The following is a 57,671-nucleotide window of genomic DNA, read 5'->3' on the forward strand; positions in this document are numbered from 1 at the left end:
AAATCAGTGATCGGATTGAACCGAAATGGGTGATCGGAATGGGCCGGAACATGCACCATTCGTACTGAAGTAAGTACTCACTAATTTCTTTACTACTTCCTTGTGAAGACGAGCTGCTTTGTATTTTAAGTAGGGTTTTCCCTCCCGCATATGCTGCGGCAAAGTAAAAAGCACCTGAGACAAAGAAAAAAAGTTTATTAATAATATGAATAAAAAGACTGTCGTCTTCTGATTTATCTTCAATAAAAATTTGAAGCCAGCGCCATAAGGCGTAACACGCAAGGCCTATGACAAGAATACATAAGAAAATCTGACCAAGGGGCTGCTGCTTTAATGTAATAAACACATTGGACTGGGAGGCTTTTTCACGGTTCAGCGTGTTCAGTACAGAAGTCAGGATGAAGACACCAAGCATTACGTACATAACAGTCTTTGCGCTATACCCTGCTTTAGCTGTCACTTTCTTCCATTTAAACGAAGTTTTCACAGTTCCTTCTCATCACTTTTTAGCAAAATTAATAGATTACTTTCAAGTGATGTATCAAATTGTGTTCCGCTTTTACGTTAACTTTCTGGGCTGTTTGCCGCGGCTTGTATTAACAACTTTTGTAAAACCCGTTTACTACGAGCGCAAGTGCAGTGGATATCCGTCATGTGCAATACTTCTCCGCTTAACATTTTTTGTAATACTGAGGCTTTGACGTTCAGTGAAACAAATCCTTCGTCATTTGAATTTTGGTTTGGTGTCATTGTTTTCCCCCTTTTTATCGTTCCGCTTAATGAAGTGCTTGAGACATCGGCTGACTTACCTCGTTGGGTAAATAAACATGCTCGAGGGTTTGCTGTATTGCTGCGATAAGTTTGCAGACTGATGGGCGGGTAGCATGAAGTGGTAATATTGCGATTAACTGCTGCTGACATTCTTGTAATATAGCATGAGCCTCTCGTTTTCTTTGCGCTTCGGTAAGTAAGGACGACAGATACATACCCACGGTGCCAAATGCGATTACATCTTCTTGAACCGTCCTCTCCTTGTCAGCCGATATGGGTTGCAGCGCGCACAGAATGGTTTTCGCAGCCTCAAAAGTTTGGTAACCGAGCTCGCGTGCGTGTTCTAGCCTGCCTTGCTGACGCGCCTTTTGGGCCTGCGCCTGCATGGAAAGGCGATGTTGACGTGCATCTGAAGGGTTTAATTGCAGCCACTTTTTGTAGACTGGACATAGACGCTGAGTATTCATAAAAGCACCTCCTGTTTTTTACTACATTAATGCAAATAAGAATCATTATCAAATGTAAAGTTCAAAAAATCTATTCGATTAATTACTGTTTCAGAGAAGCTGTTAATCAAGCGGTAAGCATTGCTAGATGAAAGGCCCGAAGCGCGATTGTAATTATGCTATTACATTAGATAGCCACCATAGTAGAAGCACGGCGAGAGTGATAACGATCACCGCTTTCATTTTATAGCGTTTAATGAGCTGTTCGGCCTTATCCCCAGCGTAATACACGACAAGCGCAAGGCCAAAGTAACGTATTGCTCTTGCTATAACGGTGGCTAAAAGAAACAGAGGCAGTGAAAACTTGGTTGCGCCTGCAGCAAGCATGGCAACTTGAAAGGGAATAGGGGCAATACCAAGCGTCATAACAAACCAAAAGCCTTGGCTTTGCATGTTCTGTTTAACATTCTCGAACTGGTCTTGGCTGAAAAACGTGTCAATCAGCCACTGTCCAATCATATCAAACAGGTAATAACCAAGGGCGTAGCCAAATATGGCTCCGATTATGCAGCCAATCGTTGCCATGAGTGCGACTTTCCAAAGCGACTCACGTCTTGCCTGCATCAAGGGAACCATGACGGCTTCAAGGGGAATAGGCACTATGGTTGATTCTAAAAATGATGCTAGCGTAATACCTTTAAGCATATGTTTAGAGTCGATGAGCTTTTTGGTTTTGTCTTTAACCTTTTTACCGAGTGCCATGTAATCCCTACTGCTAAATTGTCTCTATTGCTTATAAATAACACCATCTTTCATTACAAAAGACACCTTCTGGATAAGCGTAATGTCGTCTAGCGGGTTGCCGGGCACTGCCACAATATCAGCTAATTTGCCTTGCTCTAACGACCCTAAAATATCGCTAATACCTAGTAGCTTAGCGCTATTAACCGTCGCGCTAAGTAATGCATCAGCAGGTTTCATACCCGCCTCTACCATTAGTGAAAATTCCTGAGCATTGTCACCATGGGCCGACACACCGCTGTCTGTACCAAAAGCAATTTTTACACCCGCTTTGTGTGCTTCAGCGAAAGTATTTTGAATAAGAGGGCCGATGGCAGCGGCTTTTGGGCGAACTAATTCAGGAAAAAAACCGTCGATTTTCGCTTTGTCAGCAACGAACTTTCCGGCCAAAATTGTCGGTACGTAGTACGTGCCATGCTTTTTCATAAGGGCTCGAATCTCATCATCCATAAAAGTGCCGTGTTCGATGGAATCAACACCCGCCTCAATAGCTCGCTTCATCCCCTCTTTTCCGTGAGCATGCACCGCGACTGTCATACCGTAGTCTTTCGCGGTGTCTACGATAGCTTCTAACTCGTCAGTCATAAACTGTGGGTTCTGACCACTTTTAGCAACACTGAGCACGCCTCCTGTTGCGGTAATTTTTATAAGGTCTGCACCGTCTTGATAACGGGCTCTTACTGCCTCACGGGCTTCTACTTCGCCATTGGCCACGCCTTGTTTAGGGCCAACGTCAGGCCGTAGTAAGTGCGACATACCGTTACTTGGGTCGGCGTGTCCTCCCGTTGTCGCAATAGATTTGGCCGCAGTATAAATGCGTGGCCCTGACGCGTATCCTTTGGTAATTGCGTTTCTCAATGCAACGGTTTCATTATGACCATCGCCAAGATTTCTAACGGTGGTAAAACCTGAGTTGAGGGTTATTTCTGCATAGTTGGCTGCCCGTAATGCGTAGTCAGCTTCATTCAGCGAAAATCGTTCTAGATAGGTTTGAGGCCCGCCATGTTGCGACGATAAATGCACATGCATATCCATCAGTCCTGGCATGACAGTTGAGTCTTTCAGATCGATAACCGTGTCGCCTTCTTGGGCTTGAATAAACCCCTTCTTCACGGATGAAATAGTATTGCCATCGACAATGATAGTGATGTTATCTTGAAGTTGTTTCGAGGTGCCTGTAAATGCTTTTCCCGCATGGATTAGCGTTGCTGCGGTTGCACACAGAGACGTTGACATTAGGGCACTGGCTACTGCTAACGAAATGAGAGGCTTATTCATGATATAGGTCTTCTTGTTGATTGTTCTATAGACTATATCGAATGTAATTCACCCGTTGTTATAACGCAAAGCAAAGCGCTACTAACGGCGGTTTTTCCCTGATGAGTGACCTTTTATATCTATTTTCGCGTCTTTTTTGCGTATTTTGCTATTTCGGTACTTCGCCAAGTACAAACCGTTGACTATTCGAGGTTATATAAAAAGATGTGAGACCATCATTTTGCTGCTCGGAGGCATTCTCAAGCAGTTGATAATAAACATTTTGATGTAGCCTAGCCCACAGGTTCCTGCGAACGCATATATAAGGGATTGGCGTTGCTTGTGGGTCTTGTATCGCCTTTGGCGGCACCCTAAGCTCAAGTTGGTGGGCTGCTTCTAGTCTTATCTCATCACCGGTTTGTGTTGTGAATTGATACACATTGCCACCTGTTTTTTCGTCTTTTTTCTTCTCCCACTGCGTGACAAGGAAAGGCGTGTCTTCAACGGTGATACCCACCTTTTCAACGGGCGTAACGAGAAAGTAGCTGTCCCCTTCCCGTTTCAATACGGATGCAAAAAGTTGAACAAGACTTGCACGTCCAATAGGGCTTCCTTCATAAAACCACCGGCCATCTAACGCAATGGTAAGATTAATATCTCCACAAAAGTCGGGGTTCCACTTTTCAACAGGAGGTAAAGGGCGCGCTTTAGATGACGTGCCCTTCAATTGCTGTTGAAACCTAGTTAGATCCACGCGCTTCCACCATAACCTTTAATTCGCGAAGTTTCGCTTTAATGCGGCGCATATTGTCCGGGCCAGTGCGAAGCAGTTGCTTCTGAGGTTCATTTAAGTTCTCTAAACGCTCATCAGCATACTTATAAGCAACGGAATCTGTGTATACCTCAACGGGAACAGGAACCTCAGGCGTATCCAGAAGTTGGTCTATAGCCTGGAGTAGCACCTTGTTGAAGTCTTCGTTGGGGTTACCAATTTCTGAAAACTTAGCTTGGATATCTTCTTTGTATATACCGTAAATATTGAGAAGCGCTTCATTATTAAATGACTCCAACATATCTACATAAGGCGTGTATCGTTTATAGCTTGCCGCATCTATCCATTGTTTGCCCGCTTGAGAATATACGCGGAAGTTTTGCTCGGGAGGCGTGAGCAACTGATGGTTAGGGGCCATCTCATCATTAGCTAAATTAGTCACTGATACCACGAAGCGTTGAATGAGGCCTTCGTTTACCAGCATGCGATTAACCGTTTCTTCATCGGCAGACGAGCTTTCTACTAATGAGGCTTTTACTGCTGGATCACTAGTATCAAGTGGTTCAGGGTCTGGCTCCATAGGTTCTGGAAGTGGCTCTACTTCATCTTTTTCTTCTAACTCAACGGTAGGTGCTGGTTGAGACGGTTCAAAGATTTCCGGTTCTTCGGAAGGTGTTACCTCTGGCTCAGTGACTTCTGACTCAGGATTGATAACTGTCTCTGGCTCATCTTCGCTGGGCCAAAAAACTACGGCCAGAATTACGATAAGAAGAATGCCAACAATAATAAAATGTGGGCCTAACGATTTCTTTTCTGACGATTCGCTCATAATGACTCCGCTACAAAAAATATCCTTTGGATAATACTACCAGACATAACACTTAAATTTAGAAAATCAATCAAGAGAATTGTTCCCAAACGTTGCAAATTCCTTATTTAGAACATCTTTTTAACGTGAAAAAGTCAGTTTTCGATTTGTTTAAACAGAAAATTAGAGGGATTTATTTATTTCGACGGAGCTTGGGTGTCCTTAATATGTAAACAAGTGCTGTGTTTTTGAAACAATTGTTTAACAAAACCTATTTATGTACTAATGTGTTGATTCGTAAACCTTAAGTGTCAGCTATCTACCAGACTAGGAGCATGTTGACAGAAAAACGGGGGCGAAAGTACGTTATGCCACTTACAGGAAATTAAGCGTGAATAAATTTAAGCAATATCACCCAAAGCTCCACTTCGCCGTAAAGCGCTACAGTCTTTTGCAATATGTAATCATGCTGTGTATCACGGCCTACCTACTTGTAAACATAACTAGCTTGAGCATAGAACATCAGTTAGTCGCGGTTGCTACCGTGGTGGCTATGAGTATTCAAAATGGGTTTATCCTGTCTAAAGCGAAAGTTGCGCTTGCCTTGGAAGGGCCAAGGTTGCTTGTGTTTCCGCTTATGTGGGTGGCCTCTGGAATGGGCATGGCGGCAACGCTATACAGCGCGTCATCAATGGTTTCATTGCTTGTTTTGGCTAATGCGGTACGGCATCGCAATCATAGACGGCCTCTTAATTTATCAAATGAACCCGAAAACCTCGTTTAGCGTATATAGGAAGCTTTTTCATCGATAGTGTGTTTTTGCTGGTAGCGTAGAATAGAGATAACGATTTACCGCAGAACGAGGTGGAAGGCACAAACCTGTACGCTGTGTTTAAGAGGTAGATAATGCATAAATTTTATTTTCGGAATATAGAAGATACGCCAACGACTATCGAATACTTAGAAGTTCAATCTTATGAAATGAATGTGTATCTGGTCTATCTGTCAATTGGTAATCAAAGCGGCATGCTTTACGACAAGAAAGATAAGCCTATGCGCTTTTTTAGTGCCGGCCACATACGTGAAACCTTTGCTCACTGCCACGTTCAAAAAGCGGTGATGAAGCATGATACGCCTTACGATGAAATGATTGGAAATCCTCCGAAAAGTAAAGAGCAGATGGCACTACCTTTTAGTATGGACTTGCCTTATTAGTCTTTTTGCCGCTCAGCTTTGTAACCATGCACTAGCGGCTTTTTGCATATTCACCTGCGCTTTTAATCGTTTGGCCAGCAGGAACAAGCCACCAAGCTTTCTGTGAATGAACAAGGCGTCTACTGGTGGTGTGTGCCAGAAGTTATGCTCCATGGTAAGCGCCATGCCTTTTTCGTGAAGTCGGGTGATAAGGTCGCTTCGACCAAAATCATACGCCCCCTCGTGTCTAATAGCTTCACAGGCTTCCATACCAATACTAAGTACGGCGTCTATTTGCTCTTGAGAATGACTGTCATCAATCAGCCCAATTGATAACGCCGCCTGCTGCATGCCAACGTTATCGTTTTGAGCTGCACTATTTAACAGCGATTGATACGCTGTCGCTATCGCATCAGGTACCTCTCGCGTGGCGCCAAAATCTAACAATACCATTTCCTTGGTGTCAGGTTTAAATCGGTAATTGGCTAGATTTGGGTCGCTTTGAAGCAGCTTGAAGTTGAATATTTCATTAAAAAATAATGTCATTAACGCCGTCATTACTGCATTTCTTATTTCTTGAGGTTCTTGCTCCAACGCCGCTAATTTTTGACTCTCTATGAAATCCATTGCTAACACGGTATCGGTAGTAAGGGGGGCGTAGGTTTTTGGAATAACAAAGGCCGAGCCTAGCTGCAAGTTGGCGTTACAATTTTGGACCAGCTTACGATAGCGATCGAGCATTTGAGCTTCGCGCTCATAATCCGCTTCTTGATGAAGTTGCTTTTTGGCGTCTTCCAATAAAGGGTCGATATCAAGCGACTTAGGAATTAACCCCGTTAATTTTATAAGGGTAGCTACATTGTCAACATCGCTATCAATACTCCTTCTAACGCCGGGGTATTGTACTTTAACCGCTAAAATAGTGCCGTCCATGGTAATCACTTTATGAACCTGACCAATGGAAGCGGCAGCAACAGGCGCAAATGAAAAATAGAGCAAATCGTCTTGCCATTTTTCACCCCACGCTTTGCTCAATGTTTCTATCAACTGATCTTTTGGCATGGGGTCGGCGTCTTCTCGCAATCTACCTAGAATAACAGCGAGCTCTTCAGGTAAAAAATCACCGGCATCCATTGATATTAGTTGGCCAAGCTTCATGGCCGCTCCACGCATACTAGCAAGTTGATCGGCAATGTTTGAAACATTCTTGGGCGTAAGCAGTAGCGAAGACAGCGCAGGCTTCTCCCCCCGCAAGAGTTGACCCGCACCTTGACTTATAACGTTCCCCGCAATTTTCCCGGCCAAAGCGCCCAAACGACCTATGCGAGAAAGTCGCGATGAAGGGATTGCTTTGCTGGGACGTGGTGTCGGGTTATCAGTACCATTAGATTTCTCTGCCATAAACTCACTCAGGTTTGGTCAAAAGGCGAGACTAGAATATTTATCACGGCATGTACAAAAAACGAAACGCTATGCCCCAAATTAATATAGTTTTGATACTCAAAGATTAGGGTTCTGGATCGTGGAAAGAGGTGATTATTAAGTATGATTCACCTTATCGTCAGCACGCGTTGTTATATCCCGAGGGCTACTTGTTCACCGTCGGTGTTTAAAGCAATCAGTGCGAAAAACAGAGGTAGTGGTCACCCTGCCCTAGATGATTTGAGAAATGAACTGAATAATTAAGCCAACTACGCTTCCATAAGCAAAACCCGCCCAGCCATTCGCCGATCTGTAACGCCAAAGCGATGCGCCAAAGAATCCACACCATAGCATCGCCGCATAAGTGGATATGAGGCCGCCGCCCATGCCAGTATCTGGTAAAAATAGCATGACGACAAAGGTCAGCGCCATGGCACCACTAAGTAACACCCACATCACGTTTTTCTTATCCGCAAACACGTTGCGATTTGTATTCATCGACGCATTAGCATCTTGTAAGTCTTCGGTGTTTTCAGCTTGCTCGGCACGCTCCAACGCTTTCGCAGAGCGCTTTTTACGCTCACTACGCTCGCTTCTTGATTGGGTTTTCTTGACCTGTGAAGGCAACGTTGTTGCAGCGCTATTGGTCATGATGTACCTCATTAACTGTTTCAGTAACGTGTTTGTCCACAATCAAGATAGTGCATGATTGCGAAAATCACTATAAGACTTCGGTCTCACATGGAAAGTTGCGGCCATGGTTTTTGACATTCGACGGTAATACTAAAAATAGGAAGAATGGGCATTAATCAATCGAAAGATAGTCTTTGAATACGTCAACAAAAAAAAGCCACCAGCATTCAGAGTTTTTCAACAGTGAAAGCGGGTGGGCTTTTAATAATTTTATACCGCTATGTATTAGTGATGGCCGCTTTTTTGGCTTTTAAAACTAACTTCCAGCAAGTTTACGCTATCAGCAAAGGTTAAGGTTTTAATGTCGCCCTTACCTTCTACATTGATTGTATTCACCTGTTTTGGCCACAAGTCACGCAAAGCGTCGTGACGAATTTTAATGCCTTCTAGCACTGGCGGTTCAGCGGTTTCTTGGTAAACCCAAAAGTGTTTACCTTCAACTTCAAAACCTACATCGGCAAGCTTTAACGGTGTACCTTCAGCATTCAAAATCGCGAAGTGCTGGGCAACGTAATCAGCAAATTGTTGCTGCGTGTCCACGTCATCCATAATATCAGCGTGTTTATCAAACAAGGCTTTTACCGCATGCTCAGCATCATGCAAATTAAAACGGTGCATCACTTCAATATTTTCTGTTCTTGGGTTGAACAGTACTGTGGTGATGGCCGCTTTTATTTGATGAGCATGAACGGCAGTGCTGTAGAACGTTACGCTGACTAATAAAGCAGCCGTTAAAGCAACTACACAAACGCTGGCAAGCAGAGCATCAGTGCTCTGCTGCAAGCGGGTCAAAGACAACTTATTCGTCATCTTTTTCCTCATCGTCAGTTTTTAGCTCGGTTTTCGAATCGTGCATAAGGTCGCGGTACTCGTAAGTATTACGCGGCTTATTCTTATACGCTTCAATACGCGAAGGAATGATACGACGTGGATAGTGGTTGTTTTCCACGTCTACGTCAGCCGTTTCCCAGTGCGGGTCGACTGTTACGCTCACTAGCTCTTTGTCCTTATCGGTAACAATAAGCTTGCTTACGGCTTTAGGCGTACGACGCCAGATTTCTGCTGGAATGCGCATTTCTTCTTTCGTGCCGTCTTCAAAGGTTAGTTCAAGGATAATGGGCATTACCAAACCACCTTTGTTGCTGAAATCTAGCACGTAGTAGTTTTTGTCTTCTTTAACCGCACGTTCGAACGCTTTACGTTCCCAAGGCTCAAGATCTTTTAAGAATTTCTTGTACTTATTACGCTCTTTGTTAGTTACGGTGAAACGATCGTTTTCGTCGTAGAAATCACTGATATCTTCAAAGCGGTCTACCCAAAGTTTTTTACCTTCTTCTTTGTTGCGAATATCGGTAAGCGACTTTGGTTTTTCCATTTCCGCTTCGCGTTCGCGAGCAAAGTCGATATCTGGGTCTTCAGTGTCTAAACGCAGCTTATATACGCTGTCTAGGCTAATGTCTACGTGATCGGTAGTATAGAACCACCCGCGCCAGAACCAATCAAGATCTACACCTGACGCTTCTTCCATGGTGCGGAAGAAATCAGATGGTGTAGGACGCTTGAACATCCAACGCTGCGCATATTCTTTAAACGCAAAGTCAAAAAGCTCGCGACCAAGAATGGTTTCACGAAGAATGTTAAGTGCTACCGCTGGCTTAGTATAAGCATTAGGGCCTAAACGAAGTACTGAATCAGACTGTGTCATAATTGGCACTTGGGTTTGAGACTTCATGTAGCCTGTAATATCGCGAGGCTCAACACCCCATGGAATAGTTGGATCCCATTCACGACCGGCAACGCCGTCTAGGAAGCTGTTAAGACCTTCATCCATCCATGTCCACTGACGCTCATCAGAGTTTACCGTCATAGGAAAATAGATATGACCTACTTCGTGAATAACTACGCCAATAAGGAAGCGCTTTTCAGCTAGGGAGTAGGTGCGTGAACCATCGTCACGAAGCTCAGTACGCGGGCCGTTAAAGGTGATCATGGGGTATTCCATGCCGCCAACCGGGCCATTTACAGACTGGGCAACAGGGTATGGGTAATCGAAGCTAAAACGGCTGTAAACATCCATAGTGTGGATGATCGATTCCGTTGAATACTTCTGCCATAGTTCGCCACCTTCTTTCGGGTAGAAAGACATCGCCATAACTAATGGCTGAGTGTCGCCACCTTGTTGGTAGCCACGCGCATCCCACGCGAATTTACGCGAAGAAGCCCATGCGAAGTCACGTACATTATCCGCTTTGAAGGTCCAGGTTTTAAGCTTAGTCGTCCCCTCTTTTTCATTTTCAATGGCTTCTTCTGGAGAAACGATGAATACGATGCGATCAGCGGTCTCGGCCTTTTTCAGACGGTCGCGCTGCGTTTTAGTAAGCACGTCTTTTGGGTTTTGGAGTACGCCCGTTGAGGATACGATGTGATCCGCAGGTACGGTAATATCTACCTCGTAGTTACCGAATTCTAGCGTGAACTCACCACGGCCAATAAACTCTTTATTTGTCCATGCTTCGTAATCTGTGTATGCGGCTAGACGCGGGAACCATTGAGCTAACAAGAAAATGTCGTTGCCGCCTTCGCGCTCGTCATCTGGGAAGTGCTCATAACCCGCGCGGGCTGAAACGGCGTCTTCCTCTACAATGTTGAAAGCGAAATCAATATCAAAGGTAACTTTGCTGCCCGGCTTTAATGGTTTAGCAAGGTCAACACGCATCAGCGTACCTACAACGGTGTGACGCAAATCGTTACCCGCTTTATCTTCAACGCGGGAAATGGTGTAGCCCAGTTCATTGTCGTCAACAAACTGCTGGCGGCGCAGTGCACCCATGCTTAGCTTTGCTGGCGCATCGCCGCTAGCCGCTTGTGTACCTGGACCACGGTTGCCAATGCCACCGAAGGTGGTAGTAAGCGCTGACATCGAATCATCACGGAACTTGTTTTGATCAAGCTGAATCCACAAGTACTTAAGCGTATCTGGCGAGTTATTGTGGTAAGTAATGGTTTCACTTGCTTCAATACGGCGCTGGTCTTCAAGTAGTTTTACATCGATATCGTAATCTACTTGCTGTTGCCAATATTGATGACCTGGTTCACCTGCCGCGTTGCGATAAACGTTCGGAGTAGGTAGAACTTCGTCTAGCTGACGGAATTTATCTTCAAAATCGCCTTTCGTTTGTTTTATAGCGGCGGTACTAGGAAGAGAAATCAGCATAGACAACACTGGCGCTAGCCAGAATAAGTGTCGTTTTGCGGTGCTCATGCAGTTTCCTTGCAACTTGTAAGTTAAAATTGTTATAAAATAACGTGGTCAAGTATATAAGCATGCTTACCACAATCCAATTTTTTGGCCGTAAACTAACCATGTTTTAACGCAAAAAAACTGTAACAGAACGTTTTGTTTCGCGCTTTAACTGTCGTATTCTTAACCCCTTGTTTTCTTTTTTTCTTTCCCCTCATGAACCGTTTTAGTTGGCAACGTGCCGTTATAAAAGTAGGCAGCGCGCTCATTGCGCCAGAAGGTAATGAATGCAGCGGTCGTTATTTACTGTCTCTCGCTCGGTTTATTACCGCCAGCCGGGAAGCTGGAAAAGACGTTATTTTGGTTTCGTCAGGAAGTGTCGCGGCCGGCAGAAGCAAAGTGAAGGTTCGTCACAACGCGTCAATTGCAGAGAAACAGGCCATGGCGGCCATTGGTCAAACCTTAATGATGGCCAACTGGCAGCGCTTTTTTGATTTTCCCTGCGCACAAGTATTGTTAACTGCTGACGATCTGCGGGATAGAACGCGCTATGTCAATATCAAAAACACATTACGAGAAATTCTGAATCACAATGCGCTGCCCATTGTGAATGAAAACGACACCGTAGCGGTGAACGAACTTAAGGTGGGAGATAACGACAACTTGGGCGCCTACACCGCATTGGTAGCCCAAGCTGACACCTTGATTATTTGCTCAGACATCGACGGCTTGTTTACTGCGGATCCCAGAAAAGACGCCACTGCGACACTTATTCCTCAGGTAGATAAAATAGACAGTACAATTTATAGTCTTGCAGGTGGTGCTGGCACTTCGGTCGGTACAGGCGGTATGCGTACGAAAATTGAGGCGGCAGATAAGTGCACTAGTAGCGGTATTCAAACCCTTGTTGTAAATGGTAGAAAAGGAGAAACCTTTGACGCGTTGCTAGAGGGGAAGGTACCGGGCACGCTTTTCAGTGCAAGCAGTTCACCCGCAAGCGCTCGTCGCTTATGGCTTACCCATACGCTTAAAACGGCGGGGAAAATTGAAGTAGACAGCGGCGCAAAACAGGCATTAGTGGCTAGGGGAGCGTCTTTATTACCCTCTGGCATTATTGATGTAACGGGTCACTTTGAACAAGGTGATGCAGTAGAAGTGATGTGCGAAGACCAAATAATAGCGAAAGGGCTTTGCCTCTATAACGCAAAAGACTTATCCCTCATAAAAGGTAAAAAGTCGAAAGATATCGCCAGTGTGTTAGGTTATGAAACGAGTGATGTCGCAATTCATCGCGACGATATGGTGCTGTATTAATACGGTCTACCGAACTAACAATGTTTAATTTACGGCAGTTGCGTGAACAGCCCAGAAGTATCTATCTTTAACGCGCAACGGGTGCCATGATCCGTTAAATATCGATATCAACGAAACCGTGAAAACGCATAACGCAAAGAGATAATCATGACTGATATTACACCAACACTTGCAGACTACCCTTATAGAGTCACGATAGCTACGCGATGGCAAGATAATGATGTCTACGGACATATTAACAACGTTGTGTATTATGGCTTCTTTGATACTGCAGTGAACCGCTTTTTAATTGATGAAGGTGGGTTAGATATTCATAACGGGCAAACAGTGGCATATGTGGTGAGCAGTCAATGTCAATACATCGCCCCAGCAGCGTATCCAGAGGATATTTTTGTGGGTCTGCGCGTTATAAAAATTGGCAGGAGTTCGGTGACATACGGTTTGTCTGTTTATGCGGGTGACAACAAGCGCCGAGTGGCGCATGGCCAATTTGTGCATGTGTTTGTCGACCGAAAATCTGACAAAGCTATCCCCATTCCGGTGAGTGTTAAAACCGCGCTGGAATCCATCGTTGAAGTCATGTAGGTTGCGCTGGAATGACGAAAGTAGCGGCATGCAATAACGATAATACGTTGATGAACAAAGTTGTCTTTCTAGACGCAGAAACGATGGACTTGTCCAGCCTTGATACTCGCGCACTCGACAATCTTGATGCCAACGTTACTTTATATCAGCAAACCCAAAACGCCGACGTCGCTGAGCGTATTCGCATTGCCGATGCATTGCTCGTTAACAAGGTTGTGTTGAAAGCTAAAGATCTGCAGCAGGCAAAAAAGCTTCGCTATATTGGCGTAACAGCCACAGGTATGAACAATATCGATATCGACTATTGCCAACAAGCAGGCATTACTGTGCAAAACGTTGAAGGCTATGGCACTGACAGTGTTGCCCAGCACACGTTGACCTTGGCACTTAATTTGGCCACAAACTTTGTGGCTTACCAGCAAGATGTGCGCAATCAGGCGTGGTCTGCATCCTCACACTTTTGTTTGCTAAACCACCCCGTGGTGGAGCTTGCGGGTAAACATGCGGTGATTGTAGGGCATGGCGAGCTGGGCAAGCGTGTAGAAGCATTGTTCAAAGCTATGGGTATGAAAGTAAGTATTGCTGCTCGTCCCGGCAAAAAAGATGATCCCCGCCCTAGCCTAGCTTCTCTATTAACCCACGCAGACGTAGTAAGTCTTCACTGTCCACTTACAGAAGATACCGATAAACTCATTAACGCCGATACCTTATCGCTAATGCAGCCAACCGCCTTTCTTATTAATACCGCCCGCGGCGGGCTTATTGATGAACAGGCGTTATACCATGCGCTTAAACATAACAAAATAGGCGGTGCTGGGCTTGATGTATTAAGCGTTGAGCCACCACCTGCTGACCATGTGTTGCTAAAAGAATCGTTACCAAACTTGCTGGTAACCCCTCACAATGCGTGGGTTGGCAATGGAGCAAGACAAAAACTGCTTGATACAGCCCTTGCACATCTAGCGACATTTTTAGGGAAGTAATGGCGATATGAATAACGCTACGCTGTTTGCATTGTGTTGCTTAATTTGGGGTTCTACCTGGATTGCTATTACTTACCAAATTGGGCACACCTCTGAAACCTTTGCTATTGCGCTGCGCTATCTTTTGGCGTCAGCCTGCTTGGGCGCCTATTGCGTAATAAGACGTTTACCGCTTAAGCTGCCGTTGCATGTTCACATAAAAATGGCTGCCGTCGGACTATTTCTCTACAGTTTAAACTACACATTGCTGTATATGGCACAGGCACACATTATCAGCGCGCTGTTAGCGTTGATGAGCTCCTGCATTATTTATATTAACGTGGTGCTTCGTCGCTGGTGGCTAAAAGAGCCTATTAGAAAAGAAGTAGTTATTGGCGCGACGTTTGGTCTAGCAGGCATTATATGCTTGTTTGTGCCTGAGTTTTCCAAGGTAACGATGGATGCTGCTCTTGCTACTGGTCTTGCCATAGCGTTTGTGAGTTTTTTCTGTGCTTCAACGGGCAATGTCATTTCAGAACGTATTTTGACTTCGGGAACGCCCGTGATCCAAATGAACTTCTATGCAATGAGTTATGCCATGGTGCTGCTCTTTATCACTTCTTTGGCGATGCCCGGTGAGCTAATTATTCCAACCGATACCGCCTTTTATTTATCACTATTGTACCTAGCGGTCTTTGGCTCAGTATTCGCGTTTGGGGCGTATATGAAGCTTTTAAAACAAATGGGCGCGGACAAGGCTGCCTATGTTGTGCTGGTATACCCTATGGTTGCGCTGGTTATTTCAACGTTCTTTGAAGGTTATACGTGGAGTACATTGTCTGTAATCGGCGTGATTATCGTGCTTATAGGTAATGCGATTGCCATGGGAAAAGTACCACGCTTTATGCGTCGCCCTCCTGTGGCCAGTTAGCGCGACGCCAGCATTGATAAAGCGGTAAAGCGGTAAAGCGGCAGTTAACTCGGCTTACTTTAACGCATTTATTTTTCTATTTAGCTCGTACGCGGGCTCGGTCACTATGGTTTCAAGGGTTTCAATCCGTGCCGTAAGGGCTTGAATTTGTGCGTCTTTCTCTTCTAAACGCTGTTGCTGTTTGTCGGTCACGCTTTTTACGAACGGGTTACTACACTCTCCGTTCATCCAGTCGTTTAATCGCCACTGAAATTTTGCATCTAGGTAGCTGGCCAAGAGTACAAGCGACGTGATACTGCCAATTATCAAAACTAAACTTAATGTAGACATAGTGTTTTTCCCATCGAATTTTTAAGGCCCTTTGTAAAGGCCCGCTAGTGCCAAACGGATTAACGTAAAGAGCATGCGTTGTGTTTCTTGCTATTTCACCACTTTTTATAGCTTCACGTTAAAGCACGCTCTATTACTCGTAGTCATGAGGTGCGCAAAAAAATTACAGCGTTTAAGAAAAAAGTTTGTAATAAAAGCCAGAGAACGCAGACTGATAAAAGTAACATAATAAAATAACAACAGTTTTTTTGATTAGGGATATGACGTTGGGGCAGGGTTTTGACGATATTTTTGCAAAGCACGGCGCACTGCTAAGCCGCGTAGCCAATAGCTATGAGGCAAACGAGGCAATGCAGCAAGAGCTCTTGCAAGAAATTGCGATTGCCGTATGGCAGGGCTTGTCTCGCTTTAAGGGCGACAGCAGCGTGAAAACCTACATATTAAAGATAGCTCACAACCGCGCGGTAACCCACGTAGCAAATCAAGTGAAGCGCCTCGATACCCATCAATACGATCAAGACGATAAGGGCTCAGATGGGTTTGTAAGCCAGGTTCGCTCTCCCGAGGAAGTATCGAGTCAGCACCAGTCATTAGAGCGTTTATTACGTGCTGTACGGGCGTTACCTTTGCAGCCACGGCAAGTGCTTACGCTTTCCCTTGAGGGCCTAAGTTACGATGAAATTGCAGAGGTGTGCGGCCTTACCAAAAACCATGTTGGCGTTATTTTAAAGCGCGCCAAACAAAGTATCATGCAGGAGCAACCTCATGCATAACGCAGATAAAGAGAAACAAAAGACACCGTCAGTTAGAACAGACGAAAAGCAAGACGATAGTCTTTTAGCCCTTTGGCAAGCTCAGCCTGTTACCGCTATTAACCTAGAGGAAGTAAAAGCCAACCTTAGCAGCGAAAGAAAAAAACAGCGTTGCTATATGGTGATGGATTCTTTGATGGTTTTTCCTGCTATTTATATTCTTGCGAAATATTGGGGAAATATGTCGCTGGTAGCACAAATGATGTTTGTCTTTATGCTGGCTACATCGCTTCCACTGCTTGTTTATCAATTATGGTTAAGAAGAGTGGCAGCGTTTTACAAAGATAGCCAAACTGCTGATCATTTAATGCAGCTAACAAAGCAGGTCAAGAACAATGTAAAGATAGCGTTCATGACCAAGCATTCAACATGGATTGCCATAGTTTTTGGGTTCGCTTTCATATTGGAAAGCTACTTTTTTGGAGACCTTGCGCCAGAAAAGGTGACCAAATTAATCATCGTAGTAACATCAATGAGTATTGGTATGCTAATTTGGTATGTATGGGCACACAATAGACAAAAACGCTTTGAGCGACAGCTCAAAAAGTTGGAAGCTATAGCGCAGCAGCACTAAAGGCTGCCCCTAGGCGCTGTTTAAGCTCAAAACAATGAGTCTTTTGGGCTTGCGTTAGGGGTGTTGCCATCCGAGGTAGCGTTGCTCTTTTGGCTTTGCTCTACGGGCTCACTCTCCTTATCAGCCTCATCAGCCTCATCAGCGCCATTGTCGTCTTCAACGTCATTACGGGGTCTATCGGTTCTGTTATCGCCCAAGAAGAACTCATAGTAGAGATCTAAAGCAAACTCCGACTGGTCTTCTAATGTGGTTTGAATCGCCTCTAAGTAAAGGCTTGGAAGCAGCTGATATTTTAGCGCTAAGTCTGGCGGTAACTGCCTGCGTCGTAGGGTGCTGTTAGCATCATTATTACTTAAGCCTACATCTACGTTATATTCTACTGATAAGCGGTCGTTAATTTGCCCAGTGACCGAGAGCATATTTTCATTGGTACTTAAGCTGAATTCATCAATGCCCAACGCACTTCCTACCTGCCCTGTCAGAGTTTCTGTATTAGAAAGCCCAAAGCCCAATAGCAGTGCAGCATAGTTAGGGTCTTGGGTGCCCGAATTAGGGCCCGAACCGGTCAATAAGTATGACAATACGCCCTGCTGGTCCATTGCGGGCTCAGAAAACAAATTTATACTGGGGGCGTCAGCCGCGCCGTCAATACGAATTCCGGCTATGACATCGTCGTCAGTTTTAGCTGGGTCGCGTATGGCCTCTACCAGTAGCAACGGTTGGTCGATAGGGCCGTTAAACTGCACTTCACCGGTCTGGATGATCAATTGCTGTCCGTAGGCATTATAGCGGCCATTTATTATTTGTAGATCGCCATAGCCAACTAACGCTGGTTGCGTATTCACTCGTATGCCGCCGAACAAGCTGGCGGTAAGACCAAACGCCTCAAGTTTTACCTCTTCGGTTTTGTTTTTATCGATGTTTACAAGCACCGACGCATGCACGATATCTAGCGGCTCTTCTCTATCCGGTTCACCCCGCAGGTGGACATCTTTAGACGGCGACACTGCGCTTTCTGGAAGCGACTCAATTTCAATTCGCGCCCACGGTATGTTGACCTCGCCGTTCACATCGACCTTTTCTTTCGTCGCGGCAATGTCAATATTAGGCGACACTTTAAGACGAATGTCGGGCTGTCTAATTTCAAAGCCGTTGCCTTTTAAATTGAAGGTGGCGCTTGGGGTAGACGACCAATCCAGTTCCCCTTTTAGCGTACCTTTTCCGCCGCCCAATACAAAGGTTCCGTCTAGCGAGGCGGTTTGGTCGTTAAGCACCACTTTTTGGTTCCAGTCAGCGAGGGTGACTGGGGTATCTTGTATATCGATAGCGCCGTTTGAAACAGTAAGCTCACCGTTCAGCGATGGGTCGTCAACATAGCCACTAAGTGTAATGTTGCCGTTGAGTAAGCCTGTAAGCGTTCTAATAGCAGGAGAAAGTGGCTTAAACGGTGCTACATTTAGTCCTTCCATGACCAGCTTTCCATCAAGAGGGATTTGCTCGTCGAATGGTCGTGTATTTAGGGTTAGCGTAGCATCACCAATGTCTTGACTCGAAATCAGTGAGGTTGACGCTAATTGCCCTTGTTTAATCTTACCGGTCGTCTCGATTGAGTTAATGGTAAGGGTTAGCGGTCTGGTTTCACCCAGCTGCCAAGGGGCAGCACTCATTGACGCCGTAAACGTGGCGTCTATAGGGTCTTGCTGTGAGTAACTCCCTTTTGTTTTTATACTAAGGGTAGCTTTGGAGGGGCTTGAAACCATGGTGGGTGCCAGCTCATTGGCCCATAGGCCTATCGGTAAGGATGAGGCACTAATGTCCCAGCTGGCCTTACTTTCTTGATAGTTAACGTTTGATACGCACAATTCGCCTTCTCTGCGGGAAGTCCAACAGTGCCTGCCTATCTTTGCCGTGACGGGGGCTGTGCCGATATCTAGGCTAAACGGGCTTGATAATGTCCACTGCATATTGGCAAGCTTTAACGTGGTATCACTAATTTCGCCAATCCAGTGGCTATTAGTCCACGCCCCTTTGAGGCTAAGGGCTATGTTGTTATCAGGTACGGCAAGGTCAATCTCAGCGTGATGATCTTTATAGGTGCCGTCTATGGCAACGTTCCCGTTTAACGGCCCTTGCTGAGCGGCTGAAGCATTTACGTTAGGAGACACGGTGATCTCAGAAAGCGCTAGCGCACCGTTTGCGCGAGGGTTTTGCCAAGGCCCTGACGCTTTGATATTGCCATTCACGGCGCCGGTCACATCAGGGTAAAGGCTATTGATGGCATTAACGCTAATATCAATATCTGCATTTAAATGACGCTTATTTAAAACCTGAGCGATAGCACGAATGGTATTTTTTTCTTGCTCGTCTTCTTGGATGATATTGACGTTGGTAACGAATAAGTCGCTCGGGCCTGCATATACTGCATTGCCTTTTACTTGAAGCGGCTTACCTTGTAGTACACCTGAAATGTTTAAATTTCTTAAGCTCATGTGCAGGCCGCCGCGCTCGGAATATTGCAAAATACTGTCAATTTCGCCGTTTAGCTGTTGAGGGGCATAAGTGCTGAATTGTTGCGCTGACACATCCGTTAAGGTGGTTTTGCCTTCCCAGGCGATAGTCTCATTTAAATACAGCGTTCCCGTATTCGCTAAGCTTCCTTCCAGTGCGCTGATATTGGCCTGGTTAACATAAATATTATTCTTTTTAAGTACCACATCTAACGATACGGGGATATTGCCAAGGTCGGGCAGCGTTGCCGCGCCATTACCTTGAAGCTGGTAATCACCCATGGTGCCAAAAAGGGATAGTTGCCCCTCTTTTAACAGGGCATTTTCCATGGTTGGTATAGCCTGCTCTTGCCAATTCGTGGTGAACTCAATAGGTAAATTTTCGTCGAGAATATTGGTTTTTAAATTGGCATCAGCGCTAATCGCTCCTGTGGCACTAACCGATAGCGTGAGGTCGTCTGCAGCACCGGATGCATCCATAACGAGTGTTTGCGGCGCATCATCAAATTGAGTGTTAACCTTAATTTTGGCATTGAGCGGGAAATTGTCTTTAAGTGTGGCACTTGCGCTCCCTCTAAGCTCCCCTTTTTCATGCACCACTGTCATTTCTTCAACCGCTATTTCGCTGCCTTTAAAACGGGTTTGCAAAAGCGAGATAAGCGCCACTCGTTCGATACTTTCACCCTGTATAACTTGTAAGTCTTCAACTAATAAGGTGCCGAGGGAAAAAGGAATCGGTGATGTAATTGTAGGTAACTGTGGTACATCGTAGGTCAATGAGTACGACGTAGGCAAAGGGCTGTCTTTTACCTTTTCTGGCTCTGCGTTTTTCTGATTCTTGGGTGGCGTGTTAGGGGCGTTAGCCGGTGATGTCGATGGTGAATCTATGCCTTGCTCTACAAGCGCTACCTTTACCCCTTTCGTCGCTAAACTATCAAGTGAAAGTGCCTCATTACCGTTAAAGTCGACGAGTTCTAGTTTATCAATTTCGACCACAGTGGAGAGTAGCGCAAGCTTAATATTGCTTAACGCTAAGTACTCGACTTCGATGGGAAGTGGCAAAGCAAACTCATCGTTAGCATCGGTTTCGTCTGGCGCTTCTGGAGCTAAGGCAAGTTGGGTTAACGTCGCATTTTCAAGCGTGAGTTCATTAACGCACACTTTAGGTTCAAACAGGCAGCGCCATGTTACATCGATATAGGCGTATTGGGCTGACACTTTCCATTGCGGGTTCTCCCACTGAACGTTGTGTACTTCAAGCGTGTCGGCAAAGCCGCCGTCTATCGCATCGATAGACAAGTTATCTACAAAAGTGTTGGCTACAAGCTTAACGGTTGGGCCGCCTAATGGGCTAATTAGCAGCGCATATACGGCTACCAGCAAAAGAATAGGTGAGAGTAAAATGGCCGATATTGTGCGTTTTCTCATAGCTCAGGCCCCAGCATGATATGTAACTGCCATGTATTTTCATCGGGGGCAAACCCCCTTGCAACATAAAGACGAACGGGGCCGATTGGCGAAAGCCAATGGACACCCGGGCCAACGCTATAGGTTAGTGTTGTACTGGTGTCGTTGGTGGCGGTACCGGCATCAACAAATGCCGCGACGCGCCAATTATCGGCTACGCGATAGGCGTATTCCACGCTTGTGGTAAGCAAATATTTTCCGCCTATTGAATCGGTCACAAGTTCACCGGTTTCGGGGTCGATAACATCTGCGGTGGGCGATATTTCTCGATAGTCAAAACCCCTAACGCTTTGGTCTCCCCCAGCGTAGAAACGCAAAGAGGTGGGCACTTCATCGAAGCTGTTGGTTTTAATAGCGCCTGCTTCACCGCGTAAGGATATTCTATGTACATCGTTAAACGTGCGTATCAACGTAGCCTCTACTACCGCTTTAGCAAAGTCGATGTCAGAGCCAAAGCCTTCTTTGCCATATTGTGCAAGCATTTGAATGTAGCTGCCGTTGCTGATGTTAAGCTCGCTGTCTTTATTGCGATAGGTTAACGAGTACCCCGGTAAAACCAGTGACGTGGTATTGGTGCTAAGTTCCCCTTGGTCGTAGGTTTCTCTAAGGTAAGTTATCGAACCATCGTGCTGCCATGGCGAGTCGTTTTTTTGCCAGTAGCGGTGGGCAGACAACGAAAGGGTTTCACTTTCAAAGGACGTGTTGGCGTATTCAATAAATTGGTAACCCGCCTCAATGCTGGCGTAATCACGAGTGATGTTTTTCATGGGAATGCGGTAGTCGGCGGTAACTGACTGTTCGGGCTCAGATATAAAGATATCCGATGATACCGAATGCCCTTTGTCATTTACCCAAGGGCGCTCCCAGCCAAGTCTGACCCGCGGGCCGGTATCGGTGGCCGCGCCAAGTGACACATTAAATGCGTCGGTAGGCCTGTGCTGTAGTGACACCTCAACAGGTACACGTAAACCCTCAGCGTCACTCACTACCGGCCTGGCTATCACACGATTGAAATACCCAGATTGATTCAATCGCCGATTGAAATCAGACAACACTGCTGATGAATAAGCGTCTCCGGTTTCAAATGGTTTGAGGCGACTGATGATGGCTTTTGCTTTGTCTTCGCCGACGATTTTGAGTTCACCAAACTGGTACTGAGGCCCGCTTTGCGCAATTAACAGTACGTTTGCCTGCTTCGCACCACGCACTAGATCAAGTCGGGTAGCCTGCCAATAAAAGTCAAAATAGCCGTTGGAAAGGGCATAGTTAAACATCGAAGACTTAAACGATTCATAGATGGTTTGATTGAGTACATCGCCTTCTTTAAGCTTAAGTGCGTTAAAACGCTCTCTAAATTCTTTATCTTCACGCCCTGCCCCAATAATTTCACGGGTCACTTTATTAATGGTTAGGGGGGCGTTTAACGAAACATTAACCGTAACCTTGTCGCCGTCATCGATAACAACGTTAGTCTCGCTGTTGTAATAGCCATACGGCTGAAGTGCTGTTGCCACTGTATCGCTCACTTCCCCTTGCCAATATGGGTCAGTAAGTAGTGCTTTTTCAACATCGAGGCTGTTCAAGTGAAGCCGAATATTGTTGCGTAGCTTATCGTCTTTTACGCCTTGAATATTATAGGAAATGCCCTCTTGCGCTTGCGCGGTCGATGCTAACGTACAGATCAGCGAAAGCAGTACGCCGCACATCAAAACCAAATGAGTCTTGAATGTTTTCAACATAAACTGTCGGAAAAGTGGGTCTTGCAAACTGGCAAGCCCGGTCCAAATTGAAGGCATGAAAAGGCTAAATCCTTAAGATAACGCTGGGCTAAGAAGCATACCGCTTGATAGTAAAGTCCGTATTGTGAACGCGGTTAATGATACCACAATTGCGTTTTGTATCCCCAAACTACGATGAGAGATCAAATATTTGCGCTAACACCTGGCAGAGTAAAATATCATGGATTGTTTTTTGTACGTCAAGATCCCTATTTTGCTAGTGCATGGAGAGGAAGATCGCATAGTCCCGCCTCTACATAGTCGCTACATGGCAGATGAATTGGAAGATAACGATAAAGTCTTTAAATATGTTGAACTTGAAAGTGGCGATCATTTTTTATCTATTCAGCGTAATCGGCACCTATTCTTCAAAGAAATGGATATGTTTTTGAATCAGTATTTGAAACCTGCTTCAAAGGACGATGCGGTGAAAGCCGGTCTTACCACTGAATAGTACCCGTTAAACGCCCCAGTATTTAAGACAAGATTTCTTCGTGCTGGCGGCTTTTTAACCAAATTTCAGGTACACTTATATAGGCGCGATTATTTCGCGCCTTTTTACTTTCCCACACTTAATTTCATATTCGAGACTTTATGCCCCAGACATCTAATGGCGTATCTGAAGATACGGCAGCTGTGCAAAAGCCCGCCCTTGGCCTTGTTGAATTTGTTGCGTTAATGGCAACCATGACATCGCTGGTTGCCCTCAGCATAGATGCTATGCTGCCCGCACTTATCCAAATTGGTGAGTCACTTAATGTGCAAGAGGCACATCATACCCATTTGATTGTGACCGTGTTCTTTTTAGGTATGGCTTTCGGGCAAATGTTTTTCGGTCCGTTTTCAGACAGCCGTGGCCGCCGTCTAACAATACTTGTGGGCTTATGCATTTTTGCCTTAGGTACGTTTGTTTGTATGCTTGCATCTAATTTAGAAACCATGCTGATGGGGCGCGTTATCCAGGCTTTTGGGGTGTCTGGCCCTCGCATAGCATCTATGGCGATTATACGCGATTTGTACGTGGGTGATGCGATGGCAAAGGTCATGTCATTTATCATGATGGTATTTATTTTAGTGCCCATGCTTGCCCCAATAATTGGTCAAACCGTAATGGAACTAACATCTTGGTTTCATATCTTTACGTTGTTTCTTGTCGTAGCCACTATGGCAGGAATTTGGTTCTTCTCTCGCCAAGGCGAAACCTTGCCTCGTGCAAAGCGCAGAAAATTCTCGCGGGCACACTTTTTTAAATCATCAAAGTTTATTCTAACCCACCCAGAAGTTATGGGTTATACCTTTGCAATGGGCTGTATTTTTGGCTCTTTCTTGGCGTATTTAAGTGCATCACAAACCATCTTTACGGTGTTTTATGATGTAGGTGAGTGGTTCCCTTATATCTTCGCTACGCTTGCTTTTTCTATCGGGCTGGCGTCGTACTTTAACGGTAAAATGGTTATGCGTTTTGGTATGCGCAAGCTGTGTCGATTTGCGCTAAAAGGTGTAAATGGGTTTGCGGTGGTGTATTTAGCGCTGCTGTTCGTATACGACGGGCTGCCACCGTTAATTCCTACCGTTGCCGTTATGTTCGTCGGTTTTTTCTTTGTAGGTATTTTGTTTGGTAATTTAAACGCTATGGCAATGCAGCCACTAGGCGAAATGGCGGGGTTGGGCGCTGCTATTATTGGCTGTTTTTCGAGCTTGTTCTCGGTGCCCGTTGCCCTTATCGTTGATAGTTTTTTGAATGGAAACTTGATGCCTATTGGTTGGGGTTTTCTTATCTTTTTTGCATTAGCTTATGCATCAGTCCGCTTCGCTGAGCGGGTTCGCGAAGGTGTTACTTCGTAACCAGATAAGCATTACTCGTGTCTTCTACGGGGCGGACTAAGAAGAGGCGAGGCTCACTGAGTTATAGATATAAAAAAGCCCGACCAAAATGGTCGGGCAAGAGGGCTTAGTTAAGCACCTAACGACAGAAACTGTCCTAACCTCTGTTTTTACACAACTATGGCTTTCATATCAGTCATGTAGCCACGCAAGGTCTTACCTACTGATTCTACACCGTGTGAACGGATGGCTTCGTTAATTTCAACAAGGCGTTTGTTCTCTACTTGATTAGAAGTAACATTCAAACCCTTACCGATAACGCTGGTATCAATGGTAGGCATAAACTTCTCACGCAAAATCGGAATTGCTGCATTGGCAAACAAATAGTTTCCGTATTCTGCTGTGTCTGAAATAACCACGTTCATTTCATACAAACGCTTACGCGCAATTGTGTTAGAAATAAGCGGTGTTTCATGCAGTGATTCGTAGTACGCAGACTCAGGTAGAATGCCGGCTTCAACCATTACGTCGAACGCAACTTCAACACCACACTTGATCATGGCAACCAGTAGAATGCCGTGGTCAAAGAATTCTTGTTCACTGATTTCACCTTCGTAAGTCGGTGCATTTTCAAACGCGGTTTCACCGGTTTCTTCACGCCACTTAAGTAGGTTCGCATCGCCATTTGCCCAATCTTCCATCATGGTGCGAGAGAATTCACCGCTGATGATGTCGTCTTGGTGCTTTTCAAATAGCGGACGAAGTAAATCAGTTAGCTGCTCAGAAAGCTCAAATGCCTTCACTTTTGCAGGGTTTGATAGACGGTCCATCATGTTAGTAACGCCGCCAATCTTAAGTGCTTCAGTAATGGCTTCTAGACCGTACTGAATAAGCGCACCTGCATAACCTGGGTCAATACCGTCATCAACCATTTTCTCGAACGCAAGTACTGCTGCAACTTGTTGCATACCACATAAAATGGTCTGCTCACCCATAAGGTCAGATTTAACTTCAGCCACAAAAGATGACTCAAGTACACCTGCGCGGTCACCGCCAGTTGCACTTGCTAGTGCTTTAGCCTGCTCCCAACCTTTACCTTCAGGGTCGTTTTCTGGGTGCACAGCTATTAGTGTTGGTACACCAAAGCCACGCTTATATTCTTCACGTACCTCAGAGCCTGGGCTTTTCGGCGCACACATAATTACTGTGATGTCGCTACGAATTTGCTGGCCTTCTTCAACAATGTTGAAGCCGTGTGAGTAACCTAACGTTGCGCCTTTTTTCATAAGCGGCATTACTGCCTCTACCACACTTGCGTGCTGCTTATCAGGTGTTAAGTTATAAACTACATCTGCTTCTGGAATAAGCTGCTGGTAGGTACCAACGGTAAATCCATTACTTGTAGCGCGTTTATAAGAGTCGCGTTGCTCATCGATGGCCGCTTGACGCAGCGCATAAGAGACATCTAACCCCGAGTCACGCATATTCAGGCCTTGGTTAAGGCCCTGCGCGCCGCAGCCTACAATGACAATTTTCTTGCCTTTTAAGAACTGACAACCGTCAGCGAATTCATCGCGTGCCATGAAACGGCAGCGGCCAAGCTGATCTAACTGCTGGCGAAGTGACAGGGTGTTGAAATAATTAGCCATAAAAATTTCCGAACAACATTCATTTTTGTCAATATCAAACACCGACCTTGGCGTTGACAGACCTCGTCTATGACGACTTGGCAGTGAGACTAAAAGATTTCTTTTGTTTTGGAAAATGATATATTTGCAAGATAATATTGCAAATAGTGAAACGTTTATGGATTTTCGTAGCCTTCAACTCTTTAACCATCTTGCCACCAGCTTACATTTTGGTGTTACCGCAGAGGCTATGTATGTATCACCATCTACGCTTAGCCGCGTTATTCAGCGCCTTGAAGACGAATTGGGCTGTAGCTTGTTTAAACGTGATAACCGTAAAGTTGCGCTTACCCATAGCGGTCATAAACTGCTCTCGTTCTCTAAACACGCATTGCAAGAATGGCAGCAACTAAAGATAGATTTAAAAGAAGATAACGATGCGTTGCAGGGTGAACTCAGCGTATTTTGTTCGGTGACCGCCAGTCAAAGTCATCTACCCGCTATGCTACGGCAATTCAGGCAGCAACATCCGGGCGTTGATATACGCCTTATCACCGGCGACCCAGCGCTAGCGATTGAAAAAGTAAAGGGCAAGCAGTGCGACCTGTCTATCGCCATCTACACACCTGATATGCCAACAGATTTGCATTTCACCGCCCTTGATAACGTGCCTTTGGTGCTTATTGCTCCTCGAGAATGGCGCTTGACCCAATTAAGCCAACTTGACTGGACGAAACACCAAGTGATCATGCCTGAAACCGGCCCTACGCGCCGAACGGCATACCACTGGTTTGCCGAGCACGGTATTCGCCCTAACGTGTATGCGTATGTCGGTGGTAACGAGGCCATCGTCAGTATGGTTGCCCTTGAATGTGGAGTGGGGTTTGTGCCAAAAGTGGTGCTTGACCATTCCAGCATGGCCGGTGCGGTAACGCAAATTCCAGTGGCTGATATAGAGCCCTATGCGCTTGGTTTATGTTGCCTCCAAGACAAGCAAAATGAACCCCTTGTTAACGCGTTTATGCAGCTAAACCTGCAGCAAGATACCTAATACCATTAGTCCGCATAGATAAACCCCCTCAGCTCGCACTCAACTGTTTAATGAGGTTGTCTAGGGCGCGATAGCCTAACGCTTCTGCAATATGTGCTCGAGATACGGCTTTTTCATCTTCAAGGTCGGCAATGGTTCTGGCGACTTTTAATGTGCGATGAAATACCCTCATAGACAAATTGAGTTGCTTGGCAGCCGCTTGTAGAAATCCTAGGTCAGCGTCGTCAAGTAGGCAGATATCCGCCAGTTCACCAGCATGTAGTGCACCGTTCGGCTTTCCCTGTCGTTGTTCTTGTCTATACCTTGCTTCGATAACCCTTTCTCGCGTGGAGTGCAACGAGTCATTAGGCCTATTGGCACGCTCCGGTAAGTCGTAATCAGGCAAACGAGGCACTTCTACCTGTATATCTATTCTATCTAACAGCGGGCCCGACAACCGGTTTAAGTAGTTAAGCTGCTGCTGTGGTGTCAGGCGATTATCGTCAATATCGCCAGTAGGGCTTGGGTTCATCGCCGCTACCAGTTGAAAATTGGCTGGATAAGTCGCGCTTCCTGAAGCCCGAGACAAATGCACGTCACCGGTTTCAAGTGGCTCGCGCAATACATCTAGCGCTTTGCGTCCGAATTCAGGCAATTCGTCTAAAAACAAAATACCGTTGTGGGCCAATGATATTTCACCTGGTACCGGATTCGAGCCACCGCCAGTGAGCGCCACTGCGGAGCTCGTGTGATGTGGCGAACGCAAATGGCGAGCTAAAAAACGCTCTGCATGCAGCTTTTCACCCTTTACCGAATGAATGGCGGCTACTTCAAGGGCTTCTTCCTCACTCATATCAGGCAATAGCGACAGCATACGGCTGGCAAGCAAGCTTTTTCCTGTGCCCGGAGGCCCAACCATCAAAAGATTATGCGCACCACTTGCCGCAATAATTAGGGCCCGTTTGGCTTGCTCTTGGCCAATTATGTCGTCCCATCCGGTGTGGGAATTACGAGGTGCATGTGATGTAAATGGCTGACCTTTCGCAAGCTTTTTATGACCGGTAAGGTGTTCATAAACAGACAGTAAATCAAAAGCAGGAAAGCGTGTTGCATGGGAAACCAAAGCGGCTTCAACATCGTTGTCACCTGGATACACTAACGCGATATCTTCGTTAGCCGCCGCCATTACCACAGGAATAAGTCCATTAACGGGCTTGATTTCTCCGTTTAAAGCAAGCTCACCCACAAAGGCAATATTTAATAAGCTAGTATCAGAAATATAGCCGGAAGCGGCGAGTATACCTACGGCGATAGGAAGGTCGAATCGCCCTCCGAATTTAGGAATATCTGCAGGCGCTAAATTAACGGTTATTCGTTTGGCCGGAAACTCAAAGCCGCTGTTGATAAGCGCACTTCGCACCCGTTCACGGGCTTCTTTTACACTGGTTTCAGCCATGCCGACGAGTTGAAAGGCGGGTAAGCCGTTAGCAAGATGAATTTCTACACTCACCTCTGGCGCCGATACGCCTTGGCCTGCAAAAGTTTTAACCACAGCCATACCCATATGAAAACAACCCCTCTCCCTACACGCTCATCGTTCGATGTATTGAAAATAAAAAGTAAGCGCGCAGCCAACATGATTTGCACTCGCCCTGGTGCGTAAACTGTAGTCAGAGTGGAAGCAAGATGTAACTGTACTAACGGCGGTAATTATAGGGCAGCACGTTAAGCACAGTTCGAAAATGCTATGCGAAGGCTAATGCGCGCTAATGATGATCGTTGTAAAAAACAGGAAGCTGCCAGTGCCAGCGCATGGCGCCTAATCTAAATAGTACGGTTGTGATCAGGGCCGCGATACCACACCACTGTGTAGCAAGATCGAACTGTAGGCCAATGCCATACACAATACCACCAGCAATACAGGTCATAGCGTAAAGTTCGCCGTTTAGAACCAGTGGTACTTCTCTACAAATTACATCTCGCAGGAGGCCACCAAAAACGCCAGTAATGGTGCCCATGGCAACGGCTACTGCCATGCCTGTGTCGTTAGCTAAGGCTTTCTCTATGCCAACCACATTAAAAAGCGCTAGACCAAAAGCGTCGGCTATTAACAAATAGTGAAAGGGAAATCGCGGGCTTATGCGCAGCCAAATTATTGGAATAAAGGCGGCGATAAGGGTGGTATAAAGATAGTCGGTATCGGCAATCCAAAATACGGGAACATCTAACATCACGTCGCGAAGCGTACCGCCGCCGATTGCGGTCGCACTGGCGAGGACCACTACGCCAAACCCATCCATACGCTTTTGATAGGCCATAAGGGTGCCGGAAATTGCACAAACTGCAACGCCCGCTAAGTTTAGCCAATGAAACCAATCGAACATGTTTTCTACCTTTTTACTGCCCTTAAGAACTCGCTATTTCTACCGCAAAAAACTTGATCGAACCGTACATTTCATGCTATTTCTTTGCCCAATAGCAACATGTCGTTTAAACGCGTGTTGTTATGAGGGGTAAAGCCATAACCTCTTACGAACAACATTTCATTTTTATAATGCCAACGGAAAGCGGTATTGTAAGTCAAATATATCATTTAAAACAAAGCGCTACTGATAAGTTAGCAGCTAGGCTTTGTTGCCCTTCGCTTTAACGACCTAAGATGATGTAATACGTTATCAGTATGACACGCAATTTCGAGTAAAACAGCGTGTATTGGAAAACGATCCAAAGCATTACTGGTTTACTACTGTTTTTTAAGTTTCACGAAAAAGGTCTAGCATTTAAACCTAGTACCTTACATTAACGGGAAGGATTTATGCCCAAGTTACGTTCTGCAACTACCACACAAGGTAGAAATATGGCCGGCGCTCGCGCGTTATGGCGTGCAACTGGAATGAAAGACTCTGATTTTGGAAAGCCTATTATTGCAATTGCAAACTCATTTACGCAGTTTGTACCTGGGCACGTTCACCTCAAAGACCTCGGCCAGCTAGTGGCACGCAGCGTGGAAGAAGCGGGTGGTGTTGCGAAAGAGTTCAACACCATCGCGGTGGACGATGGTATCGCCATGGGGCACAGCGGTATGTTGTACAGCTTGCCTTCTCGCGAAATTATCGCCGATGCGGTCGAATACATGGTGAACGCACACTGTGCCGATGCCATCGTATGTATTTCTAACTGCGACAAAATTACCCCGGGAATGTTAATGGCGTCTATGCGCCTTAACGTGCCGGTTATCTTTGTATCGGGTGGCCCGATGGAAGCAGGTAAAACCAAGCTTTCTGATCAGCTAATCAAGCTAGATTTAGTTGATGCTATGGTAGCGGCTGCCGACGATAAGATTAGTGATGCTGATAGCGACGAAATTGAACGTTCAGCCTGCCCTACCTGTGGTTCATGCTCAGGGATGTTCACTGCTAACTCCATGAACTGCTTAACCGAAGCGTTAGGTTTATCGCTGCCGGGCAATGGTTCTATGCTAGCTACCCACGCCGATCGTGAAGGTTTATTTAAACAAGCGGGTAAACAAATTGTTGAGCTTTGTAAGCGTTACTACGGCGACGACGATGAAAGTGTATTACCACGCAATATCGCGAATTTTAAGGCTTTTGAGAATGCCATGAGCCTGGATATTGCCATGGGTGGTTCAACAAATACCATCTTGCACTTGTTGGCAGCAGCGATGGAAGGTGAAGTGCCTTTTACCATGGCAGACATCGACCGATTGTCTCGCAAAGTGCCTCACCTGTGTAAAGTGGCGCCTTCTACACCTAAATACCACATGGAGGACGTACACCGCGCTGGTGGCGTACTAGGTATTTTAAACGAGCTTAACAAAGCGGGCCTGCTGAACACTGACGTCAATCACGTTTTAGGTAAATCGCTTCCTGATGTTATCAGCGAGTGGGACATCACCAACCCTGAAAACAAAGACGCTATCACGTTTTACCGTGCGGGGCCTGCGGGTATTCGTACCACGAAAGCGTTTAGTCAAGACTGTCGCTGGGATGAAGTCGATGATGACCGTGAAAATGGCTGTATCCGCTCAATTGAACACGCATTTAGCCAAGAAGGTGGTCTAGCGGTACTTTACGGCAATCTGGCCGAAGATGGCTGTATTGTAAAAACCGCAGGTGTGGATGAGTCTATTCTAAAATTCAACGGCACAGCGCGTATTTATGAAAGTCAGGACGATGCGGTAGCGGGTATTTTAGGTGATGAAGTGAAAGCGGGTGATGTGGTATTCATTCGTTACGAAGGTCCACGCGGCGGGCCGGGTATGCAAGAAATGTTGTATCCAACGTCATACTTGAAATCTAAAGGGCTAGGTAAGCACTGTGCATTAGTTACCGACGGCCGATTCAGCGGTGGTACTAGCGGCCTGTCTATTGGTCATTGCTCTCCTGAGGCGGCAAGTGGTGGCGGTATTGGTCTTGTGGAAGATGGCGATAAAATTGAAATCGATATTCCGAACAGAAGTATCAACATCGCCGTCAGTGATGAAGAACTCGCCGAGCGCCGGGCGAAAATGGAAGCGAGCGCTAACCCTTGGAAGCCAAGAAATCGAGTGCGCGAAGTATCAACGTCACTTAAAACCTTTGCGGCGTTAGCAACCAGTGCCGATAAAGGTGCCGTTCGTGACGTCAGCAAGCTGGAAGGTTTGTAATGGCAGGTGTGCACGTAAGCGACCACGAATATTTAAAAAAGATATTGCTGGCTCCGGTTTATGATGTTGCGGTGGCCAGTGAACTTTCTTATATGTCATTGCTTTCGGCTGAGCTTGGCAATGATATTTTTTTAAAACGTGAGGATCAGCAACCGGTTAAAAGCTTTAAGCTGCGCGGTGCTTACAACCGCATTTGCTCGCTGAGCAATGAACAGTTGCAAGCCGGTGTGATTGGTGCTTCTGCCGGTAACCATGCCCAAGGCTTGGCGTATAGCGCAAAAATGAAAGGCATTCAGGCCACTATCGTTATGCCTGAAACCACGCCTGACATTAAAGTAGACGCTGTACGTCGCTTTGGTGGTGAAAACGTCAATGTGGTGTTGCACGGAACTAGCTTTGACCAAGCCAGTACCCATGCCAAAGCATTGTGCGAAACACACGGCTATACCTTTGTACCGCCCTTTGACGACCCTGATGTTATTGCAGGGCAAGGTACGGTTGCACGAGAGTTGCTAGAGCAAAACCCGAATCTTGATATTTTGTTTATTGCCGTTGGCGGCGGTGGATTAGCCGCTGGTATTGCGGTGTACCTGAAGCAACTAAAGCCCAGCATTAAAATTGTGGCAGTTGAGTCGGAAGAGTCTGCCTGCTTTATTAAAGCAAAAGCACAAGGTGAGCCTACTGAACTCGAAAGTGTCGGCATCTTTGCCGATGGCGTTGCCGTTAAAATTATGGGTCAAGAAACGTTCCGCCTGTGTAATCGTTTAGTCGACGAAACCATTACCGTTACTAATGATGAAATTTGTGGCGCAATTAAAGATATCTTCGATGACACGCGGGTTATTGCTGAGCCTGCGGGCGCGCTTTCGGTAGCAGCTATTCGCAAGTACGCCAAGCAGCACGAGCTCAAGGGTAAAAAGCTAGGCGGTATTTTGTGTGGTGCAAACATTAATTTTCATACCCTGCGCTATGTGTCTGAGCGTTGTGAGCTAGGTGAACAGAAAGAAGCCGTATTTGCGGTTAAGATCCCTGAAACCAAAGGTGCATTTAAGCAATTTTGCGAGTGTGTTGGTGCAAAAGCGATTACCGAATTTAACTACCGCTATGCCAGCGAGAGCGAAGCGCATATTTTTGTGGGTGTTAAACTCAAAGGTGGTCAGCAAGAGTTTGCTGCGCTGCAAGGTGACCTTGAAAGCAAAGGGTACGACTGTGTTAACTTGACCGACAATGAATTAGCAAAACTCCATGTTCGTCATATGGTAGGTGGTCGACCGCCGACCATACTCAACGAACAGGTGTTCAGCTTTGAGTTTCCAGAGCGACCCGGTGCCTTGCTTAATTTCTTAAACACGTTAGGTGAGCAGTGGAATATTACTTTGTTTCACTACCGGAACCACGGCGCAGCGGAAGGTCTAGTTTTAGCTGGGTTTGACATTGCACCTGAAAGCCGTAACGACTTTAATCAACACGTTGCAGAACTTGGTTACAAGGTAGAAGAGGTAACAGATAACCCGGCTTATCGCTTTTTCTTGTCTCAACCCGCCTAAACATATGGCTGAGTAAACGCGCTCGGCTCAACCAGTCATCGCTTTGCATTGTTTCACGTTAAGCCTAGGTTTACCGTGAAGCGATGCAAAGCGGCATTACTTCAAGCTAAACTATCTTTTATTCAGTGTATGCTATTTAGAGCAACTGAGAGCAATAACGCCTAGATATGCTGCATAAAAAAGCCCATGTGGCTTCACTTCATCACGCTACATGGGCTTTTTGTTTTGGAAAGAAAATACCGTTGTGTAACGGTCCTACTCATTCGCGCCGTTAAGCGCTACGTTCTCTAAGTGCTGCATCATTTCAGGCCATATCAGCGCCATAACGTCTTGGCGAAGGGCTTCGCACTCTTCTGAGTATTTGAGGCTGCCATCTTTTTCAGAGTCTAGCCAATGATTTTCTTTAAGTGCACCAATGAAGCTAGACAGTACATTCTTGTCGTAAAACTCTGGTGAGCTTAGCCCGTAAAGCGCTGACAAACGCTCTGCTACTTGCTTGCTCTCTCGCTCTAGTGCGCGACGGCTTATTACTTTTTCTTTATCAAGAATGGTCAGCACTACGGCATAACGCTGTAATGTTTCCTGCATACATCGGCTTAATAGCCAAGCTGAATGGAATTCTTTACAGTGCGCATCTGGAGGAAGAAGTTCTCCCTCTTTTTGACGTAAAAGCCCATTATTTAACAGAGCAGTGATCAGCGCGTCGGTATGAGCAAGGGCTTCATCTTGGGTAAGATGCAAAAACAGTTCTCTTTGCAACAAAGGGTAAAGCGCTGCAATTAGCTGCAGTATCTCGTTCTTTGTTGCCCCTTTTCGCGCGAAAACAGACGCCATAATCAAACCCGGGATCGCGAATAAATGCAAAATATTGTTTCTATAATAGGTAAGGTAAACCGCTGATTTAGGTTGAGGGCTAATTAACCTGCCATAGTCGTCTTCTTTTATTTCAAATCGACCGAGTTTTAGCGTGTCGCGCAGCAACTCTCCAGCCGTCGACTCTGGGATAGTTGCATCTTCGCTAAAGGGTACTGCCTTAAACAAATCCATAAAATCGCCGATGGCTTGTTTTAACTCGGATTCACTCATGGTTTGGGTTTTTGAAGACAGCAAACACAGTGAAGTTAGCGCCATGCCGTTTAACGCAGCAGCGCGGTTTATGCGTGTCATAACGTTGTTTGCTAATTCATTAACCGCTGGCGTTAGCCACGCAGGCTTTTTCTCGGGCTCAGCGTCACGACAGTCACGCCAGTTGGGCACGTGAGTTTCTAGAAATTGATTAAGCGCGATTGGCTCACCAAAGTTTACGTAGCCGTGGCCATAATTTTTTAGTTTGCGAATGGCTGAGAACACCTGAAGATTAGACTCTTTTTTCTTCTTAGAACCTTTAAGCTCATTTAGGTAGCTCTTCACTTCCATTACGTTTTCATAGCCAATGTAAACAGGCACAATGCTGACTGGGCGATTAACCCCTTTAAGCATGGCCTGAATAGTCATGGCTAGCATGCCGGTTTTAGGTGGGATCAAACGGCCCGTGCGGCTGCGGCCACCCTCTGGGTAATACTTTACTGAGTAACCCTTATTGAACAGTAGCTCTAAATATTCTCTGAATACGGCAGTGTATAGCTTGTTACCTGCGAAACTGCGGCGTAGGAAAAACGCTCCGCCACGACGAAACATTTTGCCCACAGGCCAAAAATTGAGATTTATGCCCGCTGCAATGTGCGGCGTTACCATACCTTCATGATAAATCACGTAAGTCAGCAACAAGTAGTCCATATGGCTACGGTGACAGGGCACGTAAATAATTTCGTGGCCGTTTGCGGCTAGCTCACGAATACGGTCTGCATGACCTACACTAATACCGTTATATATCTTGTTCCAAATGCGGGTGAGCAGCCTATCACCGAACCTGATCAATCCCTCACGGTAATCTGCCGCGATTTCCGTGATATAGCTTTGCGCTGTCTCTTTCGCTTTTTCGTGAGACACTTTCTTGCTTCGTGACTCTTCAGCAATGGCACGACGAACTGCATCAGAACCCAATACACTATTATTTAGTTCTTGACGCTCTAACAACGTTGGGCCAGTCATACTTTGGCGTTTACGTTGAAAGTGAGTACTTGCTACTCGTACAAGCTTGTGAGCAATACTTTGATCGCTGCCATGTTGGTTAGACATGGCCCTTGCTGAGACGGCTTTGGAATAGTTGATGAAGTTATCTCGGCCCAAAAATAGCACGATAAATAACTTGCGAAGCCAGCTTGGTGCTGCCGCCTCTGTGATCAAGTCGCTCAAGCCTGGATTACCTCGACCGGGTGCTCTTCCCCATGTCACATATACAGGCACAACCTGCAAATCGAGATTTTCATGGTCTCTGTGCAAATGGAAAAGCTCAGTGAACACGTCTTCGATACCCGTATCTCTCGTTGATGAGCGAAAAATGGGTTGGGTTTTTCGCAGAAACAGGGTTGACGAATATTCCCTGCCCGCTAGCGTGAGGGTTTCGGTTGGGCTAGGTAAACCTAGTGCTTCGGTCGACATTCTCAATGCAAGTTGGTCTGTCACTGAGTTTGAGGGGAGAAGATAAACAATAGGTTTGCTTTTATCTATCCCAAGTTCGGTCTCAACGTTGACGGGTATACTGTGGGCTTTAACCAGTAACTTAACAGGATAATGAAATACCGACAGAAGGGCTTTTCGCATCCACGACATGAATTGTGTAATCCTATGAAATAAAAACGGGTGAAGTGTAACATAATCGCCGTACGATCTCGCGATATGCCACTTTCATTGCTGTAATGACTAGATCATAGCGCACAAGTTCAAAAACGTGTTGTCCTTTTCTTGTGTAAACGCGCGTTACCACCCCACTTAGACTTTTTTACTATTCATGATCCCCCGTATTTTGTTGCGATAAGGAGTTACTGTTACTACTTTTTACATAGGTAAAAATTAATGAGAAAGGTGTAGTGAACGATCAAACTCGTTTAAAAACCATTGACGACTTCATGTTAAACAGTGAATTGCCGTTGGATTTGGATGACCTAATGGTGATTCTCGCTGAGGCATATCAAGTTCCCATTGCGCTTATCGGCATTGTAGGGCAATACGAAGAAACGTTTAAAGCCCGATATGGCACAGATTTACACCGTATAAATCGAGAGCATGCTTTTTGCAGTCATGTGGTCGATGAGCAAAAACAGTTTGTCGTATCCAATGCGAAAGAGGATCCCCGTTTTTCCGATAACCCTCTGGTTACTGGCGAGCCCCATATTTGTTTTTATGCGGGAACGCCGATAAAGGCAAATGACCAAGTTGTTGGTGCAGTCTGTCTGATTGATACAGTGCCACGAGAAATGGATGAGAAGCGTTTAACGTTGTTGGAAAGAGTTGGTGTATTAGTTAGTCAGCATATCTCCCTTTCACGAGAGCATGAAGCACTCAAACGAGAGCATGGTTTAATTGAAAAGTCTCCTATCGTTCTAGCGACATGGCGCTACGATACTTCACTACGGTTAGTCCATATATCGAAGAATAGTGAACGGGTGCTGGGTATTTCATCCGATGATTTGCTTGGCGGCATGGTAGAACTCAGCGATGTCATTACACAGGAAGCGGATAACGCATTTACCTTCGCTATGCAAGCGCATATGGAAGGTGTCGAATCCCACTCGTGCCGCTTGCAAATCACCACACCTAGCAGAACTATTTGGGTGAGCATGATTTCGACAGCGAATTTTCGCGAAGACGGCGCGCTATATTCTGTGCAGGCGTTTCTATTCGATACGAGCGATCAAAAATATGTAGAGGATAAGCTCAACAAGACAAACCAGCGTATGCGTTTGTTGTTAGAAGCGTCGGAGTTAGGAACGTGGGACTGGAATTTACCCGCCGATGTTAACCAAGTGAATAAGCGGTGGTGCGATATCGTCGGTATTGAATATGAATATTACGATACCAGTGCGCGTTTTTTTCGACAGCTTATTCACCCTGCAGACTACGTTAATGTAGAAAAGATGCTTCACGACCATTTAAAAGGTAATACAAGCGTTTTTAATACGACGTTTCGCATGAAACACACCAATGATTCCTGGGTTTGGGTGGAAAGTTATGGGAAAACGGTAGAGACTGATGAGAAAGGAAGGCCTACTCGTATTGCAGGTATCCATCGTGATATTACCGAGCGAATGGTACGAGAGCTTCACGAGAAGAAAAAGACACAGTTGCTTCAATTTATCAACAAGACTCGGGCATCATATCTTGAAAATAATGATTTAACCTTGGCCTGCCAAACCGTATTGCCTGAATTAATTGATATCTCTGACAGTCAATTTGCATTCGTAGGCCAAATGAAGGGAGAAGGTGAATCGCCCCGGCTTTTCATACATGCCATTTCCGAAATAGTGTGGGATAGCAGCAGCTTCACCCAATACACTGAGTATAAAAAACGTAATTTGTACTTCAGTAATTTCAACAATCTTTTCGGTACCACCATCGTGACGGGCGAAGTGACTATTAGCAACGTATCGGGGAGTCACCCCAACTCTAAAGGGGTGCCAACAGGCCACCCGCGAATAAGCCGATTTTTAGGGTTGCCCATCAAGATTAAAGACAGAGTGGTGGGAATGATTGGGCTAGCAAACAAGTTTGACGTATATACCGTCGAAGATGCAGAGTTTTTACAGCCCTTGTTAGACGCCCTTGCGGGGCTTTTCTATGCTGTCGAACTAGAAGAGGCGAGAGCGGTTGCAGAAGAAAAACTGCGCCGGCTAGCGATGACCGACTCTTTAACAGGGTTGTACAACCGCCGAGCTTTTCTAGATGAATGTAATGCTGTGTCACAAAGGTATGGCAGTGGCTGTGTTGCCATCATAGACGTAGATCATTTTAAAAAGGTTAACGATACGTACGGGCACGATGCTGGCGACCAAGCGCTTATCATGATTGCCAGTAAGGTTGCTAAACAAAATCAGGCGCCTAGTGTGGTTGCCCGACTTGGTGGGGAGGAGTTTGCGCTCGTCGTTATTGGTGAAACCAAAGATGCAATACATGTTCAGTTAGAGGCTTTGCGCATTGCTGTTGAGGAGAGCACACTTTCTTATGGATCGGACGCAATAAACTTAACCATTAGCATCGGTGCTGCATTCATCGAAGATACGTTTGGCGCAGACTTTAGTTCGCTTTTATCTGATGCCGATAAATCTCTGTATTTAGCGAAAGAAAAAGGAAGAAACAAGGTGGTTTGGGTGAGTTAAGGGCAAAAGACGAGGCAAGTGCTTGTTATTTGTTGTTAGGTGTATATACTTACAGGAACTGTATGAACAGACAGGTCTTTTATGCGCCCACTCACAGCTCGACAAACTGAAGTTTTAGAACTTATCAAGACAACCATGCAAAAAACGGGAATGCCGCCTACCCGTGCTGAAATTGCTCGTCAACTTGGCTTCCGCTCCGCTAATGCGGCCGAAGAACATTTAAAGGCGCTGGCGAGAAAAGGCGTGATAGAAATTCTTCCGGGCACGTCCAGAGGCATCAAGCTTAACATTCCTCTTGAGAGCGAGGCGGCTGAGGAAGAAGGTCTGCCGCTTATAGGGCGCGTTGCCGCTGGTGAGCCTATTCTAGCGCAAGAGCATGTGGAATCGCATTACAAGGTAGACCCCGCGTTGTTCAAGCCTCAAGCTGACTTTTTACTTCGTGTAAACGGCATGAGCATGAAGGACATCGGTATTTTAGACGGAGATTTGCTAGCGGTTCATCGCACGACGGATGTTCACAATGGTCAGGTTGTTGTTGCCCGTGTAGACGAAGATGTTACGGTTAAGCGCTTGGAAAGGCGAGGCCGTGAAGTATTGCTTCATGCTGAAAATGAAGAGTTTGCGCCAATTAAGGTTGATCTCGCTAATGAGCCGTTTGCCATTGAAGGTATTGCGGTGGGCGTTATTAGAAACGCAGACTGGATGTAAGGTTTTAGCGACTTTGTTTAAAAGCGGTGCATTAGCCGCTTTTTTTATGCCTCTTTATCCCCTCCCCACTCACCGTTTAGGCAACTTAGGGTTTAATGTCTCAGTAAAAGTACGGTGCATTACTGTGCTATTTCTGACCAATTTCGACGCTATCAAAATTGCTATTCGATGATGAGAATGTCGATTTCTAATTCGAACGCTGTTTGAAAGTAATATTTATTCGCTGAATACTTCTCTATTTTTTAATCATTTATAAGAAAGGTGTCGTCGAACGCCTGTTCAAAATGAGCGTTTAATCTTAACACACATCATTTTGTGTCGACTTCAACATGATCAGCATCGTTTCATGCTATGCAATTCTCAAATGATTAAATTTTAACCTTTTCATTAAATTTTTAATAGAAAAGACTAGACGGCACGACATTATTGAGCAATTCTTACACAAAGATTAACAAAATAATAACAATGACTCTAAATTTGTTTTACAAGTTGAGGTGAAGGGTCAAGCGTTCGCAATTCATTTGGTAGGGTATCGCGCTCAAAGAAAGCGTCTTCAGTCCTACCATTACGGAGGTGCTGAGTGAAACAACAAACGACCGTATTGGCAAAGTGGTGTGCAACGATATCCTCTTTGCTGTTCTCTTCATTGCTCTTTGCGCAGGAAACTGCAGAAGAAGTGTCTTCATTGAACTTAAGGCGCGGCGCTACTGATATCAGTGGCCAAGTATATGACCTTCACATGCTGATGTTTTTCATTTGTGTCGGCATTGCGGTAGTGGTCTTTGGCGTAATGTTTGTCTCTATGTACTTACATAGAAAGTCTCGAGGCGCTAAGCCAGCAAATTTTCATGAAAATGTAAAAGTAGAAATTGCATGGACCGTTATTCCCTTTCTCATTCTTATTTTTATGGCGGTTCCCGCAGCTAACACCCTTATAGCCATGGAAGATACCACTGAACCCGATATGACTGTGTTGGTGACAGGGTCACAGTGGAAATGGCACTACAAATACATGGATAGTGACGTCGAGTTTTATTCGCTTCTAGCGACTCAGCGGGAACAAATCGAAAACAAATTCGAAAAAACAGACAACTATTTGTTGGAAGTCGATCGTCCACTGGTCATTCCTACTGGCAAAAAAGTTCGTTTTCTCATTACGTCTGATGACGTTATTCATTCTTGGTGGGTCCCCGATTTTGCCGTGAAGAAAGACGCAAACCCCGGGTTCATCAATGAATCGTGGGCGAAAGTAAACGAACCGGGAATTTACCGCGGACAGTGCGCAGAACTTTGTGGAAAAGATCACGGTTATATGCCGGTTGTAGTTATCGCAAAAGAGCCTGCTGAGTTTGATAAATGGATGGGTGAACAAGAGGAAAAGGTTCGTCGGGCGAAAGAAGAGGAGCAGCGATTACTTTCAATGAACATGTCAATGGATGAGTTGATGAAAGAGGGCGAGCGAGTCTATAACGCGACGTGTGCCGCGTGTCATATGCCTAACGGTGAAGGTTTGCCGGGCGTATTTCCTGCGTTGAAGGGCAGTAAAATGGCCCTTGAAGATCAAAAAGGCCATATTGATATCGTGCTTCACGGTAAATCGGGTACGGCAATGCAGGCATTTAACAAAATGCTTAGCTTAAAAGAAATAGCGGCGGTGGTTACCTACGAACGAAATGCTTGGGGTAACAATACCGGAGATATGGTTCAGGCCAAAGATGTCAACGCTGTGGCAAACGGAAACTAGGAGCAGATCATGAGCAAAGCAACTGAAGTTATTTCGCCAGATACCTCTGCGCCCCACGCTGGCCACGGGCATGATGAGCATAACCACGAACACCACGATCACATTCCAAAGGGGATAACTCGATGGTTGTTTACCACTAACCATAAAGACATTGGCACACTCTACCTGTGGTTTGCTTTTATTATGTTTTTAGTGGGTGGAGCGATGGCGATGGTCATTCGAGCCGAACTCTTCCAACCAGGTCTACAGATAGTTGAGCCGAACTTTTTTAACCAAATGACCACGGTACACGGTCTTATCATGGTATTTGGGGCAGTAATGCCCGCCTTTACGGGTCTGGCTAACTGGTTAATTCCAATGATGATTGGCGCGCCAGATATGGCACTGCCTCGAATGAATAACTGGAGTTTTTGGATATTACCGGGCGCGTTTTTAATCTTACTTAGCTCGCTCTTTATGGAGGGAGGCGGCCCTGCGTTTGGTTGGACTTTTTACGCTCCGCTTTCAACCACTTATAGCGGGGATTCAACGGCGCTTTTCGTGTTTTCTGTTCATATCATGGGTATTTCGTCAATCATGGGAGCGATTAACGTAATCGTCACCATATTTAATATGCGTGCGCCAGGCATGACGTGGATGAAAATGCCCCTGTTCGTGTGGACATGGCTAATAACCGCGTTTTTACTTATTGCAGTAATGCCAGTACTCGCGGGTGCGGTAACCATGGTATTAACTGATAAGTTCTTTGGAACGAGTTTCTTCGATGCTGCCGGTGGTGGTGATCCCGTCATGTTCCAGCATATTTTCTGGTTCTTTGGACATCCTGAAGTTTATATTATGATTTTGCCCGCGTTTGGCATTATTTCTCAAATAGTGCCTACCTTCTCCAGAAAGCAACTCTTTGGCTATGCGTCGATGGTTTATGCTACCGCGTCTATAGCACTGCTATCGTTTATTGTATGGGCTCACCATATGTTTACGACAGGAATGCCGGTGTACATGGAAATGTTCTTCATGTTTGCCACCATGCTTATTTCTGTGCCAACGGGTGTGAAAGTGTTTAACTGGGTTGCGACTATGTGGCGAGGCTCTCTAAGCTTTGAAATGCCCATGATGTTCGCTATCGCTTTTATTGTGCTTTTCACCATTGGGGGTTTATCAGGGTTAATGTTAGCGATTACGCCCGTTGACTTCCAATATCACGATACGTATTTCGTTGTGGCTCATTTCCACTATGTCTTGGTAACAGGTGCTGTCTTTTCCATAATGGCTGCAGTCTATTATTGGCTGCCTAAATGGACAGGGAAAATGTACGACACCACACTTGCGAAGTGGCATTTTTGGTGCTCGCTCATTTCAGTAAACGTTCTGTTCTTCCCTATGCACTTCGTTGGTTTAGCGGGTATGCCTCGCCGTATTCCAGATTACGCACTGCAGTTCGCCGACTTCAATAAATGGATAAGCTTAGGCGGCTTTGCATTTGGCCTTTCTCAACTGATCTTCTTGGCGCTACTTATCAAGGCGTGTAAGAAGCAGGGCGAGGCTGTGTCGTCACAAGTATGGGATGGTGCTGAAGGTCTAGAATGGGAGATTCCATCGCCTGCTCCTTATCACACATTCGAAACACCACCCGTTGTGAAATAAGCAGGTAGTTTTTGCTATGAATGTGGACAGTGTGGATAACAATCCACGCTGTCTAGCTGGTGGAGTAGTTAGATTGTTTTTTCACACGTCTAATTGCCCTCACCTTTGGATTTAGCCGGAGGTAGCGTGATGTCACAACAAAGTGCAAATAACAAAATGGTGATCAAGCTAGTCGCGATTGTCATCGGTATGTTTGGCTTCGGCTTCGCCCTGGTGCCCCTTTACGATGTGTTTTGCGACATAACAGGGATTAACGGCAAGACCGAGGGAAGTGCAGCGGTTTACCAATCAGTAGAAGTTGATGAATCTAGGGAAGTCACGGTCGAGTTTATAGCCCGAACTAATTCTGGAATGCCTTGGGAATTTCGTGCTGAAACCAAACGCGTAAAAGTCCATCCTGGTGAACTAAATACCGTCTCTTTCTACGTGAGAAACCCGGCGTCGAGTAATATTGTGGCGCAAGCGATTCCTTCTGTATCTCCCGGTATTGCAGCGCTCTACTTAAACAAAACCGAATGCTTCTGCTTTAACCAGCAGCCTCTGGATGCCGGGAGTGAAGCGTATATGCCCATGCAGTTTTACGTCGACCCTCAGCTACCCAAAGACATTACATTTTTTACATTGCAGTACACACTCTATGACGTCACAGCGAGAGCAAGTGACCTAACGACAACACCGAATCCCTTTATGGCTTCAGCACCGTCTGCCGGTGAATAGGCGCAAGGGGTAAGGAGAAAAAAATGCAGTCCGAAGTTCAGAATAACGACTACCAGAAATATTACGTACCCGCGCAAAGTCCTTGGCCCATTGTAGGAGCCGTTGCGTTGTTCCTCATCGCCGTAGGCGCGGGCAACTTTGTGGTTGAAGCGACGAGAGGTGAAGCCGGCTATGGAGGTTATATTCTCTTAGCAGGTATCGCGGTTTTACTAGTGATGTTGATTGGCTGGTTTAAAAATCAAATCGATGAATCGATGGCGGGGCTTTATAGCGATCAATTGGGCCGCTCCTATCGCCAAGGAATGAGCTGGTTTATTTTCTCTGAAGTCATGTTTTTTGCCGCGTTCTTTGGCGCACTTTATTACGCGAGATTCATTGCTGTGCCATGGCTGGGTGGGGCATCAAACAACGCCATGACCAACGAGGTGTTATGGCCAACCTTTGAGGCGATGTGGCCCCTTGTTACTACACCTGGTGGCATTACCACACAAGAGATGAAAGCCGCAGGTCTTCCAACTATAAATACTGTCATTCTGCTTATTTCTTCAATTACGCTGCATTTTGCGCACGTAGGGTTGGAGCAAAATAAACGTAAGCAATTAACTTTAATGCTTGGCATAACGATTTTACTTGGATGTGGGTTCTTGTTCCTTCAGGTGGAGGAATATATCCATGCTTATCGCGATTTAGGGCTAACGCTGCAGTCAGGCATTTACGGAAACACCTTTTTTATGCTCACTGGGTTTCATGGTATGCACGTCACCTTGGGTACCATCATTCTGATCGTACTATTTTTCAGAGTGTTAAAAGGGCACTTTTCGCCAGACAACCATTTCGCGTTTCAAGCGGGGAGCTGGTACTGGCACTTCGTAGACGTAGTGTGGGTAATGCTCTACATCTTTGTCTACGTGCTATGAAAAAGCCCCCAGACTCAATAAGGTCTTGGGTTTGGGGTAATCAAGCCTGTACCAATAGCGATAAGGATAAGAATGACAATGATGGCAGAAGTGAGGACCCGTCGACCAATATATTTACTCATTGGGCCTTTTGTCGTGTCGTTCTTAATCATAATTCGCATTGCCATGAACAAGTTCACAATCATAAATAGCACTAATGCAACAAGGACGATTTTTATCAGCATATTGACCTCTGTTTTTATTCTAATGCGCCACGGAGCCAGATAATCATGTTTTCTTGCCCACGCCATTTTATACCTTGGTTACTCACGGGTATTAGTGTGGCAGCTATGTGCGGCTTGGGATATTGGCAACTCGAGCGTATGGTCCAAAAGCAACAACGTTTAGCTAGCATAGCGCAAAAGCAGAGTAATGGAACCTTGAGTTTAGAAGAAGCGCTAACCCATTCAGACCCTAGAGATATTATTGTGTCGATGAAGGGGCAACTCGATGGTAATCACATACTTCTTTTAGACAACCAAATACACAATCAGCGCGTTGGTTTTGATGTTTTAGCACCGGTTTATACAAATGCAGGATGGTTACTTGTCAACTTCGGCTGGTTGCCCGCGCCAGACTTGGTAAGAACCTTGCCCGACATTAATTTAGTGAGTGAAACGCGGGCGTTCGAAGGCGTTATTAGTGTGCCTGGCGAAAACCCGCTGGTGAGAGAAACGAATATGTCGCTTTCTACCAGCCCAACACTTATTCAACACATAGACTTTTCTGCACTTGGCGGTGCGCTAGAGAGAAAGTTTTTACCGTTTATTCTTCACCTTACAACGCCTGACCCCACCTATGTGCGCGAATACAAAGCCGTTGTAATGTCTCCAGAAAAGCACCTTGGCTACGCAGTGCAATGGTTTGGGTTAGCCATCGCGGCAGCGGCCATCGGCGGTTATGCAATTAGTAAGAAAGGACGAAGTTATGAGTAATACTGCTTCAAAGAAGACCTTAATAATGATGGTGGCTGTGTTTGTATTGCCGGTGGTATTGGCAAAGCTAGCACTTGAAAATGACTGGTTTACCAAAGGCGCTACTAATAAGGGGCAGCTATTGGCGCCCACTATCGATATGGGCGCTTTACTTAATGACGCAGAGCCTAAATGGCGTTTACTTTACGTGATGCCTGACGAGTGTGATGCCGTATGTGATAACGCACTGTTCAGCATTAATCAAGTTTGGCTCGCACTAGGAAAAGAGTCTGACCGTGCTCAGGCACTGGTGATTGCAACGTCCTCCAGTGATAAACGTGCGATAGCTGCTCTACGCGAATACCCTTTTGTCGAGACAATGATGGTTACCACACCCACCTCTCTTGCCTCAAGCAGTGTCTATATTGTTGATACGCAGAATAATGCCATGCTCTTCTACGAGATTAAGGATGATAGAAAAGATGCTGTGATGGAAAGTCGCAATATGCTGGCCGACATGAGAAAGCTCTTGAAATTATCACGTATAGGATAATCGCTATGAAAAAGTTAACACTATTCAGTATTTTTCTTGCCGCAGTTGTCATAATTTTAGGTGCCTATACACGTTTGACCGATGCGGGCCTTGGCTGTCCCGACTGGCCTGGATGTTACGGCAACCTTACCGTGCCTTTAAGTGAAGAAAAAGTGGCTCAGGCAAACGCAGCCTATCCAGAGCGTCCAGTCGAGGCGTTTAAAGCGTGGAATGAGATGATTCATCGTTACTTTGCCGGGACCTTGGGGCTCTGTGTACTGGCTATTGCTATCATTGCGGTAAGACAGCGTCATAAAGGTACGCCGGTGAAGCTTCCTCTGTTTCTTCTTGGGTTAATAATTTTTCAAGCTGCCCTTGGCATGTGGACAGTAACACTCAACTTGCTGCCTGTCGTCGTAATGGGCCATCTACTGGGAGGCTTTTCGGTTCTATCCTGTCTTTTTGTGCTTTATTTACGTTTACACAATCGCACTAACGAAGCATACCATTTGGGTCTGACTGACGTTCCAATCGAAAAGGCAGCCTTAGATACTTCACAGAGAGCTAATTCATTTCAGTCATCCCTTAAACTTGCAGCCTTCATTGGCGCGGGCGTTCTAATAACACAAATTGCGCTTGGGGGTTGGACCTCTGCTAACTATGCCGCACTTGCGTGCACAGAGATGCTCGTTTGTGAGAGTGGTTGGCAAGACCGTATTGATATCCCCGGAGCCTTTAGTGTTCCTGATGCACAAAACTATGAATTTGGCGCCCATGATTATGGTGAGCGAGTCACTATGCATATTGTCCATAGGTTAGGTGCTCTCATCACCTTCGTGTACTTACTCGCTTTGGGGATTAGCGTTCTAGTAAGTCGTTACGCGACATCAAAACAAAAATATGTAAGTGCATTTATGATACTAACGCTATTCACACAGGTGGCTTTAGGTATCAGCAATGTAGTCTTCATGTTGCCACTCGCCGTGGCCGTTTTACACAACGCGGTGGCTGCGATATTACTTCTATCGTTGATAAATCTAATTTTCACGCTAGTAACAAGGTCCCAGCATACGCGTGTCCTCAACAGTGATAGACAAAATAGTCATGCATTATCAGGTTCACGTTCTTTGCATGGTGCTGGCGCATTCAGAACGGACGCATCGACATCTAACTCTATTGCTGGGTCTACGTCTTCTCATATTCTCCCTAGAGCTCCAGGAGGTTTCTATGGCTAAATCGGTTTCGCTACACGCTCGTTCATCTCGCCAACATCAGGTCGTAACGTGGCGTGATTATTATGAAATGACTAAGCCTAATGTGGTTATGCTACTTCTATTAACCGCCCTTGTGGGCATGTGCTTAGCCACGCCAAACTGGGTCAATGCAAAGGTTCTGATATGTGGTTTGTTAGGCATTGGCATGCTGTCAGCATCTGCAGCAGTTATTAATCACGTTGTAGACCACAAGATTGACAGTGTAATGGCACGCACGTTTAACCGACCGGTAGCTAAAGGTAAGGTAAGCATTAACCACGCGCTGTGGTTTGCTGGCACCTTGGGAGTATTGGGCTTTGTTGTTCTTGCCCTTTTCGTAAACATGCTAACAGCGTGGTTAACCTTGGCCAGTTTGGTTGGCTATGCGTTCATATACACAATGTACCTAAAGCGCGCTACGCCACAAAACATCGTTATTGGTGGGTTAGCGGGGGCTGCTCCTCCTCTTTTGGGGTGGACCGCGGTAACAGGAGAAGTTCACTCTCACGCATTACTGCTCGTACTCATCATTTTTACATGGACTCCACCTCATTTCTGGGCGCTGGCCATTCACAGAGAAAAAGACTACGCCAAGGCCAAGGTGCCCATGTTGCCGGTAACCCATGGCGTTGCCTTTACTAAAACTTCTGTTCTGCTGTATACCGTATTGTTAGGGCTTGTTTGTTTACTTCCCTATCTGACGGGAATGAGCGACCTTATTTACTTGATAGGCTCAAGTCTTCTCAATATTGGGTTTTTGTATTATGCGCTAAAACTTAAATTCGATGCGCAACCTGAAACTGCTATGAAAACTTTTAGGTTTTCAATTATTCATCTCATGGTATTGTTTGTCATATTACTCTTAGATCACTATGTACCACTGAGTTTATGAATCAACGAACTACCGTAGGTCTTGTCGCATTTTTAGCATTATGTGCGGGCATCGTCGGGGCGCTATATATTGCGCCCCCGACTGGTGAAAGTCTACCTGAATACTTTCAAGCCTATCCTGAACCTCGTGAAATCACGCCGTTTGAATTAACCTCACATAATGGCGAGGCTTTCGATAACTCATCGTTGAAAGGGCAATGGAGTCTTGTGTTTGTGGGCTATACCTTTTGCCCTGATATCTGCCCTACCACCATGGCTGAATTGAACGGTATATACCCTGAACTAAAAGCTCTAGACAGTGTCAAACCTATCAAAGTCGTTTTTGTGTCGGTAGATCCCAAACGCGACTCAGTAGAGCGACTTGCAGAGTACGTGAACTATTTTAATGAGGAATTTATCGCCGTAACCGGTGAGCATAAGGCGCTTTTTCCCTTCGTTCGCAATTTGGGAATGATGTATGCTATCGCAGAAAGCACCGATAACCCCAATTATTTAGTTGATCACAGTGCTTCTGTTGTACTTGTCGACCCTGAAGCTAGGGTGATAGGAAGATTTAAACCAAAAAGAGAGCCAGGGAAGCTATCGGTAAGTGATCCTCAGCAAATATTGGCAGATATGCCAGTAATTATTTCGAAGCAGTAATATGGAAATCATAATCAGGCAAGGCATAGCATCTGATGCTGCGCAAACTACGCCGCTTATATTAAACGCGGCACAGTCATTGTTAACGTCTATTTTCGGACACAATAAAAATAAAACAGCCGATGGTTATCTTGCTCACGCTTGGGAGTTAGGTGGAGGCCAATACGGTTTCAAGAACCATTGGGTGGCTAGTAAAGACAGCGAAATACTGGGTGTTGTCACTTCATGGCATAGTAAGCTAGGAGCTGCGTTCGATAGAGCGACGCTAGATAGTATCACGTCATATTTCACTTTAGACGAAGCCATGACGGTCTTAATGCGCAATCAAACGGTTGCTGTCAATCTTACTCCACCCACTACAACTGAATTAATGATTGGGCACCTTTCTGTTGCTGAAAGCGCGAAGCGCAGCGGAGTGGGCTCTCGATTGGTTGATATCATGCATGAGAGAGCGGAAAAGCTGAAAAAGCGTAAGCTGGTGCTAGATGTTGAAGTGTCGAACATTCCGGCTATTCGCTTTTACCAGCATCATAACTTCCAAGAAGAGTCGATAAACAAAGGCTTTATACGGTTTGCAAAGCCCGTATAGGTAAACGTTTTCTTATGTAAGTGCGGGCTTTATAATACGCGCTCGCACCTAGCCTAAGTCTCGCTAATAATTGCGCCCTAGTCAGGATAATTACCCTTTTCGTCTGCCACAAAAAAAGGTGTTGAGTACCAATAATAGCGCCCTGCTTGTGTTTTTGACGGCGCCGTACAGTTCACCCGTGAACGTCCCACCGGAAGCGTTCTGTCCAGAGTAAAAGAAAGTACGTTGCCTTCAACGCTTGTCTCTATGGTATCGCCACCAAAAAAACAGTTCACTTGGGTAAGGCGCACATCGTCACTGTTTATCGTTAAGCTGATAGGTGATGATAGGTTTCGTGTTGTCATGCGAGGGTTTTCATGTGAACTGTGCGTTACCGGCATAGCAAGGCTATTTAACTTAGTTTTTAGTGTCGCTAAATTGGCATATGGGCCTGCCGCCGGAAAACGCGGAAGCGCCTGCATGTTACTCGTTGGGCCTACTGCTCCTGAGTGTTGACCGAACCCAATGTAACCTTCAGTTTTAAGCTTGTTAGCGAGTGCCGTGTTGTACTCTCCAAATGGATACGCTAAATATTTAAGGCTAATATCCAATTTGTCTTCTATTTTCTTCTCAGCGCTCTTTACGTTTTGCCATACTTTGTCGAGCCATGTGCGCTCGTCCATAGCTTGCTCACCGTTTAGCATATGCAAATGATCTAGGGTGTGATTGGCAAAAACAACACCGTCGTTATGCATAGCAATCACCTGCTCCCATGTTAATTGCTTCGGACCTACGCCAATTTCATCAGGGTTTATGAAGATGGTATACGGAAAGCCCAAGTCAGCGAGTATGGGATGCGCATTGTTTAAAATGTTTGCGTATCCATCGTCAAAGGTAATAGCGACCGCTTTCTCTGGCAGTGTAGTATTGTTTTGTATGGCTGAAACAACATCTTGCAGTGGCACGACTGTGTGGTGAGCGTCTAAGTATTCCATGTGAGATTTAAAGGCCTCAGGTGAAATACTGGTACTGGCAGGCGTGGAAGAAGAAACGTGGTGATAAAGTAAAATAGCGGCGTTAGGCGCGTTACTTATACTAGGCTCGCTGCTTAACCCTCCCTCACCCTGTATATTAGATGTGATAGATGAAACAGGATTTGCAGCAGTATATAAAGCAGGACCTGAAGCAAAGCTAGACCCAAAGAACAGCGCGCTGAAAACCCCCACTAACATCGAAGATAACACGTTTAGACTAATGCGATTCTTCTCTTTATTTTGAATCAAAGTGTTGGTTTTCATATCATCATCCACTGAGTACCTGATTAAATTCGATAGCGTGTTAAACTTCCACACAAGGCGACTTGGCCAGTCTTTTTTGTTTGGTTAAACAAGTACGCCTTCCACTTATGCTGTTGCATAGGTTGATAGTATATAGCGAAACCAACCCCTACTGAGATCATTTATGTCCCGTGCCCACGTAACTCAGCGCTCATTTTTTGATGATCATACTCGTCTTTTAGCTTTAGCGCTTCCAATGATCCTAGCGAATATTACCACGCCACTTTTAGGTTTAGTGGATACCGCGGTATTGGGCCATATGTCGCTACCTGCCATGCTTGCGGGGGCGTCGGTAGGCGCGCTTATCTTAACGCAAATATACTGGGTGTGCGGGTTTCTTCGCATGTCTTCGACAGGGCTTAGTGCACAGGCTAAAGGCTCGCCGAACAATACCCTTGAATCAGCAAAAGTATTGTGGCAAACGGTTGCAGTAGCCGTACTATTGGGGGGAGCCGTGCTTGCTCTTCAATCTCCAATTCTTTCCTTAGGCTTAACGTTAACTCAACCCAACAGTGAAGTTGCCCTTCACCTTCAAGGTTACTTTTCAGCGCGAGTATGGGGCGCGCCAGCTGCCATGCTTAACCTGGCATTGGTGGGATGGTTGGTTGGGCAGCAAAAAACGCGCAGCGTTATGACAATACAAATCGTAGGGAATTTATTGAACGCTGCACTCGATGTAGTGTTTGTGTTTGGGTTTAACCTGTCGGTGGCTGGCGTGGCGCTGGCCAGTGTAATTGCTGAATATACCATGGCAATGATGGCGTTAGCAGTAGCGTTTAAGCAGGTTGGCGGTGTGACGGTAAGAGCGTCATGGTTCAACCGTGCAGCTCGAAAAGTGCTGATGAAGCTAAACGGTGACATGCTGCTACGGAATTTAGCACTGCAAGGCTGCTTAGCGTTTCTTACCATTCAAGGTGCCCGCTATGGCGAAACGTCGGCGGCGGTTAATGCCATACTCATGCAGTTTTTTGTTTTAATTGCGCTGGGGCTTGATGGTATTGCCTATGGCGTTGAAGCGCTGGTGGGTGAAGCTAAAGGTGCTTCAAATAGGGCAGAAATTAAACGCCGTACCTACCAAGGACTGGCTTGGTCGAGTGGTTTTGCCCTTATCTACAGTCTGATATTTTACGCGGGAGGTGAAGCCATTATTCAGCTTCTTACCGAACATGATGACATTGTAAATTCAGCGTTACCTTACCTTGGCTTGATGGTTGTACTTCCTTTGTTGGCGCACTGGTGCTTTTTGTATGATGGTGTCTTTGTTGGGCTTACTCGAGCCAGCGCAATGAGAAATACCATGATAATGAGTGCGTTAGGTGTATATTTTCCCGTGTGGTATCTCACGCAGCAAAAGGGTAACGTCAGCCTGTGGTATGCTCTCCTTGCCTTCCTGCTAGCCCGTGGTGTGACCTTAGCATGGAGCTTTTATATTCTAGACCAACGGAATGAGCTAGTGTCATCATAACGCTGATGTATCGAGTCGCCTGCTAAAGCGATCGGCCTCTTTAGCAGGCTAAGTGTAGGTTATTTTTTTATGATATGCGTGGCGCAGAGTTTGTTGCCAGCTGGATCGCGTAAATAAGCAAGATAAAGTTGGCGCTCGCCGCTGCCACGAATGCCAGGAGGATCTTCACATGGAATTCCTCCATTCTCGCTGCCCACTTTATGCCATTCATCCACCACTTCTGGTGTACGGGCTGCAAGGCCTAGCGTTGTGCCGTTACCATGCGTGGCTTCTTCACCATTAATCGGCTTTGTAAGCGCCAGAATACCTTTTGCCGTGTAGTAAAATACGCGTCCGTGTTCGTCATAAACGCCGGGCTCGTGGCCCAGTACGCCTAAAATGGCATCATAGAATTTCTTTGATGCTTCAAGGTCGTTCGCACCTAACATAACGTGACTAAACATAGTTGTGTCCTCTGAGAATAGTAGGGGAAAAACCCCTTTATCAACATTAAGTTACACGCGATTTACTGGGCTAACGCAAAATCTACCGCCGCAGAAGCATGGATAGCCGTCGTATCGTACAACCTAACGTTGGTGTCTTTTTGTTGAACTAATAACGCGATTTCAGTGCAGCCTAGAATAATACCTTCAGCACCCTTAGCAGCAAGCGCGTTAATAATTTCAATATACGCGTTACGGGAGTCAACACAAATCACGCCCTTGCATAATTGTTCATAAATAATGTTATGAACCGTGTTTCTTTGCTGAGTATTAGGAACAACAACTTGAATGCCAAAAAGCGTTTCAAGGCGAGAGGTATAAAAGTCTTGCTCCATAGTAAAGCGCGTACCTAGCAGCCCAACTTTTTTAACCTTGTTTTGCTTTAACACGCGCCCTGTGGCATCAGCAATGTGAATAAGAGGAACAGAGATATTTTGCTCTATATCAGCAGCAACTTTGTGCATGGTATTGGTACAAATTAATATGGCCTTTGCACCGGCCGTTTCTAAATGCTTTGCCTCGCGAATTAGAATGTCAGCAGTTTTATCCCATTCTCCTTTATGCTGAAGCTGTTCTATTTGTGCAAAATCAACGCTGCTTATCACAAGCGGCGCACTATGCAGGCCGCCAAGTCGCGCATTTACGCCGCGGTTTATCGCTTGATAATAACTTACCGTAGACTCCCAACTCATGCCGCCGAGTAGGCCAAGTTTCTTCATTGTCTTCACCACAGGTCACCTTCACTTTTCAGGCACTTAGCACAACATCTTACCTAACTATAACATCCATTTTTAACCACTGGCACGAAAAGAGAATCAGTAGGGCGAATAACCGTAGAGAGAGGGATAACGGTGTTATTTTAGCGGGGGCGCGACACAAATTTAGATGGGCATACTGAACAAAGAGTGACGTCGTTAACATCCTTTTTTTGTGCGTATTTGCTGTAAGGCGATAATTATAACGAACGTAAAGTCAAAATTTGGGGGGCGGCTTCTTGTTCTTCAACGACGAAAAACGCGCTAGAAAAATGCCAATATAGCCAAACATGGCAATGACAAAGCCAACAAATAACACCGTTAAACCGAGAACGTATAGCGACGTGTGTAAATGGCTTAATGTAAATAGCAGCAAGACGCCGACAACGAAAATAGTTAAGCCTTTTTTGAATCGTTGCCAGCTTTTATGTATGTCTTGCGTCAGCATAGGTTAAGATACCTAGAGGGGCCTAGCTAAACTCTACTTAGTAGTATGAGTGCTCGCCCGCTTGGTGTTCAGTTGCATCGCGCACGCCCTTAAGCTCGCCAGCAAACTGTTCAACCATTTGCTTTTCAATACCTTCTTTAAGCGTTACGTCTACCATCGAGCAGCCGTTACAACCGCCACCAAATTGAAGTATGGCGTAGCCATCTTCTGTCAGCTCAGTAAGCACAACGTTGCCTCCATGGCTTGCTAGCTGAGGGTTGATTTCCGACTCAATCATATAGTTGATTCGTTCAATCAAAGGTGCATCGTCTGCCACTTTACGCGCTTTTGCGTTAGGCGCTTTAAGCGTTAGCTGGGAGCCCATTTGATCGGTAACGTAGTCAATTTCCGCTTCATCTAGATACGGCGCACTTTCTTCATCAACTACGGCATCAAATCCATTAAACGGCAAACGGGTGTCCGTCTCTTCAACAGCGTCTGGCGGGCAATAGGACACGCCACACTCTGCCGATGAAGTGCCTGGGTTTACGACGAATACACGAATATTCGTGCCAGACTCTTGTTTACTCAACAGTTTTACGAAGTGAGCCTGGGCTTCTTCTGATATAGTTATCATCAGCAAGTCCTACATATTTTGAAATTTGGATTATTGTATCAAATTTACCTGAGTAAAACAGTCAGGTATTAATTAAATAAATTATTCCAGTAAATCGAATTTGTTGGGAAAGTTGCAAAGTGCAACGTGTTCTCAACTATAACAACAAGACGGGAAGCGCTATGTTAGCGAAATTGCAAAACTCCGCCAGAAACCACCTTTTATCACTTACTTCATTGTTAGCCCTAGGCACTATTGCATTCGGAGCAACTACCAGTCACCAAGCAGTAGCCCAACCAGCGTTAGCATCAGCTGTTACTATTGTACCTGATGTAGGCGGTCAGCCGGTGACAGCATACTTACCTGATACCGTAACCTATAATCCGGCTATTCCAACGCCTGAATCTGTCCTTGGCGCCAACATTGGTGAATGGCATGTAAGACATGATCAAGTTGTGAATTACATGAAGCTACTTGCCGAAACCTCTGACCGCATCACTATTGAGGAAACCGGACGCACTCATGAAAATCGTCCGCTCTTGCTAATGACAATCACCGCGCCGTCAAATAGAAACAATATTGAAGCCATGAGACAGCAACACATTGATGCCATGGAAAGCGGTAAAAAAGTAGGTAGCGATGCTCCCCTGATATTCTACATGGGCTACAGTATTCACGGTAACGAGCCTTCTGGTACCAATGCTTCCCTAGCGCTGGCGTACTATTTAGCCGCCGCCGAAGGTGAAGAAATTGATGCCTTGTTAAACAAGAATATTGTGCTATTCGATCCGTCTTTCAACCCCGACGGACTTTCCCGTTTTGCTCAATGGGCTAACATGCACAAGGGTAAGCAGCTGGTTTCTGACAGTCGTCATCGTGAACACGACGAGGGTTGGCCATCCGGCCGCACAAACCACTATTGGTTCGATTTGAATCGCGACTGGCTATTACTGGCGCATCCAGAATCCCAAGCACGCATTAAACAGTTTCATAAGTGGCGCCCGCATATACTGACCGATTTTCACGAAATGGGCACAGACAGTACCTATTTTTTTCAGCCTGGCGTACGCTCGCGTAAAAATCCGTTAACGCCAGATGAGAACGTCACCCTCACTGAAGCGCTGGCGCAATATCATGCTGCTTCGTTTGATAAACAAGGCGAGCTATATTTCACTCAAGAAGCATTTGACGACTTCTATGCAGGAAAAGGCTCTACATATCCAGATTTACACGGCAGCATAGGTATTTTATTCGAGCAAGCTAGTTCACGAGGTCACCTGCAGGACTCCATCAATGGAAAGCTGGCGTTCAAAGATACCATAGCGAACCAAATCACTACCTCGCTAAGCACTTTCAAAGGCGCACTAGCAAATAAGGCTGCAATTCTTGACTACCAATCGGGTTTTGTTAAGAGCACGCAGTCGTTAGCTAAGCAAGATGCACAAGCTGGGTTTGTTGTAAGTGCATCGAATGATACTGCTCGCTTTAATGCTTTTATCGCGCTACTAGAACAACATCACATTGAATATAAAGTATTAACAAAAAACTTCGAGGCAGACAAAGTTCGTTACGGGGCAGGAAAAGCGATATATATTCCTACTAGCCAGTCTCAATACCGCTTAGTTAAATCTATTTTTTCTACCCAAACGTCGTTCGAAAACAACACGTTTTACGATGTTTCAACGTGGAATTTAGCGCTCGCCTTCAATTTAGATTACGCGCCTTTAGACAAGAGCGATGTGCGGAGCCTTGAGTTAAGTGACGACACCGCATTAGCTCAAGCAGCACCTAATGATATTCATCCTGACGCTTATGCTTACGCATTCTCTTGGCAGCATTATTATGCCCCAGCTATGCTGCAAACCTTATTGGAAGCAGGTGTAAAAGTGCGCAGCAGTGAAGAAGCGTTTTCTGCCGTGAAATACGACGGTGAACACGTTGAGCTGCAAGCTGGCAGTATTGTTGTACCGAAAGGCTTGGGGCAGCCTGAAAACTTGGCGTCCATTTTAAGTAAAGCACAACAGCAACTTCAGGTGCCGGTGTTTAGCTTACGCAGTGGGTTAACACCCACAGGGAATGACTTAGGCAGCCGAAGCATGGCACCAGTGGCGTTGCCGCAAGTGTTGATCGTAGGCGGTGAAGGCACCAGTGAATACGAAGCCGGTGAAATGTGGCATTACTTCGATACAAAGGTAGGGCTAGCCGCCAGTATTGTAGAGCAACAGCATCTGTTAAGAGCCCTTAATGACGCCAGCGTCACCTATACACATCTACTATTTCCAAGCGGTAGCTATCGTTTTACGGAGAGCGAGAGAGCAAAAATTGAGGAGTGGGTGAAAGCGGGTGGCGTGATTGTCGGTCAGAAATCCGCGCTTCGTTATTTTGCTCAGCATAAATGGTTAGATGTAGAAGTGGTTAGCCGAGAAAGTATTGATAACGCGTTCGATGAAAGCGAATTAAGTTACAAAGACGGCTCATCGTTATACGCCAGAAAGCTAGTGGCAGGGGCAGTATTTGAAGCGAACATCGATAATTCTCATCCGCTGTTTTACGGATATGACGGTGACACGCTGCCCATGTTTAAAACCAACAATATGATAATAGAAGCTAGTAGTTCCCCTTTTGTGACGCCAGCGCGTTACACAGAAGAGCCTCTGATGGCTGGGTTTAGCGATAGTGCAATGGTGGAGCTAATGGCGGAATCAACCGCTGTGACCACGCAAAAAATGGGCCGTGGTGTTGTCATTGGCTTTACCGACAATACGCAGTTTAGAGGGTATTGGTACGGCACAAACAAGATGCTGGCTAATGCGATTTATCAGTCGCACTTTATTCGCTGAATCAGTGAGAAGAGCGCGGTAAATGCCGCGCTTTAAACATTACGTTTTAGTCCCTTTTTGTTCCTGAACTTACCCATTGTGGAACTTATACGTTCCGAAACTTAGGACTTCTGATACAGGCTGCTTTTGGGCGGCGGAGTAAACGCCGCTACCCATACTTGAATGCCTATTTTGGGGTAGCGCTGCTTAAGCCTTTTGCTCAGGGTATTTACGGTCACGCCGGTGGTAAGAACATCATCAACTATCGCGACGGTGAAACTGCTGCCGTCGGTTTTACTTTGCGCTGCTGCTATCTGGTCATCAATACACCGTTTCGATAAGCTAAAAGCACGGCTTGCGTTTTCCGCTCTGGCTGCTTTGGATAAATGGTGCTGCACGCTAAAGCCTTTTCGTCTAGCCCATGATTGATTAACCGGTATATTCAGCTCACGGCTTGTACATTCGCACAGAAGCGAAGCCTGATTGTAATGTCGCGTTGCAAGGCGCCATGCACTAATTGGAACCGGAAGTAACAAATTGGGCACTGCTAAAGTGCACTGTCGCTTTTTATGGACAAACCAGTTAC

General features: G+C 45.7%; 51 protein-coding genes (1 of these 51 running past the window's edge). 27 read left to right on the forward strand and 24 right to left on the reverse strand.

Annotated elements, in window-relative coordinates:
* From JC525_RS10330 to JC525_RS10355, 6 genes are all read right to left on the reverse strand, one after another.
* Window positions 1–460: DUF1206 domain-containing protein (locus JC525_RS10330; protein WP_332874101.1), on the reverse strand; the 460-nt coding region annotated here is incomplete at its 3' end.
* 316 nt (window positions 461–776) lie between these two features.
* Entirely contained in the window at window positions 777–1,238 is a 462-nt protein-coding gene (locus JC525_RS10335) for a hypothetical protein (protein WP_198815770.1), read from the reverse strand.
* A 153-nt stretch (window positions 1,239–1,391) separates the two neighbouring features.
* On the reverse strand, window positions 1,392–1,979 hold the full coding sequence (locus JC525_RS10340; RefSeq protein WP_198815771.1) for a YqaA family protein: 588 nt from the start codon (window positions 1,977–1,979) through the stop codon (window positions 1,392–1,394).
* 24 nt (window positions 1,980–2,003) lie between these two features.
* The gene (locus JC525_RS10345) at window positions 2,004–3,296 is read right to left on the reverse strand and encodes a metal-dependent hydrolase family protein (RefSeq protein ID WP_198815772.1); all 1,293 of its coding nucleotides are present in this window, start codon (window positions 3,294–3,296) and stop codon (window positions 2,004–2,006) included.
* A gap of 148 nt (window positions 3,297–3,444) precedes the next feature.
* Window positions 3,445–4,029, reverse strand: coding sequence for a DUF1285 domain-containing protein (locus tag JC525_RS10350; RefSeq protein ID WP_198815773.1), 585 nt, complete (start codon window positions 4,027–4,029; stop codon window positions 3,445–3,447).
* The gene (locus JC525_RS10355; protein WP_198815774.1) at window positions 4,016–4,876 is read right to left on the reverse strand and encodes a DUF3014 domain-containing protein; all 861 of its coding nucleotides are present in this window, start codon (window positions 4,874–4,876) and stop codon (window positions 4,016–4,018) included. Before JC525_RS10355 ends, JC525_RS10350 begins: the two co-directional genes overlap by 14 nt.
* Before the next feature lie 370 nt (window positions 4,877–5,246).
* Here JC525_RS10355 and JC525_RS10360 point away from each other — a divergent pair, with 370 nt between their 5' ends.
* Window positions 5,247–5,639 (forward strand): hypothetical protein, encoded by a 393-nt coding sequence (locus tag JC525_RS10360; protein ID WP_198815775.1) that lies wholly within the window; start codon window positions 5,247–5,249, stop codon window positions 5,637–5,639.
* A gap of 122 nt (window positions 5,640–5,761) precedes the next feature.
* Window positions 5,762–6,070, forward strand: a complete 309-nt coding sequence (locus JC525_RS10365; RefSeq protein WP_198815776.1) for a DUF6482 family protein — start codon at window positions 5,762–5,764, stop codon at window positions 6,068–6,070.
* 12 nt (window positions 6,071–6,082) lie between these two features.
* Here JC525_RS10365 and JC525_RS10370 read toward each other — a convergent pair whose 3' ends face one another.
* From JC525_RS10370 to JC525_RS10385, 4 genes are all read right to left on the reverse strand, one after another.
* Window positions 6,083–7,450, reverse strand: coding sequence for an ABC1 kinase family protein (locus tag JC525_RS10370; protein WP_198815777.1), 1,368 nt, complete (start codon window positions 7,448–7,450; stop codon window positions 6,083–6,085).
* A gap of 252 nt (window positions 7,451–7,702) precedes the next feature.
* Window positions 7,703–8,122: a hypothetical protein gene (locus JC525_RS10375; RefSeq protein ID WP_198815778.1), complete on the reverse strand. Its 420-nt coding sequence runs from the start codon at window positions 8,120–8,122 to the stop codon at window positions 7,703–7,705.
* Window positions 8,123–8,389: 267 nt separating this feature from the next.
* Window positions 8,390–8,974, reverse strand: coding sequence for a DUF6702 family protein (locus tag JC525_RS10380; protein WP_198815779.1), 585 nt, complete (start codon window positions 8,972–8,974; stop codon window positions 8,390–8,392).
* Complete coding sequence (locus JC525_RS10385) at window positions 8,964–11,426, reverse strand: M1 family metallopeptidase (RefSeq protein WP_198815780.1); 2,463 nt, start codon at window positions 11,424–11,426, stop codon at window positions 8,964–8,966. The genes JC525_RS10380 and JC525_RS10385 overlap by 11 nt, the downstream gene beginning before the upstream one ends.
* Window positions 11,427–11,621: 195 nt before the next feature.
* Between JC525_RS10385 and proB the strand changes: the two genes are divergently transcribed.
* The 4 genes from proB (at window position 11,622) to JC525_RS10405 (ending at window position 15,197) form a co-directional block, all read left to right on the forward strand.
* A complete protein-coding gene (gene proB, locus JC525_RS10390) occupies window positions 11,622–12,719 on the forward strand; it encodes a glutamate 5-kinase (RefSeq protein WP_198815781.1) in 1,098 nt (365 codons plus the stop codon).
* A gap of 147 nt (window positions 12,720–12,866) precedes the next feature.
* A complete protein-coding gene (locus JC525_RS10395) occupies window positions 12,867–13,304 on the forward strand; it encodes an acyl-CoA thioesterase (RefSeq protein WP_198815782.1) in 438 nt (145 codons plus the stop codon).
* A 50-nt stretch (window positions 13,305–13,354) separates the two neighbouring features.
* Complete coding sequence (locus JC525_RS10400; RefSeq protein WP_198815860.1) at window positions 13,355–14,287, forward strand: D-2-hydroxyacid dehydrogenase; 933 nt, start codon at window positions 13,355–13,357, stop codon at window positions 14,285–14,287.
* Window positions 14,288–14,294: 7 nt separating this feature from the next.
* The gene (locus tag JC525_RS10405; RefSeq protein WP_198815783.1) at window positions 14,295–15,197 is read left to right on the forward strand and encodes a DMT family transporter; all 903 of its coding nucleotides are present in this window, start codon (window positions 14,295–14,297) and stop codon (window positions 15,195–15,197) included.
* A 54-nt stretch (window positions 15,198–15,251) separates the two neighbouring features.
* Here JC525_RS10405 and JC525_RS10410 read toward each other — a convergent pair whose 3' ends face one another.
* Window positions 15,252–15,527: a hypothetical protein gene (locus JC525_RS10410; protein ID WP_198815784.1), complete on the reverse strand. Its 276-nt coding sequence runs from the start codon at window positions 15,525–15,527 to the stop codon at window positions 15,252–15,254.
* Between the two features lie 266 nt (window positions 15,528–15,793).
* Between JC525_RS10410 and JC525_RS10415 the strand changes: the two genes are divergently transcribed.
* On the forward strand, window positions 15,794–16,300 hold the full coding sequence (locus JC525_RS10415; protein ID WP_198815861.1) for an RNA polymerase sigma factor: 507 nt from the start codon (window positions 15,794–15,796) through the stop codon (window positions 16,298–16,300).
* Window positions 16,293–16,913 carry a hypothetical protein gene (locus tag JC525_RS10420; protein ID WP_198815785.1) on the forward strand — a complete coding sequence of 207 codons (621 nt, stop codon included), beginning with the start codon at window positions 16,293–16,295 and terminating at the stop codon, window positions 16,911–16,913. Before JC525_RS10415 ends, JC525_RS10420 begins: the two co-directional genes overlap by 8 nt.
* A gap of 26 nt (window positions 16,914–16,939) precedes the next feature.
* Here the strand turns inward: JC525_RS10420 and JC525_RS10425 are convergent, their stop codons facing one another.
* Window positions 16,940–20,848 carry a translocation/assembly module TamB domain-containing protein gene (locus tag JC525_RS10425; protein ID WP_198815786.1) on the reverse strand — a complete coding sequence of 1,303 codons (3,909 nt, stop codon included), beginning with the start codon at window positions 20,846–20,848 and terminating at the stop codon, window positions 16,940–16,942.
* Window positions 20,845–22,683 carry an autotransporter assembly complex protein TamA gene (locus JC525_RS10430; protein WP_198815787.1) on the reverse strand — a complete coding sequence of 613 codons (1,839 nt, stop codon included), beginning with the start codon at window positions 22,681–22,683 and terminating at the stop codon, window positions 20,845–20,847. The genes JC525_RS10425 and JC525_RS10430 overlap by 4 nt, the downstream gene beginning before the upstream one ends.
* Window positions 22,684–22,858: 175 nt before the next feature.
* Between JC525_RS10430 and JC525_RS10435 the strand changes: the two genes are divergently transcribed.
* Together JC525_RS10435 and JC525_RS10440 are read left to right on the forward strand one after the other, a co-directional pair.
* A complete protein-coding gene (locus JC525_RS10435; RefSeq protein ID WP_233095123.1) occupies window positions 22,859–23,119 on the forward strand; it encodes a prolyl oligopeptidase family serine peptidase in 261 nt (86 codons plus the stop codon).
* A gap of 140 nt (window positions 23,120–23,259) precedes the next feature.
* The gene (locus tag JC525_RS10440; RefSeq protein WP_198815789.1) at window positions 23,260–24,510 is read left to right on the forward strand and encodes a multidrug effflux MFS transporter; all 1,251 of its coding nucleotides are present in this window, start codon (window positions 23,260–23,262) and stop codon (window positions 24,508–24,510) included.
* Between the two features lie 149 nt (window positions 24,511–24,659).
* Here JC525_RS10440 and ilvC read toward each other — a convergent pair whose 3' ends face one another.
* Window positions 24,660–26,138: a ketol-acid reductoisomerase gene (gene ilvC / locus JC525_RS10445; protein WP_198815790.1), complete on the reverse strand. Its 1,479-nt coding sequence runs from the start codon at window positions 26,136–26,138 to the stop codon at window positions 24,660–24,662.
* A gap of 157 nt (window positions 26,139–26,295) precedes the next feature.
* Between ilvC and ilvY the strand changes: the two genes are divergently transcribed.
* Complete coding sequence (gene ilvY, locus JC525_RS10450) at window positions 26,296–27,168, forward strand: HTH-type transcriptional activator IlvY (protein ID WP_198815791.1); 873 nt, start codon at window positions 26,296–26,298, stop codon at window positions 27,166–27,168.
* A gap of 28 nt (window positions 27,169–27,196) precedes the next feature.
* On the opposite strand, the gene JC525_RS10455 is transcribed toward ilvY, so the two are convergent.
* On the reverse strand, window positions 27,197–28,711 hold the full coding sequence (locus tag JC525_RS10455; protein WP_198815792.1) for a YifB family Mg chelatase-like AAA ATPase: 1,515 nt from the start codon (window positions 28,709–28,711) through the stop codon (window positions 27,197–27,199).
* 202 nt (window positions 28,712–28,913) lie between these two features.
* Window positions 28,914–29,531 (reverse strand): trimeric intracellular cation channel family protein, encoded by a 618-nt coding sequence (locus JC525_RS10460; RefSeq protein WP_198815793.1) that lies wholly within the window; start codon window positions 29,529–29,531, stop codon window positions 28,914–28,916.
* 431 nt (window positions 29,532–29,962) lie between these two features.
* Here JC525_RS10460 and ilvD point away from each other — a divergent pair, with 431 nt between their 5' ends.
* Together ilvD and ilvA are read left to right on the forward strand one after the other, a co-directional pair.
* Window positions 29,963–31,813 carry a dihydroxy-acid dehydratase gene (gene ilvD / locus JC525_RS10465; protein WP_198815794.1) on the forward strand — a complete coding sequence of 617 codons (1,851 nt, stop codon included), beginning with the start codon at window positions 29,963–29,965 and terminating at the stop codon, window positions 31,811–31,813.
* Window positions 31,813–33,360: a threonine ammonia-lyase, biosynthetic gene (gene ilvA / locus JC525_RS10470; protein WP_198815795.1), complete on the forward strand. Its 1,548-nt coding sequence runs from the start codon at window positions 31,813–31,815 to the stop codon at window positions 33,358–33,360. The genes ilvD and ilvA overlap by 1 nt, the downstream gene beginning before the upstream one ends.
* Window positions 33,361–33,615: 255 nt before the next feature.
* On the opposite strand, the gene plsB is transcribed toward ilvA, so the two are convergent.
* Entirely contained in the window at window positions 33,616–36,072 is a 2,457-nt protein-coding gene (gene plsB, locus JC525_RS10475; protein ID WP_198815796.1) for a glycerol-3-phosphate 1-O-acyltransferase PlsB, read from the reverse strand.
* Between the two features lie 257 nt (window positions 36,073–36,329).
* Here plsB and JC525_RS10480 point away from each other — a divergent pair, with 257 nt between their 5' ends.
* The 6 genes from JC525_RS10480 to JC525_RS10505 all read left to right on the forward strand — a co-directional run bounded on the left by JC525_RS10480 (window position 36,330) and on the right by JC525_RS10505 (window position 44,345).
* Window positions 36,330–38,615, forward strand: a complete 2,286-nt coding sequence (locus tag JC525_RS10480; protein ID WP_198815797.1) for a sensor domain-containing diguanylate cyclase — start codon at window positions 36,330–36,332, stop codon at window positions 38,613–38,615.
* 81 nt (window positions 38,616–38,696) lie between these two features.
* A complete protein-coding gene (lexA, locus tag JC525_RS10485; protein WP_198815798.1) occupies window positions 38,697–39,323 on the forward strand; it encodes a transcriptional repressor LexA in 627 nt (208 codons plus the stop codon).
* A gap of 580 nt (window positions 39,324–39,903) precedes the next feature.
* Window positions 39,904–41,067 (forward strand): cytochrome c oxidase subunit II, encoded by a 1,164-nt coding sequence (coxB, locus tag JC525_RS10490; protein WP_198815799.1) that lies wholly within the window; start codon window positions 39,904–39,906, stop codon window positions 41,065–41,067.
* 9 nt (window positions 41,068–41,076) lie between these two features.
* The gene (gene ctaD / locus JC525_RS10495) at window positions 41,077–42,711 is read left to right on the forward strand and encodes a cytochrome c oxidase subunit I (RefSeq protein ID WP_159118656.1); all 1,635 of its coding nucleotides are present in this window, start codon (window positions 41,077–41,079) and stop codon (window positions 42,709–42,711) included.
* 129 nt (window positions 42,712–42,840) lie between these two features.
* Complete coding sequence (locus JC525_RS10500) at window positions 42,841–43,428, forward strand: cytochrome c oxidase assembly protein (protein ID WP_198815862.1); 588 nt, start codon at window positions 42,841–42,843, stop codon at window positions 43,426–43,428.
* A gap of 23 nt (window positions 43,429–43,451) precedes the next feature.
* Window positions 43,452–44,345 carry a cytochrome c oxidase subunit 3 gene (locus JC525_RS10505; protein WP_198815800.1) on the forward strand — a complete coding sequence of 298 codons (894 nt, stop codon included), beginning with the start codon at window positions 43,452–43,454 and terminating at the stop codon, window positions 44,343–44,345.
* A 14-nt stretch (window positions 44,346–44,359) separates the two neighbouring features.
* Here JC525_RS10505 and JC525_RS10510 read toward each other — a convergent pair whose 3' ends face one another.
* On the reverse strand, window positions 44,360–44,569 hold the full coding sequence (locus JC525_RS10510) for a DUF2909 domain-containing protein (protein ID WP_198815801.1): 210 nt from the start codon (window positions 44,567–44,569) through the stop codon (window positions 44,360–44,362).
* A gap of 45 nt (window positions 44,570–44,614) precedes the next feature.
* On the opposite strand from JC525_RS10510, the gene JC525_RS10515 reads away from it, so the two are divergent.
* From JC525_RS10515 to JC525_RS10540, 6 genes are read left to right on the forward strand one after another with little or no spacing between them, the layout of a single operon-like run.
* A complete protein-coding gene (locus JC525_RS10515) occupies window positions 44,615–45,319 on the forward strand; it encodes an SURF1 family protein (RefSeq protein ID WP_198815802.1) in 705 nt (234 codons plus the stop codon).
* A complete protein-coding gene (locus JC525_RS10520) occupies window positions 45,312–45,851 on the forward strand; it encodes a hypothetical protein (RefSeq protein WP_198815803.1) in 540 nt (179 codons plus the stop codon). Before JC525_RS10515 ends, JC525_RS10520 begins: the two co-directional genes overlap by 8 nt.
* A 5-nt stretch (window positions 45,852–45,856) precedes the next feature.
* Window positions 45,857–47,065, forward strand: a complete 1,209-nt coding sequence (locus JC525_RS10525) for a COX15/CtaA family protein (RefSeq protein ID WP_198815804.1) — start codon at window positions 45,857–45,859, stop codon at window positions 47,063–47,065.
* Window positions 47,058–47,975 (forward strand): heme o synthase, encoded by a 918-nt coding sequence (cyoE, locus tag JC525_RS10530; protein ID WP_198815805.1) that lies wholly within the window; start codon window positions 47,058–47,060, stop codon window positions 47,973–47,975. The genes JC525_RS10525 and cyoE overlap by 8 nt, the downstream gene beginning before the upstream one ends.
* Window positions 47,972–48,616 (forward strand): SCO family protein, encoded by a 645-nt coding sequence (locus tag JC525_RS10535; RefSeq protein WP_198815806.1) that lies wholly within the window; start codon window positions 47,972–47,974, stop codon window positions 48,614–48,616. Before cyoE ends, JC525_RS10535 begins: the two co-directional genes overlap by 4 nt.
* 1 nt (window position 48,617) lies before the next feature.
* A complete protein-coding gene (locus JC525_RS10540) occupies window positions 48,618–49,205 on the forward strand; it encodes a GNAT family N-acetyltransferase (protein WP_198815807.1) in 588 nt (195 codons plus the stop codon).
* A gap of 77 nt (window positions 49,206–49,282) precedes the next feature.
* On the opposite strand, the gene JC525_RS10545 is transcribed toward JC525_RS10540, so the two are convergent.
* Window positions 49,283–50,482 (reverse strand): polysaccharide deacetylase family protein, encoded by a 1,200-nt coding sequence (locus JC525_RS10545; protein WP_198815808.1) that lies wholly within the window; start codon window positions 50,480–50,482, stop codon window positions 49,283–49,285.
* Between the two features lie 163 nt (window positions 50,483–50,645).
* On the opposite strand from JC525_RS10545, the gene JC525_RS10550 reads away from it, so the two are divergent.
* Complete coding sequence (locus JC525_RS10550) at window positions 50,646–51,986, forward strand: MATE family efflux transporter (RefSeq protein ID WP_198815809.1); 1,341 nt, start codon at window positions 50,646–50,648, stop codon at window positions 51,984–51,986.
* Window positions 51,987–52,045: 59 nt separating this feature from the next.
* On the opposite strand, the gene JC525_RS10555 is transcribed toward JC525_RS10550, so the two are convergent.
* The 4 genes from JC525_RS10555 to nfuA all read right to left on the reverse strand — a co-directional run bounded on the left by JC525_RS10555 (window position 52,046) and on the right by nfuA (window position 54,287).
* Window positions 52,046–52,429: a VOC family protein gene (locus JC525_RS10555; RefSeq protein ID WP_198815810.1), complete on the reverse strand. Its 384-nt coding sequence runs from the start codon at window positions 52,427–52,429 to the stop codon at window positions 52,046–52,048.
* 62 nt (window positions 52,430–52,491) lie between these two features.
* Window positions 52,492–53,187, reverse strand: coding sequence for an aspartate/glutamate racemase family protein (locus JC525_RS10560; RefSeq protein WP_198815811.1), 696 nt, complete (start codon window positions 53,185–53,187; stop codon window positions 52,492–52,494).
* A gap of 236 nt (window positions 53,188–53,423) precedes the next feature.
* A complete protein-coding gene (locus tag JC525_RS20235) occupies window positions 53,424–53,645 on the reverse strand; it encodes a multicopper oxidase domain-containing protein (protein WP_198815863.1) in 222 nt (73 codons plus the stop codon).
* A gap of 63 nt (window positions 53,646–53,708) precedes the next feature.
* A complete protein-coding gene (nfuA, locus tag JC525_RS10570; RefSeq protein WP_105932462.1) occupies window positions 53,709–54,287 on the reverse strand; it encodes a Fe-S biogenesis protein NfuA in 579 nt (192 codons plus the stop codon).
* Between the two features lie 161 nt (window positions 54,288–54,448).
* On the opposite strand from nfuA, the gene JC525_RS10575 reads away from it, so the two are divergent.
* A complete protein-coding gene (locus tag JC525_RS10575) occupies window positions 54,449–57,106 on the forward strand; it encodes a M14 family zinc carboxypeptidase (RefSeq protein WP_198815812.1) in 2,658 nt (885 codons plus the stop codon).
* Window positions 57,107–57,207: 101 nt separating this feature from the next.
* Here the strand turns inward: JC525_RS10575 and JC525_RS10580 are convergent, their stop codons facing one another.
* A protein-coding gene (locus tag JC525_RS10580; RefSeq protein ID WP_233095124.1) for a ComF family protein crosses the window boundary here: on the reverse strand, window positions 57,208–57,671 show its 3' portion. 181 nt of this gene lie beyond the right edge of the window; the window shows 464 of its 645 coding nt (coding positions 182–645); its start codon lies off the right edge, out of view; the stop codon is at window positions 57,208–57,210.

This window comes from Alteromonas sp. IB21 (genome assembly GCF_016405965.1).
Classification (GTDB): Bacteria; Pseudomonadota; Gammaproteobacteria; order Enterobacterales; family Alteromonadaceae; genus Alteromonas.

What these genes read in the sequence shown, in the direction of transcription:
- JC525_RS10335 (WP_198815770.1), bottom strand. Translation starts at nt 1,238, where the DNA reads ATGAATACTCAGCGTCTATGTCCAGTCTACAAAAAGTGGCTGCAATTA.
- JC525_RS10340 (WP_198815771.1), bottom strand. Translation starts at nt 1,979, where the DNA reads ATGGCACTCGGTAAAAAGGTTAAAGACAAAACCAAAAAGCTCATCGAC.
- JC525_RS10345 (WP_198815772.1), bottom strand. Translation starts at nt 3,296, where the DNA reads ATGAATAAGCCTCTCATTTCGTTAGCAGTAGCCAGTGCCCTAATGTCA.
- JC525_RS10355 (WP_198815774.1), bottom strand. Translation starts at nt 4,876, where the DNA reads ATGAGCGAATCGTCAGAAAAGAAATCGTTAGGCCCACATTTTATTATT.
- JC525_RS10365 (WP_198815776.1), top strand. Translation starts at nt 5,762, where the DNA reads ATGCATAAATTTTATTTTCGGAATATAGAAGATACGCCAACGACTATC.
- JC525_RS10370 (WP_198815777.1), bottom strand. Translation starts at nt 7,450, where the DNA reads ATGGCAGAGAAATCTAATGGTACTGATAACCCGACACCACGTCCCAGC.
- JC525_RS10375 (WP_198815778.1), bottom strand. Translation starts at nt 8,122, where the DNA reads ATGACCAATAGCGCTGCAACAACGTTGCCTTCACAGGTCAAGAAAACC.
- JC525_RS10380 (WP_198815779.1), bottom strand. Translation starts at nt 8,974, where the DNA reads ATGACGAATAAGTTGTCTTTGACCCGCTTGCAGCAGAGCACTGATGCT.
- JC525_RS10385 (WP_198815780.1), bottom strand. Translation starts at nt 11,426, where the DNA reads ATGAGCACCGCAAAACGACACTTATTCTGGCTAGCGCCAGTGTTGTCT.
- proB (WP_198815781.1), top strand. Translation starts at nt 11,622, where the DNA reads ATGAACCGTTTTAGTTGGCAACGTGCCGTTATAAAAGTAGGCAGCGCG.
- JC525_RS10395 (WP_198815782.1), top strand. Translation starts at nt 12,867, where the DNA reads ATGACTGATATTACACCAACACTTGCAGACTACCCTTATAGAGTCACG.
- JC525_RS10400 (WP_198815860.1), top strand. Translation starts at nt 13,355, where the DNA reads ATGAACAAAGTTGTCTTTCTAGACGCAGAAACGATGGACTTGTCCAGC.
- JC525_RS10405 (WP_198815783.1), top strand. Translation starts at nt 14,295, where the DNA reads ATGAATAACGCTACGCTGTTTGCATTGTGTTGCTTAATTTGGGGTTCT.
- JC525_RS10410 (WP_198815784.1), bottom strand. Translation starts at nt 15,527, where the DNA reads ATGTCTACATTAAGTTTAGTTTTGATAATTGGCAGTATCACGTCGCTT.
- JC525_RS10420 (WP_198815785.1), top strand. Translation starts at nt 16,293, where the DNA reads ATGCATAACGCAGATAAAGAGAAACAAAAGACACCGTCAGTTAGAACA.
- JC525_RS10425 (WP_198815786.1), bottom strand. Translation starts at nt 20,848, where the DNA reads ATGAGAAAACGCACAATATCGGCCATTTTACTCTCACCTATTCTTTTG.
- JC525_RS10430 (WP_198815787.1), bottom strand. Translation starts at nt 22,683, where the DNA reads ATGCCTTCAATTTGGACCGGGCTTGCCAGTTTGCAAGACCCACTTTTC.
- JC525_RS10440 (WP_198815789.1), top strand. Translation starts at nt 23,260, where the DNA reads ATGCCCCAGACATCTAATGGCGTATCTGAAGATACGGCAGCTGTGCAA.
- ilvC (WP_198815790.1), bottom strand. Translation starts at nt 26,138, where the DNA reads ATGGCTAATTATTTCAACACCCTGTCACTTCGCCAGCAGTTAGATCAG.
- ilvY (WP_198815791.1), top strand. Translation starts at nt 26,296, where the DNA reads ATGGATTTTCGTAGCCTTCAACTCTTTAACCATCTTGCCACCAGCTTA.
- JC525_RS10455 (WP_198815792.1), bottom strand. Translation starts at nt 28,711, where the DNA reads ATGGGTATGGCTGTGGTTAAAACTTTTGCAGGCCAAGGCGTATCGGCG.
- JC525_RS10460 (WP_198815793.1), bottom strand. Translation starts at nt 29,531, where the DNA reads ATGTTCGATTGGTTTCATTGGCTAAACTTAGCGGGCGTTGCAGTTTGT.
- ilvD (WP_198815794.1), top strand. Translation starts at nt 29,963, where the DNA reads ATGCCCAAGTTACGTTCTGCAACTACCACACAAGGTAGAAATATGGCC.
- ilvA (WP_198815795.1), top strand. Translation starts at nt 31,813, where the DNA reads ATGGCAGGTGTGCACGTAAGCGACCACGAATATTTAAAAAAGATATTG.
- plsB (WP_198815796.1), bottom strand. Translation starts at nt 36,072, where the DNA reads ATGTCGTGGATGCGAAAAGCCCTTCTGTCGGTATTTCATTATCCTGTT.
- lexA (WP_198815798.1), top strand. Translation starts at nt 38,697, where the DNA reads ATGCGCCCACTCACAGCTCGACAAACTGAAGTTTTAGAACTTATCAAG.
- ctaD (WP_159118656.1), top strand. Translation starts at nt 41,077, where the DNA reads ATGAGCAAAGCAACTGAAGTTATTTCGCCAGATACCTCTGCGCCCCAC.
- JC525_RS10500 (WP_198815862.1), top strand. Translation starts at nt 42,841, where the DNA reads ATGTCACAACAAAGTGCAAATAACAAAATGGTGATCAAGCTAGTCGCG.
- JC525_RS10505 (WP_198815800.1), top strand. Translation starts at nt 43,452, where the DNA reads ATGCAGTCCGAAGTTCAGAATAACGACTACCAGAAATATTACGTACCC.
- JC525_RS10510 (WP_198815801.1), bottom strand. Translation starts at nt 44,569, where the DNA reads ATGCTGATAAAAATCGTCCTTGTTGCATTAGTGCTATTTATGATTGTG.
- JC525_RS10515 (WP_198815802.1), top strand. Translation starts at nt 44,615, where the DNA reads ATGTTTTCTTGCCCACGCCATTTTATACCTTGGTTACTCACGGGTATT.
- JC525_RS10520 (WP_198815803.1), top strand. Translation starts at nt 45,312, where the DNA reads ATGAGTAATACTGCTTCAAAGAAGACCTTAATAATGATGGTGGCTGTG.
- JC525_RS10525 (WP_198815804.1), top strand. Translation starts at nt 45,857, where the DNA reads ATGAAAAAGTTAACACTATTCAGTATTTTTCTTGCCGCAGTTGTCATA.
- cyoE (WP_198815805.1), top strand. Translation starts at nt 47,058, where the DNA reads ATGGCTAAATCGGTTTCGCTACACGCTCGTTCATCTCGCCAACATCAG.
- JC525_RS10535 (WP_198815806.1), top strand. Translation starts at nt 47,972, where the DNA reads ATGAATCAACGAACTACCGTAGGTCTTGTCGCATTTTTAGCATTATGT.
- JC525_RS10540 (WP_198815807.1), top strand. Translation starts at nt 48,618, where the DNA reads ATGGAAATCATAATCAGGCAAGGCATAGCATCTGATGCTGCGCAAACT.
- JC525_RS10545 (WP_198815808.1), bottom strand. Translation starts at nt 50,482, where the DNA reads ATGAAAACCAACACTTTGATTCAAAATAAAGAGAAGAATCGCATTAGT.
- JC525_RS10550 (WP_198815809.1), top strand. Translation starts at nt 50,646, where the DNA reads ATGTCCCGTGCCCACGTAACTCAGCGCTCATTTTTTGATGATCATACT.
- JC525_RS10555 (WP_198815810.1), bottom strand. Translation starts at nt 52,429, where the DNA reads ATGTTTAGTCACGTTATGTTAGGTGCGAACGACCTTGAAGCATCAAAG.
- JC525_RS10560 (WP_198815811.1), bottom strand. Translation starts at nt 53,187, where the DNA reads ATGAAGAAACTTGGCCTACTCGGCGGCATGAGTTGGGAGTCTACGGTA.
- nfuA (WP_105932462.1), bottom strand. Translation starts at nt 54,287, where the DNA reads ATGATAACTATATCAGAAGAAGCCCAGGCTCACTTCGTAAAACTGTTG.
- JC525_RS10575 (WP_198815812.1), top strand. Translation starts at nt 54,449, where the DNA reads ATGTTAGCGAAATTGCAAAACTCCGCCAGAAACCACCTTTTATCACTT.